We start from the raw sequence: 56005 nt of genomic DNA, 5'->3' as shown, positions 1-56005 counted from the left end.
GACGTACATCGGGAACGTGACGGTGGTGCCGGCGTTGAAGTTCGTGATGATGAAGTCGTCGAAGCTCAACGAGAAGGCCAGCAGGGCGGCGGCCACGATGCCGGGCAGCACCAGCGGCAGGGTGATCCGCCGGAAGGTCTGCCACTCGTTGGCGTAGAGGTCCATGGCGGCCTCCTCCAGCCGCCGGTCCATTCCGGCGAGCCGCGCCTTGACGGTGACCACCACGAACGACACGCAGAACATCACGTGCGCGATCACGATGGTCCAGAAGCCCTGCGGCACCCCGGCGGACACGAACAGGGCCAGCAACGACGTGCCCATCACCAGCTCCGGCGTGGCCATCGGCAGGAAGATCAGCACGTTGATGCCGGACCGGCCCCGGAAGCGGTGCCGCACCAGCGCAAACGCCATCAGGGTGCCGAGCACGGTGGCGACCACCGTGGCGAGAAAGCCGATCTGCACACTGCGGACCACCGCGTCGCACATGTCCGAGGTGGCGCACGGCTGCCGCCAGTTGTCCATCGTGAACTCGTTGAAGTCGTACGACAGCCGGCTGGACGGCCGGTTGAACGACAGCGCGGCCACCACCAGGATCGGCAGCGCCAGGTAGCCGAGCACCAGCAACGCCACGATCATCACCCAGCGGTCCGCGAACCAGCGGGAAATCCTCATCAGAGCCCCCCTTCATTCGCGACTGCGGGGCTCCGCTGCGCTGCACTCCTCGCGCTCATCAGAGCACCTCCTCCGTGCCGGCCCGCCGCAGGTAGCCGAAGACCACCGCGAGGATCGCCGCCATCAGCAGGAACGACAGCGCGGCACCCTGCGGGTAGTCCAGTCGGACCAGGAACGCCGAGTCGATGACGTTGCCGATCATGTATTCGTTCGGGGTGCCGAGCAGTTCCGCGTTGATGTAGTCACCGCTGGCCGGGATGAAGAACAGCAGCGTGCCGGCGACCAGGCCGGGCATGGACAGCGGCAACGTCACCCGACGGAACGCCTGCACCGGGCTCGCGTACAGGTCGGTGGCCGCCTCCAGCAGCCGATGGTCCAGCCGCTCCAGGCTCGCGTACAGCGGCAGCACCAGGAACGGCAGGAAGTTGTACGTGAGGCCGAGCACCACCGCGAACGGGGTGGCCAGCAGCCGGCCGTCCGGGGCGAGCAGGTGCACGTCACGCAGCAGACCGACGAGCGCACCGTTGTCCGACAGGATCGTCTTCCAGGCCAGCGTGCGGACCAGGAAGCTGGTGAACATCGGCGCGACGACGCACACCAGCAGCAGGTTCTTCCACCGGCCGGCCTTCTGCGCGATCGCGTACGCCAGTGGATAGCCCAGCAGCAGCGCCAGCACCAGGGCCAGCCCGGCGTAGCCGAACGAGCGCAGGAACTGCGGCCAGTACGCCTGCACCACGTCCGGGTAGTTGCCGACCGCCCAGGTCATCGCGTACCCGGTGGAGAGCGAGCCGCTGGGGTCGTAGAGGCTGGCCGCCGCCAGTTGCACCAGCGGCACACCGAAGAAGATGAGCAGCCAGGCCGCACCGGGCAGCAACAGGAGGTACGGCAGGAGTCGGTGCCGCCCGGACCGGGCTGCCGGTGGCGCGGGTGGCGGGTGCCCCGATCCGGTGGGGGCCAGGAGGGTCACGACGACGCACCCACCGGCTCGTCGAGCACCGGCGAGGTCCGGTCGGTGTCGGTGGCGTCGCGGGGCAGCAGGAACGCGTGCCGCGGATCCCAGTACGCCACCGCCTCGCTGCCCACCGGCACCCGCGTCGACGTTCCGCTGTTGGCGGCGAAGACCGACAGCTCGGTGCCCCAGCCGGTGCGCAGCAGGTACTGGGTGCTGACCCCCACGTAGGAGGCGTCGGTGACCACCCCGGTGACGTGCTGATGCCCAGCGGGCACCTGGTCGGCGGAGCCGACCAGAATCAATTTCTCCGGGCGTACCCCCAGGTGGACCGGGCCGTGCTCGGCCCGGGACCGGCCGGCGGGCACCGAGAAGCGCGTGCCGTGCGCCGTCACCGCGACGTCGCCGCCGCCGACGCCGGTGGCCTCGCCGGCGAGCAGGTTGGACTGGCCGAGGAAGTTCGCCACGAAGGCGGTGGCGGGAAACTCGTAGATGTCGGCCGGAGCGCCGAGCTGTTCGATCCGGCCGGCGTTCATCACCGCGACGGTGTCGGCCATGGTCATGGCCTCCTCCTGGTCGTGGGTGACGTGTACGAAGGTGATGCCGACCTCGGTTTGGATGCGCTTCAGCTCGATCTGCATCTGGCGACGCAGCTTGAGGTCGAGTGCGCCCAGCGGTTCGTCGAGCAGCAGCACCTGCGGCCGGTTGATCAGCGCGCGGGCCAGCGCGACCCGCTGCTGTTGACCGCCGGAGAGCTGGGCGGGACGGCGGTTGCCGTAGCCGTCGAGCTGCACCAGCGACAGCATCCGGGTGACCTCGTCGTCGACCGAGCGGATGCCGCGTCGGCGCAGCCCGAAGGCCACGTTCTCGAAGATGGTGAGGTGCGGAAAGAGCGCGTAGCTCTGGAAGACGGTGTTGACCGGCCGCTTGTACGGTCGCAGCCGGGCGATGTCGGTGTCGCCGAGCAGCACCTGGCCGCTGGTCGGCTCCTCCAGGCCGGCGATCATCCGCAGCGTGGTGGTCTTGCCGCAGCCGGACGCGCCGAGCAGCGCGAAGAACGAGCCCTGCTCGATGGTCAGGCTCAGGTCGTCGACCGCGGTGAAGATGCCGAACCGCTTGCTGAGGTTGGCCAGGCGCAGGTCGCCGGCGGGTGTCTCGCGCGCCATCCCCATCACGCCCCGATGACCTGTTGGAACTTGCCCTCGTACTCCTTCTCCTGCTTCTCGTCGAGGGCCATGAAGACCTTGGACTTCGAGAGCAGCGCCTCGTCGGGGAAGATCAGCGGGTTGGCGGCCAGCTCGGGGTCGATCTTCTCCATCTCGGCCTGGGCACCCTTGACCGGGCAGATGTAGTTGACGTAGGCAGCGAGCTTCGCGGCGACCGCCGGCTCGTAGTAGTAGTTGATCAGGGCTTCGGCGTTGCCCTTGTGGGTGGCCTTGTTGGGGACCATCATGTTGTCGCTGTAGAGCATCACGCCGGAGTCCGGTGCGACGAACCGCACCTTTTCGTCCTCGCTGGAGAGTTGGATGACGTCACCGGACCAGCCGATGCACGCGGCGATGTCGCCCTTGGCCAGGTCGGGCGCGTAGTCGTTGCCGGTGAACTTGCGGATCTGCCCGGAGTCGACGGCCTTCTTGAGCTTGTTGAGGGCGTCGTCGAACTGGGCGGCGGTGAAGTTCGCCGGGTCGTGCCCGTTGGACTGCATCAACAGGCCCATCGTGTCGCGCATCTCGCTGAGCGCCGTCACCTTGCCCTTGAGGTCGGGGCGGGTGAGCAGCTCGTCGACGGTGCGCAGCTCCTTGGTGACGTTGCCGTTGTACGCCAGTCCGGCGAGGCCGGACTGCCATGGGATGGAGATCCGGTTCTCCGTGTCGAAGGGGCGGTTGATCAGCGACGGAAGCAGGTTGGCCTGCACGTTCGGGATCTTCGCCGGGTCGAGCTTCTGGATCCAGCCGAGCCGGATCATCCGGGCCGCCATCCAGTCGGTCAGCACGATGATGTCCCGGTCAGTGCTCTGGCAGGCGGCGAGCTGGTTCTGCACCTTGCCGAAGAACTCGTTGTTGTCGTTGATGTCCTCGGTGTAGGTGACCTGGATCCCGGTCTTCGTGATGAACTCGTCCAGGCTGGGTCGCTTGGACTCGTCCTTCTCGTCCACGTCCATGTACTGCGGCCAGTTGGAGAAGGCAAGCTTCTTCTCGGTGCCGGAAAGGTCCTCGCTGACGCAGCCAGCCTCGGTCTGTTGCGCGCCCTTGGTGCCGCAGCCCGCGAGGCTGCCGCCCATGGTGAGCAGAGCGGCCGAACCGATGGTGCCGGTGAGCAGTCCACGCCGGGAGAGGGGCCGGAGGGGAGTACGCATGACGACTCCTAGGGGGTCATCGTCGGCGGGCGGGACGGGGGAGGCGCGCCGGCGGGAATGTCGGGGAGGTCAAGTGCCATGGACGACTGATCCTGACATGAGGCGCCCTCCCTTACAAGGGATTCCGTTGCCGGAATAGCGATGCACGACGAAATACGCCAGACTACGCGGGGATACCCGCACGACATCACGATTCGGTACCTGGGGAGCGGACCATGACAAACCGGCAGCACGAGAACAGTAACGGCGGTCGCCGCGTCGCTGTCCGTGAAGGCGCGAATCACGCTCTGCTGGATGACGTGGCCAAGCAGATCATCGAGCAGCTCCAGGAGGACGGCCGCCGGCCGTACGCGACGATCGGCAAGGCGGTCGGGCTGTCCGAGGCGGCGGTCCGCCAGCGGGTGCAACGGCTGCTCGACTCCGGCGTGATGCAGATCGTGGCGGTGACCGATCCGCTCCAGCTCGGCTTCCCCCGGCAGGCGATGATCGGCCTACGCACCGACGGTGACCTGGAAGCTGTCGCGGACCGGCTGGCCGAGCTGGACGAGGTCGACTACGTGGTGATCACCGCCGGGTCGTTCGACCTGCTCACCGAGGTGGTTTGCCGCAACGACGACCACCTGCTGGAGATCCTGCAACGGCTGCGCGCGGTGCCCGGGGTGCTCTCCACCGAGGCGTTCGTCTATCTCAAGCTGCGCAAGCAGACCTACACCTGGGGTACGGCCTGACGCTGGTTCTTGCCCTTGATCCACTCGGCTTTCAGGAAGTCGGGGTGTCCGCGCCGTTCTGACGCCCCGGTTTCCGTGATCCCGAGTGGATCAGCGGCCCGTCGCGCCCCGACGACCGGCCGCAGCGTGCGCGCCGACCGCGCCGACGAACGACGTCCAGGCGGCCGGCGCGAAGGTCAGGGTGCCGCCGTCGCGGTCCTTGCTGTCCCGCACCAGCACCCGGCCGGGCAGGTTGTCGGCCACCTCGACACAGTTGCCACCGTTGTTGCTGCTGCGAGTCGCGGTACGCCAGCGGGCGTCGGTCATGTCATCGCCGCCGCAACTGCTCGACGAAGGAACGCCAACTGGTCGGCGCGAAGGTCAGGGTGCCGCCGTCGCGGTCCTTGCTGTCCCGCACCAGCACCCGGCCGGGCAGGTTGTCGGCCACCTCGACGCAGTCACCGCCGTTGTTGCTGCTGCGGCTCGCGGTGCGCCAGCGGGCGTCGCTCATGTCCATGTCGTGGCCACTTCCCTGATCAGCTCGATCGACCGGCGTTGGGGGAACGCCTCACCAGTGACGCTCTCCCACCTGCGTCCCAGGCTAGCGACGTCGAGGGGATCGGTCACGACCTGACCGCGGAGCTGGTTGTCGAGATACGCCAATTCCGTCCCGTCGGGCAGGCGGCCCAGCACGAAGGGCCCGGCCAAACCGGTGTGCCACGGGCACTCGGCCGGAATGACCCGGACCTGTACGTGTTCCCACTCGGCCACTCTCGCAAGGTGGGCCAGTTGGCCGGCCATCACCGACCCGTCGCCGACCGGCCGGCGCAGCACCACCTCGTCGATCACCGCCACGAGCTGGGGTGGGGCGTCGCGGCCAAGGACCGCCTGCCGGTCGAGGCGGCTCGCCACGATCTGGTCCACCTCGGACGGTGGGACCAACCCTCCGGTACTCAGGATCGCGCGGGCGTACCCCTCGGTCTGGAGCAGGCCCGGCACGAGCAACGGCTGGTAGGACCGGAGCGAGATGGCGTCCTGTTCCAGCTCGGCCCACGGTCGGAACCACGGCAGGTCGCGGCGGCGGAACGGCTCCGGCCAGAGGTCGGCCGCGTCCCGGCGCAGGACCTGGGCCACCGCCACCCGGGTACGCGGATGCGGAATCCGCCCCGACGCGAGCCACCGTGCCGCTGTCTTGGGGTCGACGCGGACCTTCTCGGCCAACGACTCGACCGTCTCCCCCGCCTCGGCCATCGCCACCCGCAACGCCTCGTTCGCCACCGGATCCTCCCGCCGTCCTCGGTGCGGTGGCGGAAGACCGGATCCCCCGCCCAGCAGGCGCGCTGCGACGCCGCTCGATACGCACGTTGCGGCGCACGATAGCCACGCTGCGTGTCGGTGTCTGTGGCCTACCGGCGTGTTGCGGTGGGACGTGTTGGCACGCATTCAGGACGCCCCCGGACCGCCCCCGAGGTGCCCCACCAGCGTCCCAAGGCCGGCGCCTCGCCAACCCCCGACATCTCGACCCCCGACGTCTCGGCTCCCGACGTCTCGGCCCCCGACGTCTCGGTTTCGGACGTCTCGACCCCCGATCCCCGCGCTTGATCCACTCGACTTCACCAATACCGCGGTATCAACCACGCCCGGACACCGCGACTTCAGCAAACCGGAGTGGATCGAGCCGGCACACCTCCGACTCCTGCCGACTGCGGACCAGAGACCGACGGCGGTGCGGATTCCGTTGCATCCGTGACACCAATGCGCTAAATCCGTCGTGGTCAACCCGTCACGCCACTGATACCACTTGCCTCGGGCCCCGCGACTGTGCGATAACCGTTGGCAGAGCGGCCGGCCTCACCCCTTTGACCGGCCCGACGACCGATGGGGCTGACATGGCCAACGCCACCGACCACCTCTGGATGCACTTCACCCGGATGGCGAGCTACTCCGCCGGTGAGGTGCCGACCATCGTGCGCGGCGAGGGCGCGTACGTGTGGGACGCGCAAGGCCGCCGCTACCTGGACGGGCTCGCCGGGCTGTTCGTGGTCAACGCCGGCCACGGCCGCACCGAGCTGGCCGAGGCTGCCGCGAAACAGGCCGGCGAGCTGGCCTACTTCCCGCTCTGGTCGTACGCCCACCCGAAGGCCGTCGAGCTGGCCGAGAAGATCGCTGGGCTCACCCCCGGCGACCTCAATCGGGTCTTCTTCACCACCGGCGGCTCCGAGGCGGTCGAGGCGGCATGGAAGCTGGCCCGCGCCTACTTCAAGCGCACCGGCCGACCCAACAAGTACAAGGTGATCAGCCGGTACATCGCCTACCACGGCACCTCGATGGGTGCCCTGTCGATCACTGGCCTGCCGGGCATCAAGAGCGACTTCGAACCACTGGTACCGGGCGCGATCAAGGTGCCGAACACGAACTTCTACCGGGCCCCCGAGCACGGCGACGACCCCGAGGCGTTCGGCCGCTGGGCCGCCGACGAGATCCGTCGGGCCATCGAACGGGAGGGGCCGGACACCGTCGCCGCGGTCTTCCTCGAACCGGTGCAAAACTCCGGCGGGTGCTTCCCACCCCCGCCCGGCTACTTCGAGCGGGTCCGGGAGATCTGCGACGCGTACGACGTACTGCTCGTCTCGGACGAGGTGATCTGCTCCTGGGGTCGGCTGGGCGAATACTTCGGCGCGGTGCGCTACGGCTACCAGCCGGACATCATCACCACCGCCAAGGGCATCACCTCCGGCTACGCCCCGCTCGGCGCGATGATCGCCAGCGACCGGCTGATGGAGCCGTTCCTCACCGAGACCGGCATGTTCGCCCACGGGGTGACCTTCGGCGGGCACCCGGTCTCCTGCGCGGTCGCCCTGGCCAACCTGGAGGTCTTCGCCCGCGAGGACCTGGTCGGGCACGTACGCGCCAACGAGGACGCCTTCCGGGCCACCCTGGAGAAGCTGTACGACCTGCCGATCGTCGGCGACGTCCGTGGCGACGGCTACTTCTACGGCATCGAACTGGTCAAGGACAAGACGACCCGGGAAACCTTCAACGAGGCCGAGTCGGAGCGCCTACTGCGCGGCTTTCTGTCCACCGCGCTGTTCCAGGCGGGCCTCTACTGCCGGGCCGACGACCGAGGCGACCCCGTCATCCAACTGGCCCCACCCCTGATCGCCGACCAGCAGCACTTCGACGAGATCGAACAAATCCTCCGCACAGTCCTAACCGAAGCCTGGACCAAGCTCTAACTCGGAAGTAGACCTACTTCCTCCCGATTAGGGCCGCTTCGCGCAGCGGAGCGACAGGGACTAACCCCACCCACCCACCCCCTCAAGGTGCTGATCAAGAGGTTTGCGTCAAAAACAGGCCAACTAATGACCGAAACCTCTTGATCAACGCCGGGAAGGGGCACCGGCGGGGCAGGGGCTAGTGGTTGGGGGGGATTACTCGGAGGTGGCCTCGGCGGCCGGTTTGGTGGGGGTTGTCGTGGCCCTGGTCCGGCTCCGGGGGGCGGGGCGCCGGACGGGCGGCTTCGCGGACCGCTTCGGCCAGCGCCACCAGGTCGTCCGTGGTGGGCGGCGGCGGCTCGAACTCGCCCTCGTGCCGGACCACATCCCAGCCCCGAGGGGCGGTCAGGCTACGGGCGTGCGGCTCGCACAGGTCGTACGTGTGCGGCTCGGCGAACGCCGCCAGCGGCCCCACCACCGCTGTCGACTCGTTGTAGACATAGGTCAATGTGGCGACCGCTTGCCGGGGGCAGCCGTTACGGGAGCAGCGCCGTGGTGACCTCACGTGCGGCAGGGTATCTCCATTACCGGGTCCGGCGCATCGCTTCGCGTTGCGACACGCCCGTCGTGGTGATCACAGTCGACCCACTTGGGCCCGCCGCGCCACGGGAACGGCGCTGCCGCTGGCCAGCCCGACCCGGGCGCTACCCTTTGCCTCATGACGAGCCCGGAACACCGCCGCCCCGGCTCCGGCCGGCGTGCGCACCGTGACCGGCACGGGCGCGGCCTGCGCGGGCGGCTGGTGCCGGCCACCGTGCCGCTGGCGCGGACCAAGGCCGAGGTCTTCGACGACCTGGTCCTGGACACCGTCGAGACGCTGGAGCGTCGGTTCGCCAAGGAGTTGGCCGGGGTCGAGTTCGCGGTCGAGGATGTTCCGCCGGACCTGAACGTCTACGACTCCGACGTGTTGGAGGACGGCGAGGTCCCGCTGGCCCGGCTGCTGCCCGGCCGCCCGGGCCGGCAGGAGGTGCCACCGCGGATCGTGCTGTACCGACGGCCCCTGGAGTTCCGGGCGATGGACCGTGAGGACCTCGCCGATCTCGTGCATGACGTGATCATCGAGCAGGTGGCGAACCTTCTCGGGGTCGACCCCGACGAGCTCGCCTGAGCCTGGCCCACCCGGAGAGCGGAGAGTCGGGCCGGAGGGCGGAGAGTCGGGCGGCCCCCACCGCCCTAACCTCGCACCGCTCAGGCGGCCCCCCGCCTCGACCTCGCACCGCTCAGGCGGCTCGCCGCTTCAACTTGCGCCGCTCCCGCTCGGAGAGCCCACCCCAGATGCCGAACCGCTCGTCGTGACCCAGAGCGTATTCGAGGCATTCGGTCTTGACCTCGCAGCGCGAACAGATCCGCTTCGCCTCGCGGGTCGAGCCGCCCTTCTCGGGAAAGAACGCCTCGGGGTCGGTCTGCGAGCACAACGCCCGCTCCTGCCACTCCGGCGCGTTTCCGAGCAGGTCGGCCACCTCAAGCTGGCCGTCCATCAAATGCCTCCTTGTCGCGCACCGGCGTCATCGCCGCTGCAACCCCCCACGCGAAAGGCGTGCTTGTCCGTCCGGTCCCGTTTTGTTGCGTTCCGTGCGAACAACCCCATTCAAATTACACGCGTGTAATGCGTGCGCCGTCAAGCCAAACTTGATAATGGAGTCGCCCTCCCGACACCCGTGGTCGGCCCGTCGGGCCGTCCAGCCTCGCAACCTGCCCTATCGATTCAGACCCCGGCCGAGTAACGCCCTCTCCGGCGAGTTGCCCGACTTTTCTGCCGTGGCGCTCCCTCGACGGGTCGCCGTCGGGAAGCCACCAGACACCGCCACCCCCTAAGCTGATCTTGGTGGGGGACAGGTTAACGCGGTGCGGCGCAGACCGCCCGTCGAGCTGCGCACAGCACTTGCGCCCCGTCCACATTGTGGACGGGGCGCAATCGGAAAACGCGTGCCGAGAAGTCAGCCGGCGGCCCCAAATCCGCTGCTAGGCCAGACGAACTCGGCTATCGCTCCACCATGGACAGAAACTGTGCCGACGGGCGTGCGTTCGTCCCACCAGACGGTATAGATCCCGCTCGGCAGATCGGGATAGACCGCAGTGTGGAACGAGCCGTCGTGCACCCGTCGCTCCCGCACCGCCGAGTGGACCCGCCGGTCGCCGTCCCGGCTGATCTCGATCTCTCGGCCGTGCAACTCTCGACCCGTGTAGAGGATCAGGGCACCGGTGTCGCCGCCCAGATCGAGGACGACACTTCCGGTCTCCGACGGCCCGTACGCGTGCTCGTGCATCCGCCGCTCCCCCGCGCCGGTCAGGACGCCGCCGGCGGGTTGTTGAACCCGTCGTACGGCGTACCCAGGTAGGGGAAGTTGCCGAGGAACGGCGCTGTCACATCGGCGGCGCTCAGCCCCGGGGTGACCGCGGCGGCCGCCGCGTCCGGTCGGAACGTCTTGTCCACCAGCGGGACGGTCACCCCGGCGATCGCCCGCAACGCGATGCTCACCACGTCGTCGCCGATGCGTCGGCCGTTCGGGAACCCGGCCAGGTCGCCACCGAGCACCCCGAACCGGTCCGGGTTGCGGGTCGGCGGGATCGCGGTGTTCAGCCGCAGCATGTCGGCTTGCACGTCCCCGGTGGCGTTGGTGAAGCCGTCGATCAAACCGGCCGGCACGCCGGTGAGCAGGATCGCCACCAGGTCGGCGCGGGCCTTCTTCGCCTTGGTGAGGTTGTCCAGATTGGGGAAGACGTCCGGATAGAGAGCCGGCAGCAGCGCGGCCAGCTCCGGCTGCTCGACGAACTGCGCGAACCGCTTGTCCTCCGACGGCGGCAGCGAGTTCCACAGGTCCTTCTTGGACATCGGCACGATGACCTCGTTGAACAGCGGATTGCCCAACCGGGAGACCTGGGTGAACGGGCCGGTGGCGGTGTCCGCCGCACCCCGGTCACCGAGAACCCGCACCTGCCGGCGCGACGCCGAGGTCCACACCCCGATCACCGAAGCCCGGTCGCCGGAGCCGTACCGGTTGGCGCGCCGCCGCACCCGATCCAGCGGCACCTGCACCGCGATGCTGTGCACGTTCATCCGGTCGGTGGCGTTGACCGGCTCCCCCTCGGCCTTGAAGATTTTCTTCCCGGCGACGTGCAGCTGCTGGAACGGCCGCAGCGTGCCGAGATCGAAGATCGCCCCGAGGTCGACGAAGAACCCGTCGGCGCGCTGCCCGGCGAAGACCCGCTCCCCGGTGGAGAGCGAGAAGGTGGCCTGCCGCACCAGCTCGGCGTACTTCGGTGTGGACAGCGGGCCGACGTTGCATGGCGGGCAGGGCAGCTTGTGCGCCAGCCGGTGCGCCCGGCCGTCGGCCACCCGGGTCAGGCTGTAGAACTGCCGCCGGTTCCAGTTCTTGCTGTCCAGCGAGTCGATCGGACCGGTGTTGTAGAGAAAACTGTTCGGGTTGGTGATCTCGGTGGTGAATTCGAACCGGTAGGTGACATCCGGACGGCCGTCGCCGTCGTTGTCGATATGGATCTCGTACCGCACGTCGTCGCCGAACTCGAAGAAGTTCGGGCCCCCGGAGGGGAGCTGCAACGGCACGTAGTTGGCGATCAACGTGACCGTGTCGCGCTTGTCGGGACTGACGAACGCGTACAGGTCGGAGCTGTCGGCGACCGGATCCTTGGCTATTTCCGGGGCCTCGCGGTGGGAAGACATGGCGAACCAACCTCACTGGGCGGGGAGCAGGATGGCGGGGCGGGTGTCGGGTCAGCGCCGGGCGGCGCGCCGCAGCCGGTCCGCCAGGCCGCGGTCGCGTACCTCGATCCGGGCGTCACCGACGAAGACGTCCATCGTTCCGGAGGCGGCGTCGCGCAGGTGCACGACGATCGGTTCGTCGGCTCGTCCGGCCGCGCCGGGGGCGTTCTGCGCGGCTGACAGGCCCGGCACGGTGAGCGCGGCGGCGCCGAGGGTGGCGCTGGCCGCGGCGGTCAACGTCTGCCGGCGGGTCAGTCGCGGCCACTGCCGCTTCCGCTGATCACTGGTCATGGGCAACCTTTCGGCGGCGGCGCGAGCGCGCCCGCGGAGACGGACGGGTCCGGTGCCGTCTCGCGACGCCGCCGGGCCCTTGGGGGGACACCGGCGGCGGTCCTCGCCGTGACCGCCGCCGGCATCGCGTGGTACGGCCGGCGGCGGGGAAAGGTTCGACGTCAGGGTCGGGCGTGACCGTACGCAGTCGTTCGCTTGCGGGCCGGACGACCGGCGGCCTTCGCGATGGCCCGCAACTGCTCCTCGGTACGCGCCGACCCGTTGTCGGAGCCGGCCATCCGGGAGATGGTCTCCTCCATCAGCGTGCCGCCGAGGTCGTTGCAGCCACCCTGGAGCATCGCGACCGTGCCCTCGTCACCCAGCTTCACCCAGGAGCACTGGATGTTGTCGATCCGGCCGTGCAGCAGCAGCCGGGACATGGCGTGCACCACCCGGTTCTCCCGCCACGTCGGCCCGGGTCGGGCGATGCCCGCCAGGTAGATCGGGGCGTTGGTGTGCACGAACGGCAGCGCCACGAACTCGGTGAACCCGCCGGTGCGGTCCTGCACCCCGGCCAGCACCCGGAAGTGCGCCAGCCACTGCCCGGGGTGGTCGACGTGGCCGTACATCATCGTGGAGCTGGACCGGATGCCCAGCTCATGCGCGGTGCTGACCACCTCGACCCAGGCGGCGGCCGGGAGTTTGCCCTTGGTCAGCACCCAGCGCACGTCGTCGTCGAGAATCTCGGCGGCGGTGCCCGGGATGGTGTCCAGCCCGGCCTCGCGCAGGTGGATCAGCCACTCCCGGACCGGCACGCCGGCCTTCGCGGCGGCCGTGACGATCTCCATGGGCGAAAACGCGTGCACGTGCATCTCGGGCACCCGGGCCTTGATGGCGCGCACGATGTCGGCGTACCCGGTGACCGGCATCTTCGGGTCGATGCCGCCCTGCAGGCACACCTCGCTGGCACCGACCGCCCACGCCTGCTCGGCCCGGTCGGCGACCTGCTCGACGGAGAGCCGGTACGCGTCGGCGTCCCGCTCGCGCTGGGCGAACGCGCAGAAGCGGCAGCCCACGTAGCAGACGTTGCTGAAGTTGATGTTGCGGTTGACCACGTAGGTGACGTCGTCGCCGACCACCGTGCGGCGCACGTCGTCGGCGAGGCGGCACAACTCGTCGAGCGCCGGTCCGTCCGCCCCGAACAGCGCCAGCGCGGCATCGGTGTGCCGGGGGTCGAGCAGCGCCGCCGGGTCGTCGGCGGCCAGCTTGAGCCCGGCCGCCAGGTCCCGGTCCGCCCCGCTCCCGGCCGCTGCCGGGGGTACGCCCGCACGGCGTGCGGCCGCCTCGGGGGCGACCTTGCCGGCCACCTCGGACCAGTCGCCGTAGACGCTGTCGAAGTCGCCGCGCCGGTCGTCGGTGCGGCCGGTGGTGTCGATGGTGGCGTGCAGGTCGACCCGCCCGCCGAACGTCTCCTCCGGCTCCTGCCAGGGTCGCCCCTGCGGCATCGCCGACTCGACCGCCATGCCGGAACTCAAGTCGGCCAACGCGTTCACGTGCGGCAGCAGCCGCGGGTCGAGCCACGGGTCGCCCGCGCGCACGTACTCGGGGTAGATCGTCAACCGCTCCCGCAGCGTGAACCCGGCCAGCTCGCTGTGCCGGGCCAACTCCTCGATCTGGGGCCAGGGGCGCTCGGGGTTGACGTGGTCCGGGGTGAGCGGGGAAACACCGCCCCAGTCGTCGATGCCGGCGCGCAGCAGCAGGTCGTACTCGCCGGCGATGAGGTTCGGCGGCGCCTGGATCCGGGCCTTCGGGCCGAGCAGCAACCGGGCCACCGCCACCGTGGCGGCCAGGTCGTGCAGCTCCGCGTCGGGCATGCCGCGCATCGCCGTGTCCGGCTTGGCGCGGAAGTTCTGCACGATCACCTCCTGGAGGTGGCCGTACTCCCGGTGGGCGCGGCGGATCGCGAACAGCGCGTCCACCCGCTCCGCCGGGGTCTCCCCGATGCCGATGAGAATGCCGGTGGTGAACGGCACCCCGACCCGCCCGGCGTCGTCGAGGACCCGCAACCGGACCGCCGGCTCCTTGTCCGGCGAGCCGAAGTGCGGGCCGCCCGGCTCGGACCAGAGCCGGGTCGCGGTGGTCTCCAGCATCATGCCCATGCTCGGCGCGACCGGCTTGAGCCGTTGCAACTCCGACCAGGACAGCACGCCCGGGTTGAGGTGCGGCAGCAGGCCGGTCTCCTCCAGCACGGCGACCGCGCAGGCGCGCAGGTAGTCCAGGGTCGAGTCGTAACCGCGTTCGTCCAACCAGGTCCGGGCCGCCGGCCAGCGTTCCTCCGGCCGGTCGCCCAGGGTGAACAGCGCCTCCTTGCACCCCTGCGCGGCACCGGCCCGGGCGATCGCGAGGACCTCGTCGCGGTCCAGGAACGGCGCCGGCAACCGGTGCGGCACGGTCGCGAAGGTGCAGTAGTGGCAGCGGTCCCGGCAGAGCCGGGTCAGCGGGATGAAGACCTTCTTCGAGTACGTGACCACGCCCGGCCGCCCGGCGTCGCGCAGCCCGGCGTCGCGGATCCCCCCGGCCACCCGCAACAACTCGTCGAGCGCGTCACCCCGAGCGGACAGCAGCGCGGTCGCCTCGTCGACATCCAGCGCCCGCCCGGTCGCGGCCCGGCCCAGGGCCCGCCGCACGCTCGCGTCGCTCGGAACGGACGGGATGCGATCAACCATCCACTCACCCTATGCGCTGGGCGTACCCGCCCCACCGCACCCACCCCACCCGTCCCCCTGCTGATCATGAGGTTATTGCCACGACACGCCGTACGGCCGGGCAACAACTTCATGATCAACGAGGGTGGGAGCCCGGGGGGTCGTTGGGCTTGATGTGTTGGGTCCGGTCGGTGTCGAGGTCGGTGGGGTGGGAGATGACCTCGGTCGGGTCGGCGGACTGACGCGGGATGGCCTGCGTGGGGTCGGCCGACGGCGGCTGCCCGAACGGGGGCGCGGCCGGGGACGGCGGTGCCGACTGGGGGGCCGGGTTCGCCGGGAGCCCGGACTGCGGGTGCGGCGGGGCGGACTGCGGAATCGGCGGGGCGGACTGCGGGTGCGGCGGAGCCGACTGTGGGGCCTGGAACGGCGGCGACGGCTGGCCGTACTGGCCGGCCTGCGGGTAACCACCCGGCTGTCCCGGCTGCGGATAGCCGCCCGGCTGGCCCGGAGCGGGCCAACCGCCCGGCTGCTGGCCGCCGGGCTGGCCCGGGGCCGGCCAACCGCCCGGCTGCTGCGGCCAGCCCGGCTGGGGCTGGCCGTAGACGCCCGGCTGGGGCTTGGGCCGCGGCACGTAGTAGTGGGCGCGCCAGATGGTGTAGACCACCCAGGCGGCGATCGCGAAGATCACCATCCAGGCGAACCGGGTGAGCACACCGAGCAACGCGTCGAGCACCTCGGCCTCGGCGAGGCGACCCACCGTCCAGATCAGCATGGTCAGCGTGCCGAACAGGGCGCTCACCGCGTACTCGATGAGAGCCGCCTGCGTGATCAGCTTCGCCCTCGGCAGCACCGGGGCGATGTGCGTGGCCAGCAGCACCGCCAGCAGGGGGAGACCCACCGCCTCCACCCCGACGAACGCGTAGAAGGCGCTGCCCGCGCGGTCGGTGAAGGAGCTGTAGTCGTTCGGGGCGATGAACCGGAGCAGGCCCACGAAGAGGAACACGGCGTTGGCGCCCAGCAGCGCGAGCGCGGCGAGCTCACGTAGTGGCTTGGTCAGCTGACGGGCCTGCGTCGCGTCGGAGGACGCGGGCTCGGCGGGGCTGGTCACGAGCTCCCCCTCGGGGCATGAACGGACAGGGCGCACGTGAGCCTAGTCTCCTGGGCCACCGACGGATCGGAGGCGTCACGTGCGCGAGGATGGTCGACATGCGCATCGTGGTTCTGGCCGGCGGCATCGGCGGCGCCCGGTTCCTGCTCGGCGTCCGGGCGTACGCCCGTGACGTCGGCGCGGAGGTGACCGCCGTGGTCAACGTCGGCGACGACCTGTGGTTACACGGGTTGAAGATCTGCCCCGACCTGGACAGCGTCATGTACACGCTCGGTGGTGGCGCAGACCCGGAACGGGGCTGGGGTCGGGTCGGCGAGAGTTGGACGGTCAAGCAGGAGCTCGCCGCGTACGGGGCGCAGCCGACCTGGTTCGGCCTCGGCGACAAGGACATCGCCACCCACCTGGTCCGCAGCACCATGCTCAACGGTGGTTACCCGTTGAGCGCGGTCACCGAGGCACTGGCCACTCGTTGGCAGCCGGGCGTGCGCCTGTTGCCGGCGACGGACGACCGCCTGGAGACCCACGCCATCGTGAGTGGGAAGGGTGAGTCGACGGCCGCGGAGAGCGCGGGTGACGTGCAGGACGAGCAGGGCCAGCGGGCGATCCACTTCCAGGAGTGGTGGGTGCGGTACCGCGCCGACATCCCCACCCACCGCTTCGTCTTCGTGGGCGCGGAAACCGCGAAACCCGCGCCCGGGGTGTTGGACGCGATCGCCTCGGCCGACCTGGTGCTGATCGCGCCCAGCAACCCGGTGGTGAGCGTCGCGCCGGTGCTGGCCGTACCGGGGTTGCGGGCGGCCGTGGCCGACGGCCCGGCGCCGGTGGTGGGCGTGTCGCCGATCATCGGCGGAGCACCGGTGCGGGGCATGGCCGACCGCTGCCTGGAGGTGCTCGGTGTCGAGTGCAGCGCGGCCGGGGTGGGCCGGTTGTACGGCGGCCGGGCGAGCGGTGGCCTGCTCGACGGGTGGCTGGTCGCCGAGGAGGACGCCGGCACGGTGGTGCCCGAGGTGACGGTCCGCGCGGTGCCGCTGCGGATGACCGACGAGGCGGCGACGGCGGCCATGGTCCGCGCCGCGGTGGAGTTGACGTGAGGCTCGAAATTCTGCCGGTGCTCGGCATCGGCCCTGTGACCGAGGGCGACGATCTCGCCGCGGTGATCGCGACCGCCGCGCCGTGGCTGCGCAGCGGCGACGTGCTGGTGGTGACCAGCAAGATTGTTTCCAAGGCGGAGGGGCGGCTGGTCGACGTCCCGGCGGACGGGCCGGAACGGTTGACCGCACGCGACGAGATCCTGGCCGGTGAGACCGCCCGGGTGGTCGCCAGCCGGGGGGCGACCCGGATCGTGCAGACCCACCACGGTTTCGTGATGGCCTCGGCGGGGATCGACGCGTCGAACGTGGACAAGACCCAGCTGGTGCTGCTGCCGGTCGACCCGGACGCCTCGGCGCGGGCGCTGCGCGACGCGCTGCGGGAGCGCTACGACCTGGACGTGGCCGTGATCATCAGCGACACGATGGGCCGGCCCTGGCGCAACGGTCTCACCGACGTGGCGCTCGGCGTGGCCGGGATGCCGGCCATCCGCGACCACCGGGGCGAGACCGACCCGTACGGCAACGAGTTGCAGTTGACCCAGATGGCCGTCGTGGACGAGCTGGCGGGTGCCGGCGAACTGATCAAGGGCAAGTGCGATCAGGTCCCCGTCGCCGTGGTGCGGGGCTACCTGCCCGCCGGCAGCCCGGACGACACCGGTGGCGCGCGGGCGTTGATTCGCGACGCCGCGCAGGACCTCTTCTCGCTCGGTACCGCCGAGGCCCGCACCGCCGGGCTGGCCGCCGCCGCCACCCTGGCCGATGGTCCTGGCCCGACGCCGGCCGACCTGGCCGCGGTGCGACGGGCGATCGACGCGGTGGCCGGGGTGGTCGCCCCCGGCACGGTCTTCACCCTGGTCGACGAGGCGGAGGTACGCGCCGGACTGGTCGCCGAGATGCCCGGGTGGCCGGATGGCGCGGCCCTGCTGCTCGGTTCGGCCCCGACGCCGGTCGAGCCGATGGGTCTGGTCCGCTTCGGCGCGGACCTGCACCGGTTGCGCGTCGCCCTGGCCGCCGAGGGCGTCGGGTCGACCCTGTTGCCACCACCCCCGGGCAGCCCGGCGAGCGCCGCGCTCGCCCTGTAGCCGGTGAGCGCCGCGCTCGCCGGGTGCGCGACGGCCGGGTCACGTGTCCAGCATGGCCCGGCCCAGCGGGGTCAACGTGTGCAGCACACTGTTGCGTTCGCGGTGGCTGACCAGCAGGCCGGCGTTGCGCAGCACGGTGGCGTGCTGGCTCGCCGCCGCCGGTGAGATGTTCAGCTGGCGGGCCACCTCGCCGGTGGTGCAGCCCTCGTCGCTGGCCTGCAACACCGCGGCCCTGGTGCGGCCGAGTAGCGCGGCGAGTGATTCGCGGGCAGCGCCGGACGGGGACGCTCCGGTGGCGTCGGCCGGCACCAGCCCGCCCAGCCGGTCCACCGGGTAGACCAGCACCGGGGGCAACGCCGGGTCGAGCAGTGCGACCGGGGTGGCCGCGCAGAAGAACGACGGCACGAGCAGCAGCCCACGGCCGTCCAGGTGCAGCTCCCGGCTGTGCGGGTAGTTGCGCACCTCCAGTACCCCGCTCTCCCAGCGCATCGCCGGCCGGAGGCTGGTGAGCAGACCCTCGACCCCGCCGTCGAGCAGCGCCCGCGCCCGGCGCGCGCGGTCCGCGGCCACCGCGGACTGGATCCGGCTCCAGTACGGGCTGATGGCCAGCGACCGGTACTGCTCCATCGACTCGGCCAGGTGGTGCAGCACCGCCGCCTCGCCCCGGGCCAGCGCGGCCGCCGAGGAGGGCAGCTGATTCTCGGCGGCCAGCACGCTCAGGTCCCGGTGCAGCAGCTCGGCGGGAGTACGGCGGAGCGCGTCCAGCCCGGCCTCGAAGCCGTCGACGCTGGCGTACGGGGTGAGGAAGTCGGGGAAGTAGCCGCGCGGCGGGCTCAACGCGAAGAGCAGGCGCAGCTGCTCGGAGGCGGCGTCCTGGCGAAGCTCCCGGGCCACGCTGCGTCGCCAGTTGGCGGTCAGCGGATCGCGGGTGCGGCCCCGCAGCACGTGCAAGCTGAGGACCAGCTCCCAGACCGGGTCCGCCGCCGGCGCCACCCGGGTCCGGAGGATGTCCTCGCCAGAAAAGTGGATCTTCAGCATGGAGCGCTCCCGTGTCGCCGGCAGGGGGGTGCCGGATGACCGTTCGACTCTACCTGGCCGGCAGTAATCTCCATCTTTAAGCCTGGACTGAAAAACCTCGACGCCCCCGGGGCCGGTTCGGCATGCTTCCAATGCCCGAACACGGCGCCGCGCGTCCTGGACGCTCGCACTGCCGGGGCACCGGGACCGGGGAGGCCCCGGTGATCGGACGGCACCACGAGGGTCTGCGGCCCTTGCTCCGCAGAGGTGCCGTCCGGTCATCCGCCCCCCGCGCCGGCACCGCGCCCGGCTCAGCCGACCCAGAGCGCGACCCGGTGGTCCTCATCGGTGACGTAGAACGGCCTGCCGTCCAGTTCGGCCAGCCCCTCGACGTGATGAAACGGCGCCAGGTCCGCCACCGCCTCCCCGACCAGCCGGCCCCCGTCGCCCGACGCACCGACGGGCAGCCGGAAGCGGACGTGCCGGGAGGTGACGTCACCCCCGCCCGGATGGTCGTCGAGCAGGACCGATCCCTTGCCCAGCGCGTCGATCGAGCCGACCACTGCCGCGTACCCGCCGTCCGGCGTCGGGGTGATCGCGCGGAAACCGGTCAGCTGCCCCGGCGGGGTGACCCCGGTCAACACGTACGCGCCCAACGCCCGCGGCCACGTCGGCTCGGCGGTGAACATGCCCGGCACGTCAGCCACCTCGACCAGGATCGGCTCACCGGCGTCGGTGACCGGGAACCGAAGCCCGAGCAGCACCGTCCCGGCCGGGGTGAAGGCCGCCGCCTCCACGTTCAACGGCAGGTCGTCCGGGGCCAACCGGCTCACCCAGCTCTTCTCCCGCACGGTCCCCCGCGCCAATGTCTGCACGATGAACCGGGCCCGGACCCGCTCCCCCGCCGGCAGCAGGGTCAGCGGCGACGCGGCGAGCGCGTCGTTCACCGCCCGGTGCAACCGGAACGAGTTGCGCACCACCTGCACCGGCACCGGCCCGGCCGCCGCGTCGTCCTCGCGGAACCGGGCCACGAAGGCACGCCGGGGTCGCAGCGGGCCGGCCTTCGAGCCGAAATGGGAGCCGAAGACGTACACCCAGCCGTCGTGGTGGGCGAGCGCCTCGCCATCCTCGGTCCGCCCGTTCTCCCCGCCGGCGTCCGCCCGCACGTGCCGGGCCGTCCACTCGCCGTCCTCCTGCTCCAACAGCAGCGCGAGACAGCGCTCCACCGGCCCCTCGTCCAGCACGGTCCAGAAGCCCCGCCGCGCACGGTACGCGCGCAGCAGCGCCGCCGACCGCACCGGCAACAGATCGCTGGCCTCGTTACCGGCCACCACGAATTCGACGAGTCGCAAGGTCACCGGGCCAGCGTACGGAGCACACGCTCGTACAGTGGCGGGGTGCCCGACACCGTGATCACCGGCCCGACCGCCCACCCGACCGACCCCGAGACGTACGCGGCGCTGCACGCCGACGCCACCGCGCTGCTCGAAGGCTGGCAGCCCACCAGCCCGGCCGCCGCCAGTGCGCGGGACCGGACCCTCGCGCTGCTCGCCGCCGGCCCGGTCGCGATGAGCCGGCAACACCGCCCCGGGCATCTCACCGCGAGCACGCTGGTGCTCGACTCCACCGGCTCGCGGGTGCTGCTCTGCCTGCACGGCAAGTTCGGGCGCTGGGTGCAGCTCGGCGGGCACTGCGAGCCGACCGACCAGACCCTGGTCGCCGCCGCGCTCCGGGAGGCCACCGAGGAGTCCGGCATCGCCGGCCTGCGCATCGACCCGGTGCCGATCGACCTGGACGTCCACCAGGTGCAGTGCCAGGGCGGCTCTGCGCACCACGACATCCGGTTCGCCGTGCTCGCCCCGGCCGCCGCTGTGGAACAGGTCAGCGACGAGGCCGAGGCGCTGGGCTGGTTCCCCCCGGACCAGCTGCCCGAGCCACTGGCCGGTGGGACCAGGCAACTGGTCGCACCGGCCCTCGCCGCCCTCAGACGTAGCCCTCTTCGCCTCGCTCCTTGAGCTCGTCGACCAGGGCCTTGACATCCTGGGCCCGGTCGCGGGGGCAGACCAGCACCGCGTCCGGGGTGTCCACCACGATCAGGTCGCGCAGACCGAGGACAGCCACCAACCGGCCCGACTGCGGCACCACCACCAGGCCGGAGCTGTCCCGCAGCAGCACGCCCGGCTTGGCGTCGGTGCCGAGCACCACGTTGCCCGCGTCGTCCGCCGCCGGCAGCACGTCACCCAGGGTGTGGAAGTCGCCGACGTCGTTCCAGCCAAAGTCACCCGGCACCGTCGCGACGCGACCCGCCGTGGCCGCGCCCTCCATCACCGCGTAGTCGACCGAGATCTTCGGGAGGGTGGGCCAGATCGCGCCCAGGACCTCGTCCTGCTCGGGGGTGCCCCAGGCGGCGGCGATCGCGGCGACCCCGGCGTGCAGCGCCGGCTGCTGGCGGGCCAGCTCGGCGAGGAAGACGTCCACCCGCCAGACGAACATGCTCGCGTTCCACAGGTGCCGGCCGGACCGGACGTACGCCTCGGCGACCTCGGCGGCCGGCTTCTCCTTGAACTCGGCCACCGTCCGCCACGGCACGCCCTCGATCGGGTCGCCGGTCTCCAGGTAGCCGTAACCGGTCTCCGCCCAGGCCGGGGTGATCCCGACGGTCATCAGCAGGCCCTGCTCGGCGCCACGAACCGCCTCCTGGACCGTGCAGACCCAGCTGTCCGGGTCGCGGATCAGGTGGTCGGCCGCGAAGCTGCCCATCACCGCATCCGGGTCGCGCACCGCGATCACCGCGGCGGCCAGCGCGATCGCCGCGCAGGAATCGCGCGGCGAGGGCTCGACCAGGATGTTCTCCTCTGGCAGACCGGTCAGCTGCCGAGCCACCGCCGCGACGTGCGCGGCACCGGTGACCACAAGAGTCCGCTCCGGTGTGGTCAGCGGCGCGAGTCGTGCCACGGTCGCCTGGAGCAGCGAGGCGCTGGTGCCGGTGAGCGGATGGAGGAATTTGGGGTGGCCAGCGCGGGACAACGGCCACAACCTTGTGCCGCTACCACCTGCCGGAATGACCGCATAGAGCATCCGCACATCATGCCCGACGAACCTGCCCGAAGTGGCAAGGGTCACCACCAGCGGCGCGTAGGGTCAGGAACGGGCACGACTCCACGCGGCGATGTGCACCTCGGCGCTGGACTCCCAGGTGAACTCCTTGGCCCGATCGAACCCCGCCTTCGCCAGCGACAACCGCCGCTGCTCGTCGTCGAGGAGAGCGGCCAGGTCGGTGCCGATCTGCTCCGGGTCCTCCGAGGTGTACGCGACCGCGTCGCCACCCACCTCGGGCAGCGAGAGCCGGGGCGTGGTCAGCACCGGGGCCGCACACGCCATCGCCTCCAGGATCGGCAGCCCGAACCCCTCGCCATAGGACGGGTACGCGGCGACCAGTGCCCCACCGAGGAAACCCGGCAGGTCGGCGTAGCGCAGGTAGCCGGGGCGCAGCAGGCGCAGGTGCGACGGAACCTCGGCCACCGCCCGGTCGATGTCGTCGTCGTGCCCCTGCCCACCGGCGATCACCAGGGCGGGCGGGTCGGCCCGGTCAGCCACCGCACGGGCCCAACCACGGATCAGGTTGGGTACGTTCTTCCGCGGCTCCTTGGCGCCGAGGAAGGCGACGTAGCTGCTGTTGCCCAGCCCCAGACGAGCACGGACGCGGGCCTTCTCCTCCTCGGTGGGGGCGTGGAAGGCGGCCTGGTCGACGCCGTGGTAGGCCACGTCGATCCGGGTCGGATCGGCGTCGAGCAGCCGGATCAGCTCGTCGCGGGTGGCCTTGCTGGGCACGATCACCCGGTCGGCGCGGCGCAGCGAGGTCTTGATGGCGCTGCGGAAGAACGTGCGGCGCGACTTGTCGTAATGCTCCGGCTCGGTGAAGAACGTCGCGTCGTGCACGGTGACCGTGACCGGACACCCGGCCCGCAGCGGGCAGGTGTAGAAGGGCGAGTGCAGCACGTGTGCGCCCACCTGCTGGGCGAGCAGCGGCAGGCCGGTCTGCTCCCACGCGAGCCGGGCCGGGCGGTGCGCCACGGCGGCCGGAGCGGGGATGATCTCCGCGCCGGGCAGCATGCGGGTGTAACGCTCCTGGTCGGTGCGGAGGCTGACCACCGCCAGCTCCACCCCCGACCCGCACACCTTGCCGAGGGCGCCGAGCAGACCGTCAACGTATCGACCGACACCACCACGGTCGGCGGGGACACTCGTGGCGTCGATGAGCACGCGGGGCGGGCGACCGGCGGTCACGGGGCGACTCCTTGTACTGGCGGGTCTGTGGGGAACAACACTCCGGGGGTAAAGCCTACGCCGGGGCGTGGGCCCGACGCTGACTGCGACCCGACGGTACGCCGACTTGTCATCGTCATCGAGTACGGCCCGCAGGGGCGTATCGTTCGCGCCGATGGCCGACAACATTGCCCGGGTGTTCGCCGACGCGATCGCGACCGACCCGACCAGACCGCTGCTCACCTGGTACGACGACGCCACCGGCGACCGCACCGAACTCTCCGGCGCCACACTGGCGAACTGGGTGGCGAAGACCGCCAACCTTCTCGTCGACGAGGTCGGCCTCGCACCGGGCACCCCGGCCGGCGTGCTGTTGCCGCCGCACTGGCAGACCGCAGCGGTGCTGCTGGGCTGCTGGTCGGCCAAGTTGAGCGTCGTCGACACACCGGGCGACGTGGACGTGCTCTTCGCCGCCGTGGACCAGTTCGACGAGGCGCAGTCCTGGTCCGCTGACGAGCGGTACGCCCTCGGGCTGGCCCCGCTCGCCGCCCCACTCCGGCAGGTGCCGCCCGGGTTCGCCGACTACGTGGTCGAGGTACGCCGCCACGGTGACCACTTCACCCCGCGACCCGGTCCGGGCCCCACCGACGCGCACCTGCTGGCTCGCGCCGAGGCCCGCGCCACCGAGTTGGGCATCGAGGCCGGCGCACGGGTCCTCGTGGACGCCACCCGCTACCCCGACCCGGTCGACTGGCTCCTGGCTCCGCTGACCCGCGCCGCCACCGTGGTCCTCAGCGCCAACCAGGACCCAGCCCGCCTGGCCTCCCGCCTGACCACCGAAAAAGTGACCCAACCCCTACCCTGAACCCCACCCCCACCCCACCCCGCGATCTTGCACTTCCTGTCGTGACCTAAGGGGCAATCCACGCATCTCGGCAACAGAAACTGCAAGATCGCGGGGAGGTGCGGGCGGGCGGGTCAGGCTTGGGGGCGGGACTTTGCCAGGGCGGCGAACGCGGTCAGGGACTCCGGGTTGGCCAGGGCACCCTTGGCCGCCGCCTGGTCGACCGGGGTGCCGGTGAGGATCTTCTTGACCGGCACCTCCAGCTTCTTCGCCGAGAGGGTACGAGGCACCGACCGCACCTGATGGATCTCGTCGGGCACGTGTCGGGGTGAGAGCGCCGTCCGCAGTTCGCGGCAGATCTTGGTGCGCATCGGGTCGTCCAACTCCAGACCCTCGGCCAACACCACGAAGAGCAGCAGCTCACCGGCGCCGCCCTCGTCGTCCTCTAGGTGGACGACGACCGAGTCGACGACCTCGTCGAGCCCCTCCACCACGGAGTAGAACTCGGCGGTGCCGAGCCGTACGCCACCGCGGTTGAGCGTCGCGTCGGAGCGCCCGGTGATCACGCAGCCACCCCGCTCGTTGATCGTGATCCAGTCACCGTGCCGCCAAACACCCGGGTACACGTCGAAGTACGCCTCGGAGTAGCGGGTGCCGTCCGGGTCGTTCCAGAAGCCCACCGGCATGCTCGGCATCGGCTCGGTGATCACCAGCTCGCCGAGCTCGCCGATGACCGGCGTTCCGTCTGCGGACCGGGCCTCCACCTTCGCGCCCAACGCGCGGCAGGCGATCTCACCGGCGTACACCGGCAGCAGCGGCACCCCACCGACGAAGCCGGTGCACACGTCGGTGCCGCCGGAGAGCGACTGGAGCTGGAGGTGGTCGCCGACGGTCTCGTACACCCAACGGAAGCCCTCGGCGGGCAACGGCGCACCGGTGGAGCCCACACCGCGCAGCGCCGACAGGTCGGCGACCTCCCGGGGGACCAGCCCGGCCTTGCGGCAGGCCAACAGGTACGGCGCGGACGTGCCGAAGTAGGTGGTGCCGGTCTCCGCCGCCAGCCGCCACAGCCCACCGAGGTCGGGGTGGCCGGGGTTGCCGTCGAAGAGCACGATGGCCGCGCCCACCGCCGGGCCGGAGACCAGGAAGTTCCACATCATCCAGCCGGTGGTGGTGAACCAGAAGAACCGGTCGGCCGGGCCCAGGTCGTGGTGCAGGGCGAGCATCTTCAGGTGCTCCAGCAGGATGCCGCCGTGGCCGTGCACGATCGGCTTGGGCAGCCCGGTGGTGCCCGAGGAGTAGAGCACGTACAGCGGGTGGTCGAACGGCACCGGCGTGAACGTCAACGGCTCGTCGGTGGGCGCGGCCACGTCGGCCCAGCTCAACATGCCGTCCGACGTGCCGTCCGCCGGAGCGGAGGCCGGACCGCCACCGGCAGCGCCCTCCGGGTCGAGGTACGCGATGCGGACGGTGTGCCGCAGCGACGGCAGGGCGGCCCGGATCGCGGCGACCTCGGCGCGCCGGTCCACCGGCTTGTCGCCGTACCGGTAGCCGTCGACGGCGACCAGCACGGTCGGTTCGATCTGCTGCCAGCGGTCGGTGACGCTGCGGGTGCCGAACTCGGGCGCGCAGGACGAGAAGATCGCGCCCAGGCTGGCGGTGGCCAGCAGCAGGACGTACGTCTCGGCGATGTTCGGGGCGTACGCCGCCACCCGGTCACCGGCGGTGACGCCGAGCCGGCGCAGCCCGGCCGACACCCGGCGGACCTGCTCGCGCAGCTCCCCGGCGGTCAGCGTGACCGGCGGTCGCGTCTGCCCGTGGGAGATCACCACCGGATCGTCGTCGGCCCGCCCCGGCATCCGCAGCACGTTCTCCGCGTAGTTGAGCGTGGCTCCGGGAAACCAACGGGCGCCGGGCATGCCCCGCTCCGCCAGGGTGGCGGTCGGCGGGGTGTGCGCGATCACCTCGAAGTGGTCCCAGATCGAGCGCCAGAACCCGTCCAGATCGGTGGTGGACCAGCGCCACAGCTCGTCGTAGTCGGCGAAGTCCAACCCGCGGTGCTCCCGCAGCCAGCGCAGGTAGGCGCCGATCCGGGACCGCTCACGAACATCCGTCGGCGGCGCCCACAGCATGTCACCCACTGCTCCACCCTCCCCCGGCCCGACACGCCACTGTGACTGGGCCGTGGCGCCATCTTGCCCTACCTCGAAGCGCCATTCTGCGCACCGGGTCGGCCAACCGACGCGTGCCCGTCCCACACTCCACCCCGCCACCTCATGTGGGTCAGCCCGCGCGGTGGGCCTGGATGGCGCGGCGGCGGGCCAGCCGATGTGCCCGGCGGATCTCCGCCTCCTTGTACCGGCGCTCGTCCTCGGCCGTCTCCGGCAGCACCGGCCGGACCGCCCGCGGCGCCCCACCGACGTCCACCCCGACGAACACCAGGTACGCCGTCGCCACCCGGACCGGGGCGTCCTCGGCCGAATCCCACCGTTCGGCGACCACCCGCACGCCCACCTCCATCGAGGTCTGACCGGTCCAGTTGACCTGAGCGTGCGCGTGCACGAGGTCGCCGACCCGGACCGCCTCGGAGAAAACGATCTCGTCGATCGCCGCCGTCACCGCGGTGCCGCCACTGTGTCGGGCCGCAGCCGCCCCGGCCACATCGTCGACGAACTTCATCAGGACCCCGCCGTGCACGGTGCCGTAGAGGTTCACGTCCACCGCGGTCATGATCTTGCTGAGAGTGACGCGCGAGTACGACGTCGGCTTGCCGATCGGAGCGGCGGAGAGGTGCTCAGTCATGTCGAAAACGGTACGGTGCGCGGATGCGACATCTCTGGAGCTTCCTCGCCGGGCTGGTGGTGGCGCCCATCACCTGGGTGCTGGTCACACTGGGGCAGGACGGGTCGAGCCGGACGGTCGACCGCTGGGTGGAGATCGGCACGTTCAACACCGCCAACCTGATCGAGCCGGCCGTGTACCTCGGTGTCGGCGGTGTCCTGCTGGGCCTGCTCGGCACGCTGCGCGTCTCGCCGCTGGGCCCGCTGGTGGCCGGGGCGCTGCTGGTCACCCCGTACATCGGGATGTTCGTGGCGCCCTTCTCGGTGCGGGACGCGATCCCGCACGAGTGGAAGGTGTTCGGCGACCCGTTGCCGCTGCGGCTGCCGGTGGAGAACGGCACGCTGTTCCTGATCGGCCTGTTGCTGCTGATGGCGACCTTCAGCAGGCAGCGTTGGCGGCAGTGGCCGAGCCCGGCGACCGATCCGGCCACGGCACCCACCCCCACGTCGGACGGCGGCCCCCGCACCGACGAGTTCACGTTGACCGACTGGCCGCCCCCGCAGTCCGCCGAGCGCGACACCGCGCCCCTCACTCTGGGTTACCCGGGCGACTCGACACCGACCGAGCCGCTGCCCCGTCGGGTGGGTGGCGAATCACCCTGGTCCGCCCCGCCGCGCGGTCAGCCGCGCGCGGAGGACACCACCGAGACCCGCTGATCGTCGGGCGGGCCGGGTGACCGGCCCGCCCGCTCTCCTGCGGAGAACGTCGAGTCCGCGCCTAGTGCAGCGCGACCGCCAGCTCCGGGTCGACCGTGCCGAGGCTGGCGCGAGGCACGACGAGGAGCATGACGATCAGCGCGGCGGCCATGCCGCCCGCGATGACGATCGCCATCGGTACGCTCCCGGTGCCGAACAGACCCGCCAGCGGCGCCGACAACGCACCGATGCCGAACTGCACCGCGCCGAGCAGCGCCGCGGCGGTGCCGGCGGCCTCGCTGTGCCGGCTCATGGCCAGCGCCGGAGCGTTCGGCAGGGCGAGGCCGGCGGCGGCCAGCACCAGCCACAGTGACGCGAGCAGGGTGCCGAGGCCACCGAAGCCGGTCGCCGCGAACATGACCAGCAGCAGCCCGGCCGCCGTCCCGGCGATCAGGGCGCTGACCAGGATCTGCTGCGGGGTGTAGCGGCGCAGCAGCCGCACGTTGAACTGGGTGGCCCCGATCAGGCCCACCGCGCCGGCCCCGAAAGCCACACCGAACTGCTGCTCGTCCAGGCCGTACTCCTGCTGGAGCACGAACGACGAACCCGAGACGTACGCGAACAGGGCCGCCATCGCCAGGCCGGCGACCAGCACCAGGCCGACGAACGCCCGGTCGTTGAGCAACCCCCGGTAGTCGCGCAGGGTGGCGCTCACCCCGCCGTGCCGCCGACGCGTCACCGGCAGGGTCTCCGGGAGCCGGAACGCGGCCACGACGATCAGCAGTGCGCCCAGCACCGCCAGCGCGGCGAAGACGCCCCGCCAGTCGGTCCAGCTCAGCAGGGCGCTGCCCAGGGTCGGCGCGAGGATCGGCGCGAGGCCCATGACGAGCATCAGCCGGGAGAAGATCCGGGCGAAGGACGCGCCACTGAACAGGTCGCGGACCACGGCCGTCGCGACCACGGTGGCGGCCGCGACACCAAGCCCCTGGAGTACGCGCAGCCCGCCGAGCACCCCGATGTTGGGCGCGAAGACGCAGAGGACGGACGCCAGGATGTGCGCAGCCAGACCGGCCAACAGCGGCACCCGTCGCCCGACCACGTCGGAGAGCGGCCCGATCAGCAACTGACCCAACGCGAGGCCGACCAGCGTGCCGGTCAGCGTCAACTGCACCGCGGTCTCGGTGGTCTGCAAGCCCGCCGTGATGGCGGGCAGCGCCGGCAGGTACATGTCGATGGTCAGCGGCCCGATGGCGATCAGGGCGCCCAGCACGATGACGAGCCGTGCCCGCTGACGGTTCGTCATCAGGTCGCCGGGCAGGACCTCTTCGCGCACGGTGTCCGGGGAGGTCTTGTCGGCCAGTTGTTTCATCATCTCGATCTCTCTGCGGGAACTGGTGCCCGACGGTGGGCAGCGGAAAAGGGTCGAGACGGGGGTGGCCCGATGAGCCGACATCCAGTGGTGATTCTGTCGCTCGCCAACGCTCAGAAGCCGAACGACGTTCCCGGTGTGTGGGGAGTCACGCCGCATCGGCGTCAGTCCGGGCCTGGCGGGCGCTGCCGGGTTGCTCGATCAGACGCTCTGGTGGCAGTGGGTTTCCAGCAACGCCCGCAGCGGCGCCGGATCGGTTTCGCTCCGACTTGCGCTGGTGAGACGCAACCCGGTGCCATCCACGATGGCTCGGATGGACTCGGACAGCCAGGGATTTCCACGCGTGAGCATGCGTACCGGCCAGCGATAGACCCAGCGGGCGGCGATGAGGAGCCGGAACAGCAGCAGCCCGAGCCCGACGGCGGTGAGTGCCACCACGGCGAGGACTGCGACGCCGTCGCCGACATGGCCCGAAAGTCGTTCGAGACAACGAGCCCGCCGGCCGCGGCGACGATCAGTACCGGGATCAGCCAAGGACGCCGGACGCGGCGCCGGTGGGCGACGAAGCCGTCGAGCCAGTCCTGCTCGGTGCGGGTGTAGCTGAGTTCGACCGCCGACGCCCTCGACCACGCCGCCGCCATCGCCCGCGACCTGTGGTGACGCAATCACCAGACCAGGGCCTTGACCAGCCACGACGGACAATGCAGATACGTACTACCTCAACATCTGAGAATTTGGCACTGGTGTGGGTGTACGGCGTTTGGCACGCGTCCGTTGACGTTTTGTGATTGTCCAGGTACCCCGAGCCAACGGGCACCATATTGTTGCACCTTTTGTCAGCAAAACACCGACGCATTCGTTCGCCGGGAGAAGCGGCGGGCGGCTAATGGGTTACTCTTTGGTGAACATATCGATCACATTTCATTCATCTGTGAACCCATGACGAAGATCTTGCGGGGCAATGGGAGCGTTGATAATCTTGGCCCGCTCAATCGGGATGCTTATGAAGGAGAAGGGAGGGAAAATGGCTGACATCGTTGTGCTCGACGAGGTTCAGGAGCTGCTCGACGGCGCGTGGACCGAGTCCGCCGAGGACGCCGAGATGTTCGAGGTCTACGACTTCCGTTGCGAAACTGGCGGCGGCAGCAACGACGGCCACACCTGATAGGCCAGACGTCGGGGAACAGGGCTTCGAGCCCTGTTCCCCGACGTGAAGAAGTGGCGTTGAGGCTGTGGAGCTGCTCTTGTGGGTGGGGGTAGATAGTTTTGGCCCACCCAATCGGGATGCGTATGAAGATGAAGGGCGGGAAAATGGCTGACATCGTTGTGCTCGACGAGGTCCGGGAGCTGCTCGACGGCGCGTGGACCGAGTCCGCCGAGGACGCCGAGATGTTCGAGGTCTACGACTTCCGTTGCGAAAGTGCCGGCGGCGGTAACGGCACCGGCAACTGCTGATAGGCCCGGCAATCGGGGAACAGGGCACGAAGCCCTGTTCCCCGACGTAAAAAAAGGACCATAGTCGATGGTTGTCAAAGATGTCTCGATGGCCTACGAAGATCTAGTGGAATTTCGGGGTGCCCTCTCCCCGGCTACGCGAGACGTTATTCAACTGATCTGCGCGGATGATGCGGGCCTGCGCGACGCCAGCCTCAGAATCGTGGACAACGATTTGAGTACGGAAAGTGTCTTCCGGCTGCTCTGTGCTGCCCTCATGGGAGCGGTGAGTGGTGACCCGGGTCGGGCGGAGCCCGTCTGCCTGCTCTCCAGGATCTGGTGGGCGGGCGCGGAAACGCTCGACGACGCGATGGACGGGCAGCTCAACGTCGGCGCGTTCGGCCTGCCGGTCTCAGCGATCACCGTGGCGAGCATCGCCTGCCTGACCGTCCTGCCGCAGGAGATCGTCCGCCTGCGGGCCGGAAACGCGACGCTCGAGCGAATGTGGGCCTATGAGCTGACGCTGACCAACCTGAAGTCGGCGGGAGGCCAGTTGAGCGACGTCACGCCGGGTGTGGCCACGTGGAAGTCGGTGATGACGAGCTACGTCGGTAAATCGGGGGCGGCCTATGGCCGCGACACGGCGATGGTTGCCCAACTGGCCGGACTCGACCCAGGCCAGCAGAACGCGTGGCGGTTGTTCGGCCGACTCTTCGGCGTACTGCGTCAACTTGCCAACGATCGCGCCGCAGACGGGGCGCCGTCAAACACCGACGTGACCAACGGGACGTGGACGTTGTTGGCCGCGCACGCCATGGACACCCTGCCGGCGGGCCGACAAGCCGATTTCCGGGCCTCGTACGAGCGGGCCGGCACCGACCGGGCCAGTTATGACGATGTGCAGGAGGCGCTACGCCTGCCCGAGGTGCGCAGCGGCTACGACCGCCGGGTCAGGCGCGTCCGCGACCAGCTAATCCGGCTGCTTGACCAGGTCGCCCCGCCGTCGCAGCACCGCGACCTCGTCAGTTGGATGGTCGTCAGCAGTGCGGACGCGGCGCTGATCGGATCGTCGACATGAAGGCCTGGCAGCCCCTCCCGGCCGCCCGGATCGAGCAACTGCGGACGCTCGCCGCCGGCATGAGGTCCTACGCGCCGATCTCCGCGCAGATAGTGGCCCGCATAACGGACGATATCGAGTCCGGTGGTGACGTCGCTCGCGCTATTTCCGGCCATCCGGACTGGGGCACTCCTCTGTTTGCCACGCGTGCCCTTGCCGGCGTGCACTGGCTGATCCTCGCCGGATTGGCGCCCGACATGGAGCAGCACTTTCGACACCACGAGAGTCGGCGGGATGACCCGGCCTGGTGCGACGAGCTATGGAATCATTTTCGGGCGGTCGTGCTCGGTCACCCACGTGAGATCCGCGCAGCCCTGGATCGACCCGTTCAGCAGCACCAGCCCGGACGCGCGGCCACCCTGCTCAACGGGTTGAGCATGCTCGCCGCGCCGAAGGTGCAATTGCTTGAACTGGGTGCCTGTGCGGGTCTGAACCTTCTCGTCGACCGTTACTGGTGGTTTGGTGACGGCTGGCAGTGGGGTGACGAGAATTCGCCGGTACGGCTCGCGACCAGAGGACGCCGGCCGGGACAGTTCGAGATTGTGGACCGGGCTGGCTGCGACCTCGCTCCGCGTGACGCGGGAAATGCCGAGGACGCCATGGTGCTCCGGTCCTGTTTGCCGATCGAGCGCGACATCAACCGCATGGAACTGGACGATGCGTTGGCCCTGGCGGCTACCGACCCCGGACTGACCGTCGACAAGGCCGACGCCGTCGAATGGCTGGCGCAGCAGATGCGTGAACGCCCCCGTAGTCGGCACGTCTATACCGTCGTTTGGCACAGTCTGTTTTGGGGATTCCTCTCGCCGCAACAGCAGCACGACATCGAACGGATCATGGACTCGGCCGCCCGTAACCGACGGCTGGCACACATCTCCTATGAACCCGTCTGGGCATGGTCGGCTTCCCGACTCCGGCTGACGGTCTACTCGTGACCGGAATGCACACCCGGCGTCGCTGTTCCGATGCGTGTCCCGACGGCCATAGTTTCCAACGGCGCCGGGGCCACTACAGAGAACGGAATGCCGGCTTATTCCGTACTCCGGTTCGAGGTGTGATGTGATTCGAACCCGGAAGTTGACCCGCCATTACCGGGCGTCATGGCGTTCCGGCGCGACCGTCGAGGCGGTCAAGGGTCTGGATATGGACATCGAGGCCGGTGAGCTGATCGGTTTTCTTGGCCCGAACGGTGCCGGCAAGACCACGACCCTGCGCATGCTGACCACGCTGTTGCGGCCCACCGGTGGTGAAGCGGTCGTGGCGGGCCACGATCTGATCCGCGACCCGGTCGGCGTCCGGCGCCGCATCGGATACATCGCGCAGAACTCCGGCTCCTCGCCGCAGAGCACGGTGGGGGAGGAACTCGGACTGCAGGGCCGGTTGTACGGGTTGAACAAGGCTGACGCGGCCAGCCGGGCTGCGGACCTGATGGCGCAGATGGATCTCACCCGACTGGCGGGGCGTATCACCCGGACCCTGTCCGGTGGGGAACGCCGCAGGCTGGACGTGGCGTTGGGGCTCATCCACTCGCCCGAGCTCGTATTCCTCGACGAGCCGACAACCGGACTGGATCCGCAGAGCCGGGCGAGCCTCTGGCAGTACCTGCGCCGGCTGCACCGCGAGCAGGGCACGACGCTTTTCCTCACCACGCACTATCTGGAAGAGGCTGACGCCTTGGCCGACCGGATCATCATCGTCGACGGCGGGCGGATCGTGGCGGACGGGACGCCGGAGGCGCTCAAGGCACAGGTTTCGGGTGACAGCGTCCGCGTCCAGGTCGCCGACGACGGCGTCTCCACCGCCGCGGAACTCATCGGGCAGCTTCCCGGGGTGGCCGAGGTTCGGATCGAAGGAGCCACGCTGAGCTTGCGGGTACCGTGCGGCGACGACGTTCTGCCGCAGATTATTGACGTCCTACACCGTGGGCAGGTGTCGATCCGGTCCCTTCAGGTGCAGCGTCCGACTCTCGACGATGTCTTCCTGACGTTGACCGGACGGCATATCGGCCAGGGCCAGGACGACCATGCCGCGGTCCCGGCGCCCGCATCGACGGGAGACGGAAGAGGGAGAGTCAATGCGTGACGTCCTGTCGATCCTGCGTCGGGAGATGTCACACCGGTTACGCGAGCCGGTGTGGGTAATCATGCAGCTGGGGCAGCCCATTCTCTTCATGTTTTTTTTCGGGCCCATCCTGAAGCAGTTCGTCGTGCACACACCGGGCTTCCCGCCAGGCACCGCGTGGACGATTTTCACGCCCGCCCTCATGCTGCAGATGGTCCTCATCGGAGCGTCGACGGTGGGAGTGGCGTTCCTGGCGGAGTACCGGTCGGGCACGTTCGAACGGTTCCGCGTGACGCCTATGCGACCCTCCTCGCTGTTGCTCGGCAAGGTCCTCTGCGTCACCCTGAGCGTGTTGGTCCAGTCCAGCGTGCTAGTCCTGATCTGCCAACTGTTTTTCGGACTCGACACGACCGTACCGGGCATGCTGGCCAGCTTCGGGATGGTGGCACTGCTGTCGGTGGCGCTCTCCTCCTTCTCCTACGGGCTCACCCTGCGGATACCGAGTGAGCAGGCGCTGCCCGCGGCGTTGAACGCGATGCTGCTTCCCCTGATCCTGCTCTCCGGGACACTCCTGCCGATCACGGCCGAACTCGCGCCGGCCTGGCTCTACCGGCTCAGCCTCCTGAATCCGGTTGCCCACGTCATGACGGCGACCCGCGCGTTCTTCCGCGGCGACTTCAGTGTCGAGGCCACGTGGTCCGGGGTCGTGTCTGTTGTGGTGATGAGTGTCGGAGCCCTGTGCTTCGGTATTCGTACCTTCGGCCGCAACGACCTGAAGTGACACGTCGTCCGGTGAACCCGCCTCCTCCGTCGGCCAGGGTCGCGCAACCTGCGGCGAGACCCGGCCATAGGACCGCTCACCGTTTGTCCACCGGACAGGAAGGTGCGACATGCTGGACACCCCGCGAGTCGAGTCCGTCGTCGACACTTTGAAAAAGATTGTCGGAGAACTAGCGCCCGGGACAAGGCACGCGTCGGCGTACCACCATGGCTGGATCGACCGGTCCGGCGCTCCGGCCGGCGATATCGGTGGCAAGTTCCTCCGCGCACGGTTGACGCTGTTGTCCGCGTCCGCGGCCGGGCGGCACCCGGCGGACGCCGTACCGGCCGCAGCGGCACTCGAACTCGTGCACAACTTCTCGCTCCTGCACGACGACGTCATGGATGGTGATGTCGAGCGACGGCGGCGCCCGACTGCCTGGGTCACCTTCGGTATGCCGACAGCGATCCTTGCCGGTGACGCTTTGCTGTTGGAAGCGATGCGGGTGATCGCGGAGAGTCGGGCGCCCGGTGCGGAGGCGGCCCTGCACCGGCTGCTCGGGGCCACACGGCGGATGATCATGGGGCAGGACGCCGACTTGTCGTACGCCGATTCGGCCGTTGTTTCGCTGGCCGACTGCATCACGATGGCGTCTGACAAGACGTCGTCGCTCATTGCCTGCGCCGCTTCGATCGGTGCCGAGATTGTGGGCGCCGACACCATCCTCGTGGACGGCCTTGCCCGGTTCGGCGAGCATGTGGGCATCGCCTACCAGCTCACCGACGACATGCGAAACCTGTGGGGGACCGCAGACGACCTCGGCCGGGAACTCTATTCCGACATCCGGAAGAAAAAAAGTCGCTGCCGGTGGTCGCGGCCCTCAACTCGGGTACGGTGGCGGCCCGCCGGCTTAGTGAGATCTACACCGCCCCCGGGCCGGTGGCGGAGGATCAGTTCGCGGACGTGGCGGAACTGGTGCGGGAGGCCGGCGGCCGGACCTGGGCAGACGGGGAGATCCGTCGCCGGCTCGATGCCGCCGAGCAATGTCTCGCCACCCTCGCCATCCCGCGGACGATCGGTACGGAACTTGTCACGTTCGCGAGATGCGTGGTGGCCAGGACCTGCTGACCGGTGCTTGCTTCGAGCGACCTGCCAGCCGTACGCCGCGCCGGGCTACTCAAGACCGAAGCCGGCGGGTAGTCGCAGGGTCGAGTCGGACCCGCCGGGCAGTCCGCAGGGACTCGCTACGGTCCTGACCCGTGGGGGTTTCGTTGCGACAGCGATCACCGAGTGGGGGTGGTCCGGTGTGGGCGGCGGGCGGCACCCCGCCCACGTCGTGCTCCCCACGCTCGTGGGGGTGGTCCGCAGCCCCGCCAGCAGCAAAGATCGACAGTCTGCTATCCCGTGTTGCCTGGTGGTCTTTCGTGTGCCCGGACTGTGCCCGGAATAGAGATCAAGAGCCCGCCCCCAGAAAATCGGGGACGGGCTCTGACCTGGTGTTTCTCTCGCAGCGGGGACAGGATTTGAACCTGCGACCTCTGGGTTATGAGCCCGACGTTCCGTAATCTCGCCGGAGTGTCGCTGACGCGTTTATGCAGCTGAGAAGCCATCTCCCGTGGAGTCTGATGCCGCCCACTGCCGCCCTCTGGCGGTCCGTTCGCCCACCTATGCCCACCCAAATAAATCGAAGATCACGACAGAGCAGCACCTCTGGACGACGCCGAGCATGATCGATTCGCGCTGGCCCAACAGAACGGAGCACCGATACGTGGACCTCGGCGATCCCGGTTGATGAAGCCGACCGACGCCCCGCGCACCGCCTCGGCACCGTCACCGACGTCCCACCTGGCGCGGCCGAGGCAAACCCCCGGTCAGGTCGTACCAGCAGCTCCGCCACACCAACTCCCGACCGTGGCACGGGCAGCGAGCGCGTACACCACGGCCGGATCGTCCAGCCGATCAAAAATCCCCACACTCTCATCGGCGGCACCGACGGCGACGGCGAAGGCGACGCCGACTCAACACGCCGACTGTGGGCGCTGGTCCGCGACAAGCCATCACGCTCGGTATTCGGCGTGCGGTGGTGGCCGGCATCCTGAACTACCGATGGGCAAGCGGGTGGTTCGTCGTCGCGCGCCTTCGGGCAATCTTCGCCTTCGGCCCTCACCTGCGACTCGGCACCGGAAACGCCGTGGCCGGGCATGGGCACAGCACGGGACACTGGGCTCCATGACCGATGACCACGACATCCGGACACCGGATGATGGAACGGTCGCTGCGGGCGTCGCCGCCCAGGCTCGGCTGCTGGAGCTCGCCGAGCTGTGCCACCTCTGCCGGCAGACATTCCATAAGACCGCCGATCGATTTCACTGGCGGCCCATGCTGGGGTCGGCGTCGGGGGTGCTGGCGGCGGCACTGCCCAGTCCAGATCCGCTTCTGGCAGCACCACGTGTGGAGGCCGGGCATCGACTGGTTGCGGGGGTCGTTCAGACGCACCTGCTTACTGCGGCTGGTCATCTTGGTGCGCTGTCTGCCCTCTACCGCGCTGGCGAAGTGCTGTTCACGCCGGGGATGGTAGTTCGTGGAGTCATCGAGTGCAGCGCTCGTGTCATTTGGATGCTCGGCAACCGGACGACGAGCCAGAGGATCTACTGGCCCGTGGGTACCTTGAGGAGCTCCTCAGCGCTGAGGAGGCCAAGAAGGCAGCCGGCCGGCTCGGCGGGAAGTCGACCAGCCTGCACAAGAAGCTGGACAAGACCTACAAGGATCTCAAGGCGGAAATCGTCCGGCGGTTCCCGGGCACAACTCCCGATGGCCTGAGCCGGTGGATGCTGGGCGGGCAGACCTTGGCGAAGCCGGGCGAGGCAGTGACCTCGATGTACGGATTGCTGGAGAAGAACGCAGGTTCGACGGTCACCAGCAAGATGTCAGAGGGCATCTACGACCTCCTGTCGAACGTGACTCACCCGACGCTGTACCCGACTCGTGAACTCCGAGCGTGGGTGCCGTCACCGGATCATCCCGACGAACTGGTCGCCATACTTCACGTGGAGACCGATTTCGTCGAGCGACAGACGATTGCTGCGGTGCTTGCGTACTACAACGCGTTGTCGTACGTGACGTCCTTCTTCGGGTGGAGCACCGACATCCATAACCAGCTCACCGAGGCGATCGACCGGCTCCTTCCGGGCGCGCTACAGCCGCCCCGGCGTGCCCCCGATTGAAAGCGGCAGGCTCCGTAACGGGTCGCTAAGTCCGCAGGATTCTGATCTGCCGACGAGAGAGCGCCTCAGCTTATGCCTGCTTGCGACCTCCAACCCCACCCATCGAGACAGGCCGTCACACAACGCAAAGATATATCGATTCCGAGTAGCCCTTGGCTGCCAATTGCCCGCGAGCGATAACCAATCAGATGGTCGGGCAGGTGGGTCCACAAAAGCCGATTCCGATCGATGAATCGAGATGCATCAGCTCGCAGGCCAGCATGACATCCGAAACGAGCCATGATCAGTCGAAGCCAACCGAAAGATCAACTCAGCAGCCGCCACGGCTGAGCTGGGAAAACAGCCTAAACAATGCCGTTGAGCAGCTGTCTTGCCATGACGATCCGCTGCACTTGATTTGTGCCCTCGTAGATCTGGGTGATCTTCGGACCAAAGCAGCCTGACCTGCGACAACGCTCCCTGACACCTGGCCGAACCAGTATTTGCCCAGAGTCACAGATTCCGACAATACGGACCAGCCCTTTGGGCGAGTGGAGAAGAACCTAAGGATCAGCGGGGGAGCTGGGACGGTACGGACGCCGGCGCACCCCAGGGCGCCCGCAAAATCTGGCACGAGCTGCACCGACGCGGTGTTTCCGTGGCCGGTGCACTGTCGAGCGGCTGATGCGCGAGTCCGGCCTACGCGGGCTGCTGCGGGACAAGTCCCGCGCACGACCCGGCCCGCCGCGGAGACGGGACGCCCCGGTGACCTGGTCAGACGTAACTTCACCGCAGTACGGCCGAACCAGCTGTGGGTCGCCGACCTCACCTACGTGCGCACCAGCGTGGGCTGGGTGTACGCCGCGTTCGTCCTCGACGTGCGCTCCCGCATGATCGTCGGCTGGCAGGTGTCCACGTCGCTCTACACGGACTTGGCGCTCGACGCGCTGAAGATGGCGATGTGGCGCCGCGAGAACCAGGGCGCTGACCTGGGCGGATTGATCCATCATTCGGATAGGGGCGTGCAATATCGAGCGATCCGCTACAGCCAACGGCTCGCCGAGGCCGGCGCCGTCGCCTCGGTCGGCTCCAAGGACGACTCGTACGACAACGCCATGGCCGAGGCGTTCAACTCCCTGCACAAGGCCGAACTCGTCCGCAACCGAGGACCGTGGCGCGGCGTCAACGACCTGGAGATGGCCACCGTCGAGTACATCGACTGGTACAACAACCGGCGGCTGCACCGCGAGCTCGGCCACGTTCCACCAGCCGAGTACGAGGCGTTAGACGCGATGACCCAGTCGGTCACTGCACTCCTGAAAACCAGCTAACCAACTCTCCATCAAACCCGGGGCTTGACAAGTCCTCGATCCCGCGAACAGCCCTGCCGTCCGGCATCTGCGGCCCGTCTGAGGGCCGTCGTCGACGAGCTACACCAGCCGAGCACGGTCAATCCATAAGTAGGGGCTACTACTACGGCGCCCAACCATTTGGTTCAAGACTGGGCAGGAGTCCGCTTGTCGAGGACGTGCAGCCTGGTCAGCACCGAACGTGCCTCGCTAGCTGTGGTCCAGAGATGTCCGTTCCATCCGTGGCGCCGGGCTTCCTTGACGTTTTCCAGTCGGTCATCGAAGAAGGCGATTCGTGCTGGTGGGAGGTCGAGCAGGGTTGTCGCTCGCGCGTAAGCGGCAGGATCGGGCTTCGCTAGTCCTTGCCTCGCAGAGAAGATCATCTTTTCGAACAGTTTCGACCACGTGGACCGCTGGGCCTTCTCGGCCAGTGCAAGCGGCGCGTTGGACAGTAGCGCCAGACGCGCACCCTGGCGGTGCAGATCCTCGATGAGTAGCACGGAGTCTGGGGCGAGGTCGGTCCACTCGTCCGCGTCCGCGCTGGCGAGGGCGTCGGGAGCGCCGGGCGGCAGCCGGACACCCGCCTTGGTGGACACTGCCGTCCAGTATTCGGCATCGGACCATCCGAGGTCGTAGGCGTCGCGGTGTGCCCAGTAAGCGTCGGTGAACGCGCCGTGGTCGACGTCGGCGCCGAGCGCGTGCGCGACCCGCTGGGCAGGGTTGGTCGGGTGGGCCAGTACGCCGCCGAGATCGAAGACGACGGCGTCGATCTCGGCGGGACCAAGGTTGTCGTCATTCATCGCGGTGCCGGTCCCAGTGTGCGTCCGGGTAGGAAGGTGCCAGGTAGTAGCTCATGTTTGATCTCTGTTTGGCCGTCGAGCAGGGTCTTCATGACCTCGGCGGCGCGTTGTGCGGCCTGCTCGACGGGGATCCGTACCGTGGCGAAGCCGATCAGGTCGATGCCCGGGAGGATTCCGTCGCATCCGGTAAGGGACAGGTCCTCCGGTGTCCTGAGGCTGGCTGCCCGCAGGTATGGCATGAAGGCGAGCGCGCGCAGGTCCGACGGGAACATGGCGGCGGTGATGTGTCCGGCGCGGTGCAGAGCAATGATCTCCTGTGCGCCTTCGTCGATCAGACCGAAGGTGGGGGCGGCCACCGGATGCGCCCGTACGCCGTGGGCGCGCAGCCGGGCTGCCATCGTGATCGCGCGTCGGTGTTCGGTCGCGGAGTTGCCGCCGCTGGAGGTTACGACCGCCACTCCCTGATGCCCGTGCGCCGCGACGGCATCGGCGAGCTGGGTCGCGTTGCTGTCCTCGTCATACGAGACGCTGTATATCCGGGGGTGGGATTCGGGACGTCCGATGATGACGACGGGCACCTTGTCGAGAAACGGCTCCAGCATCTCGGCGTGGATGACGCCGGTCGCGACGAACATGCCGCCGACTCGCAGGCCGAGGAGCCGGTTCAACGCCTGGCGCTCGAAGTTCGCTCCCTCGGCCCGAGACGGGGCCACAGCTACCATCTGCATGCCGAGCCGGCTCACATTTTCCTGCAGTTCTCCGAAGAGGAGGCCGTACGCGGGGTTCGTGGGCCCTCGCAGCAGCAGTCCAAGGATGTCCGAGCTACGGGCGGCCAAGACCCTGGCCATGACGTTCGGAACATAACCGAGCTTTTCCGCGGCGGCGTAGACGGCGTCCCGGGTGGACTGGGCAACAGGCGTTGTGCCGTGGAACACCCGCGAGACAGTGGCCCGCGAGACGCCGGCTGCCGCAGCGACCGCCGCCATGGTGACACTGAGTGCCGACATGGCGGAGCCTGTCCGATCCGGCGACGGGGTGCTGTCATCCGGGTTCGGTAGTTTTGCGGCGCGCGCGGCGCTGCGGGGTGTTTGCACCACGTCACCCTACCGACGGCAGGTCGACCGCCGGGTTGTGCCGGAAGCCCTGCGGCGGCAGTGCTACCCCGCGCACCTGGTCGCGGTACTGGAGTAGCAGGTCTGGCCAGTCGGTCTGGATGATGTCGGCGCCCTGCTTCATGAGCCAACCCCATCCGTCGGCGGGGTCGTCGAAGACGGAGGTGCGGTCGTCGTGACCGGCGAAGAGTGGGACGCCGTCGGGCAAGTTAATCGCGTTGAGTAGGCAGGCCAGTCCGGACGCGTGCATCTCGGTGACGACGTCGGGGCGGGCGAGTTCATCGTCCTTGTGTGCGGCGATGAGTTCCACTCCTACAAGGTTGATGTCCGGGTCGCCGAGGACGGCCTCGATATCGCGGCGGGACCGGACCATCGGGATGTAGGGGTACTTGACCGGATGCCTGCGCAGCCGTTCGAGCCATTCCTCTTCGACCGGGCTCTTGAAGACGAGCTGACCAGTCATGTTGAAGCGGTCGGCGAAGGGGAGTAGGTCGTCCCAGTACCACCACGAGCGATCGACGTTGAGCAGTACGCCACTACCGAGACGTTCGAGTAGTGTGTCGAGTCCGGTCACCGTGGCCTCATGACGGATCCATCGGTACCGCAGCGTACGGATTTCCTCGGTTGACAGCTCACGGATGTCGATGTCGCGGTCGAACGCCTGGCGTTCGCAGCCGTCGTGGAAGAGGAAGAAGTCTCCGTCGGTCGACTTGATGATGTCGATTTCCACCATGTCGGCACCTTGCCGCAACGCGGCCTTGACCGCCTGAAGGGTGTTCTCCGGTACGTTGCCCAGGCCCGTGCCGCGATGGACGGCGATTAGTGGCGTCCGCTCGGCGAGCCGGGCATTCAAGAGGGCATTGATCTTCTGGTATTGCATCTGTCCGAACATGGGTTCCTGCCGTTAGTCGATCGGAGTGGTGTCGGCGTGCGAGAGGAGGGCCGGTACCGCCGGTTTCGGTGGTCGCGTACTCCGTTTGCTTCGCTGCCTCGGTCTACCGTTGCTGCGTCCGTACACAAACCACATGGTCAGGGTGGAGATGGCCATGATTAGCACGGCGTAGACGAATGTCAGCGCTGTGGCGTCGCTGCTTCCCTCGCTGGTCGCTGCGTTCTGGATGAAGATTCCCAGGGGTTGATACAGAGGGTGGGCGAGGAACACGGCCGTGTCGTAGTCGTCGAGCAGGCTGGTGAAGTTCAGTGCGGTGACCGCCGTTGCCGCGGGCAGGACCAGGGGCAGCAGAACCCGTCGGTAGGTGCGGAACGTCCCTGCTCCGAGAATGGTCGCCGCCTCCTCGATCGAGTCGGGGATGCTGGCGAACGCGGCCTTCAGGATGCGTAGGGTCAGCGGGATCTTGGCCGAGATGTAGGCGATCGCCAGCAGGCTTAGCGTGCCGCTGAGGACGATGCCGCCGACCAAGGGGCGGGGTACCGAGTAGGTGATGATGAGGCCGAGTGCCGTAAGCGTTGCCGGGAGCATCCAGGGGATGTGCAGTAGATACTCGATCGTGATCGTTACCGGGTTCACGATTTTCTGCAGCAGCCGCGCCACGAACAGCATCATGGCGATGACGATGACGGCGGTCACCGCCGAGTAGCCCAGGCTGACCAAGAATGGCCATGCCGCCGACGCCTTGGTCAGTACCTGCTGGTAGTTGGCGAGCGTGAAACTGCTCAGCGTCAGGCGACCGGACGAGATTGTCGCCGCGTTGGTGAACGAGAAGATCACGATGAGTGCCGGCGGGAGCAGATAGACGAGGAAGAGGGCATAGCTGAGCACATGGACAAGGACGTTCGCCACCGGATTCTCGATGGGCTGCCGTCGTAGGGCGGACGGGACCTTGGCGACCGAGAAGTAGGTTCCGCCTGCCTGTAGGCGGTTGAGGATGGCGAGCAGCAGCAGTGTTGCGGCGCCGAGGATCAGGGCGAGCGTGGCCGCGAGGTCACGTGACGTGGGGATTCCGGAAAAGGTCAGGATCATCGGCGTGATCGTTTCGAATTCCCGTCCACCGAGCACCTTGGGGGCGGCGAACGCGGCGAGACCGCCGAGGAACGTCAGGATCGTGATGGCGAACAGCGTGGGCTTGAGTACGGGAAGCACAATCTGCCGCAGGACCTGCCAGGTCGAGGCGCCCAGTTGCCGCGCCGCCTCGATCGTCTGCTGGTCGACCCGGGAGATGGCGGAGGAGAGGAACAGCAGATGGTAGCCGGTGCCGGTCAGGGTCATGACGACCACGACGGCGAGCATCCCGGAGAACCACGTCGGATCCGCGCCGGGGAAGATCAACAGGAGTAGGCGGGTGGCGAACCCCTTCTCGCCGTAGACGAAGCGGTAGCCCACCACGGCGATCACACCGCCGTAGACCAGGGTCGTGGCATAGCCGAGCCACAGCAGGCGTGCGCCGCGGATGGCGAAGTAGCGGGTGACCAGGACGACGAAGACGCCTACGACGTTAACGGTGACCGACAGGACAAAGGCCAACACGAAACTGTTGCGCAGTGAGTCGATGGCACGCTGTGAGGCCCAGAGCTTCTCGAACGCACGCACGCTGAACGTGCCGTCGGGGAAGAAGATCTGCTGAAGTGTGACGAGATTGGGGTAGATCAGGAACGCGACGATGAACCACAACAGCCCCACACCCGCGATGATCATCAGTGGTGAGCGGAACATCGCTCGCATCTGGGGGCTCATTTCGGGTGTCCTGAATACTGGAGTACGGAGGTCGGCTCGATGGCCACCTTCACCTCTTGCCCTACCTGAGGGCGCAGCCCGGTCCCCTCCGTCAGCACTATCTGTAGGGTGTCGTGCTCGGTGCGGACGCGATACCTGCTGTGCGGGCCGTGGTAGGTGCGGGCGGTGACCGTGCCGGGGATGAGCACGCCAGCGGTCGGCTGGGCATCTTCCGCGAGATGGACCCGTTCGAATCGGATGTAGGACGGCTTGGCCGGATCGAGTTCGGCGCCGCCGTGCTCCACCAACGTGCCGACGAGGCGAGGGCTGAGTTTGTTCGCCTCGCCGATGAAGGTGCAGACGAACTCGGTCGCCGCGTGGTCGTAAATTTCCTCGGGACGACCGACCTGCTCGACACGTCCTCGGTTGAGGACCGCGATGCGGTCGCTCATCGACAGGGCTTCTTCCTGGTCGTGGGTGACATAGACGGTGGTGATGCCGAACTGGCCTTGAAGCTCCTTGAGCTGGAGACGTAACTGCTGGCGGAGCTTCGCGTCGAGATTGGACAGCGGTTCGTCCAACAGCAGGATCTTGGGCCGCAGTACCAGCGCGCGGGCGATGGCGACGCGCTGCTGCTGACCACCCGAAAGTTCGGCTACGCCCTTGGCGAGTTGCTCCGAGGAGAGGTCGACCTGCGCCGCGATCTCGTCAACCCGACGGTCGATCTCCGACTTCGGGCGCCTCTGCACCTGCAGCCCGAACGCAATGTTCTCGCGCACGCTCATGCTGGGGAACAGGGCGTAGTTTTGGAACACCATCCCCACCTCGCGCTTGCCGCTCGGCAGTTGGGAGACGTCTCTGCCCGCGATGCGGACGGTGCCGGCGCTGAGGCTGACGAACCCGGCAATGGACCGTAGTGCTGTGGTCTTTCCGCAGCCGGAGGGGCCGAGGAGGGTGAAAAACTCCCCCTCCTCCACTTGGAGCGAGAAGCTGGGCAGCGCCTCGATGGCGCCGAAACGCACGGTGACGTCGGCGAGTGTGATCATTTCGCGTCCTTGGCTTGGGCAGCAGCAGGGCAGGGGTGCGGGCGGGCAGCAAGAGCCACTTGGGCATGCGTCCGCCCGCACGATCGGTTCACCCGGCGAGATACTCGAGCTCGACCTTCTCGATCCAGCTGTCGAGGTTCTTCGTCACGAAGGACCAGTCGATGTCCTGCTTGGCGAAGGATTCGGTCACCGCGACGGCCTCGGGCTGCGCCTTCGACAGCGCGTCCTTGTTCGTGGGAGCGGTGAAGAACTTCTGCGACCAGGCGGCCTGCACATCCGCGCTACCGAACCAGTCGATGAACCGCTTCGCCGTGTCCGCCTTCTTCGTGCCCTTCACGAGGGCGACCTGCTGGACGACCATCGGGACACCGACCTGTGGGTGTGCGGCTTCGGTCTGGACCTTGTACTGCTGCTCTCGGGTCGCCTTGCCCGCCAGCCACATTTGTCCAGAATTGATTTTGCCGGCGGCCATCTGTGCGTACAGGTCGGTACCGGTGACCGACGGCACACCGTTGGCGTAGTAGGCCTTGACCGCATCCCATCCGGCCTGGCTGACGCCGAGGTCTCCGCTGTCGTCGCGATAGCGGCTCAGGATTCCCGCGAGCACCATCTGGGCGGTGGCGCCGCCGAGCGCGTTCGACACCTCGTACTTCTTCTTGAACTGGTCCTTGGTCCACAGGTCGGGCCAGTCGCTGGGCGCCTGGTCAGCACTCGGGTAGGCGGCCTTGTTGTATACGAGCATGACCGGTTCGCGCACAATTGGCCAGAACTGCTTGTCCACTGGATCGCCGAGCGAGGCATCGACGGCACCCGACCAGGCCGGGGTGTAGCTGTCGAGAACCTGAGCCTCCTTGAGCTTCTGGAAATAGACATTGTTCAGGCCGAAGGTGACATCCGCGATGGGGCTGGCCTTCTCCGCGACCAGACGGTTCTTGATGTCGCCACCGCCCAGATCGAAGAACTGCAGCGTGAACCCCGCCTGCTTTGCCTCCTGCTTGAGCCAGTCACCCCGCCCGTCCGAGACAGAGTTGCTGTAGACAACGAGGGTCTCCGAGTCGCCAGCCTGGCCGGTGGCGGCCGGCGTGGCACACCCACTGACGGTGAGGGCCGCAGCAGCAAGCACAGCCACGGCTGGCAGCAAGATTCTGCGCATCATTTTTCCGTTCTGCCCCTTGCGGTGCGCCGCCAGGGCTTTTGAGGTCATCGAGGCGAACGCGAGTAGAGCTCCATCCCCGAGGTCACCCTCGAATGAGAGCGCGTTCATGGACCAATGAACGCGCTCTCATGAACATCTAGCGAAACAGTGGCTGAACCTCCGGAGGCAGAGCGTCGAAGATTCAGCAGCTCGACCGTGATGGGTAGGACCGGGCCCCGGAGGAGGTTGCTCGCGGCGGCGGGCGGCCCATCATCGACATCGATGAACGACCCGCTGGCGTCAACCCTGCCCCCACTGTGCGGCGAACCGTTCTTTGACGACCTCGCGGGTCATCGGCCCGAAGGTCTGTAATGCCGCTGTAGCCGCTGACGGACGGCGCGCACTCAGTCCAGTACTGGCCGTGCTGCCGACCTGTCGTCACCTGCGTCGAGTTGCAGGTCGGCCGGTGGCGTGCCGGTAAGGAGATAGTGGTGGGCGGCATGCCGTGCTTTGGCTGGTGTGAGTTTCGTCTGTGCCGGTACGTACGTGGTGACCTGTCCGCCTTGGTCGTAGTCGATGGGCTCTGGCCAGGGCGCTAGGCGGGCGTCGTAGGCGTATCCGCCGCCCACACCGAAGACGAGGAGTACCGCACGGTCAGGGTGTCCGACGCCGATTTGGAGGCCGAGGTCGTCGTTGTCGTCCGGTACGACGTCGACGATGTGTCGGCCTTGCGCAGCGACCTGGTCCAGGACGGCATCCAGGTCGGCGGGTGCGGATACCTGGGCCGTGTTGTCGGCGCCCCAGTAGACCGAGTAGCCGTTATTCATGCGACTCCTCTTCCGTTGCCCTGATAGTCCGCCCACCAGGTAGTGGTGCCGTCGTCACCGGCAACGTACACCCGCAGCGTTGTGCCTTCGGGGAGCATCTCGGCCAGTCGTCTGTGGCAGCCCTTGGGTCCGCCGCACGGTGGAGCGGAAACCACGAGTACCGCATGGTTGGGGGCGTTCGGTCTCCGGAGGATGGCGGCGACGTGGCCTTCCACGTGCTGGGCTGCTGCCGCCATCTGGTGCCAGCGCAGCGGGGAGTCGCGACGCAATCCTGGCGCCCCTTGGCCTGGGCCGTCTTCGCCGCTCCAGATCGGCTTGCTGCGCGTACGGCCGTCCGGGCTCATCAGCATGCCGACGGTCTTCGTGCCGCGTGGAAGCATCGTCCGCAGGCTTGCCGCGACTGCGGCCAGGTACGGCGACGGTAGGAACCGCGGGGTTCGGCACCGCTGCCGGCAGATCGCCATCGGAGATGGGTATGCCGATCGTGGTCATGTATGCCTCGACCGCGTCGGCGCTGGTGCCCGCTGCTTCTGCGGCGACCGTCGCTTTCTCAACGGCCCGAAGCAGCGCGGCCGTGAGCAGTGTCGCCGAAGAGCCGTCGGCGCCGCGCAGGTGTTCCCGCAGCCGGACGGTGGCCTCGGACAACTGCGCCGATGCCTTCATTGCCAGCGCCGAGCCGGCACGGATGGTTGTGACGGCGGCGCGTAGATGCGCGCCGACCTGCGCCAGCGTGGTCACCACGATCCCATTCCAACCGGTCGCGACGGGCCGGCGGACGCACCGTCGGGTTGGGGCGAGGTTCCCTGGTTGCGAAGGACTGAGGGTGCTGCGGTTGGCGTTCGCATGGGAAGCAGGGTGCGGCCATGGCCGGGGAGCGTGGGAAGAGCGACACCTCGGGCTGTGGACGACACGCACGATATCCACAGGCACACTCCGTAGCTGCCCAGGTAAACGCTTGTTGTCGAGGTCGGCCATCGGTGTCCCGGTGCCGCCGCTGCCCTTCCCCCGCGTCTACCGCCCCGGCCCTTGACGGGCAAGGGCACAAATCCGATCCGCCCCGGTCACCGGCACACCAACAGTTCCGGTTGGGCGCTGGTGCGGGTGACGGTGCGGCTCGGGGCCCTTGCCCGACCGCGGGGCATCGGGGCGGTGCGCGTCGGGGGTCAGCGCGGCCCCGGCGCCACCCCAGGCCGGGGCACGCGTCATACCGGGTCCCGGAGGAGGCCGTCCGCGCTCCGCCAAACCAGCCTGTCTACGAGAAGAGGACACGTCCCCTGTAGGACATGCCCTCTGAGCTGCTTGACAGGACGTGGGTTCACATGGACAGGTGACCTTGCGGTCGTAGCGCCAGGGGGCCGCCGTTGACGTCAAGGTGTCCGAGAAGGCGGCCGTACCAGGAGGATATCTTGTTGCGCCGACCTGTTGGGCGAAGTGATCGGTAGGCGGTCCAGGCGGCGAAATCGGCGATTTGGACCCACTGGCTGCTGTTGGCGTGCCGGAAGAAAGGGTCTTCGATCAGCCGCCGACCCTGGCCGTCGAGCGCCCGGTGTCCTCGGGCGTAGATGGCGTTGGAGCCATCGCCGTCCATCACGATCATGCCGAAGCACCCGTGCGCGCCCAAGTTCCGGTCGAGCATCGCGACCATGCCTCGGTAGAGGTTCGCCTTGTCACTTTCGAAGTCCCGGCCGCGGGCGGTGGTTTGCCGGTAGACGGTGCCTAGCGCTATGCCGGGCAAGGCGGCGATTGCGTCCAGTCCGTCGCGGATGAGCTCATGACCCCCACCATCTCCGCCACCAAATTCTTCTCCAAGATGCGCACCATCGACGGCTGGGAAACCATGCCCCTCGCGGTCGTCGCCCAACGGGTCCAGGTCAGCGCCTTTCCCGACGCCTACGCCAAACACGAGCCCCTCGCCACGGCGATCGTCAACGCGATCACCGACGGCGCCCTCACCTGCACCGCCCCGGGGTCCCCCTCGACCTCGGGATGGATCAAACCCGTCAACGGCACCTTCACCAGCGGCTTCCGTACCCCCGAACGCCCCACCCACGACGGCGTCGACGTGGCCGCACCCAAGGGAACACCGATCTACGCCGCCAGCGCCGGAGTCGTCATCACCGCCAAGTGCGACAGCGCCAACTGCGACATCGACGGCTCACTCAACACGCCAGGCTGCGGATGGTACGTCCAGATCCGCCACGCCGACGGCACCGCGACCCGCTATTGCCACATGCTCCACCGCCCGTACGTCACTGTGGGCCAAGCCGTCAGCACTGGCCAGCAGCTCGGCGTCGTCGGCACCAGCGGGCCTCACCTGCACTTCGAAACCCACACCAGCAACCCGCCAGGTAGCGCCAACGCCACCGAACCCTTCGCGTTCATGGCCGCTCGCGGTGTCCGTTTGAGTTGATCATAGATGTAGGTACTCCTCATTAGATCTTTCGGTTTCTCATCGGCCTGTCGGCGCACTTGTCGGTTTCGACATGTCGATGAGACGCCGATGGCGCGGCGGAGGTCCACCCGGTCCCGGGAGTTGGCGGGTTCACAGGGATCCGTGGCCGCAGCAACTACACGCCGCCCCACTTGCGTCACCGAGCCTTCGGTGCGGAAGAATGCCCTCATGACCGAGGACCGGGAGTTCCCGTCAGGCTCCAAACTGGACACTACGGTTCCGCACTCGGCGCGGATCTGGAACTACTGGCTCGGCGGCAAGGACAACTTCGCGGTCGACCGGGCCGCCGGCGATGAGGTGATCGCACACATCCCGGATATCCCCATCGGGGCAAAGTCCGAGCGCGCGTTCCTCAAGCGCGTGGTCCGGTTCCTCGTCGAGGATGCCGGCATCCGTCAGTTCCTCGACGTCGGCACCGGCCTCCCCTCGGCGGACAACACCCACGAGGTCGCGCAGTCCCTCGACCCGCGCTGCCGGGTGGTCTACATCGACAACGACCCGCTCGTCATGGCACATGCGCGTGCGCTCCTGACCAGCGCGCCGGGCGGCAGGTGCGACTACGTGGAAGCCGACCTGCGCCAGCCGGACACGATACTCGCGTCCGCGCAGCAGACGCTCGACTTCTCGCAGCCGATCGGGCTCATGCTCCTCGGCGTCGTCAACCACCTCATGGACGACGACGTGGCGTACGGCTCCGTCGCGCAGCTGGTGCAGGCTATGCCCACCGGTAGCCACCTGGTGCTCACCCACTCCACCGCGGAGATCCATGGCGAGCCGATGCTGCGCGTGATGCGGGAAACCACCGAGCGCGGCGGCACGCCAATCCGCGCCAGGACGAAGATAGAGCTCGAACGCTTCTTCGACGGGTTGGATCTGCTGGAGCCCGGCGTCGTTACGTGCTCGCGCTGGCGCCCGGAGTCCGACGAGCCGGAGGTCTACCTGTTCGGCGGCGTCGGCCGCATCGGCTGAGCTGGAGCCTCTCGATGCCCGCCAGACACGAGGGCAACCTATTCGCGGACCCGGGAGGCGACCCGGCAGATCAGCGGCCACCGGTCCGTTTCGCGGCAACGAGCCCGCAGCGAACTCCATCGAGGAATCCGCCATCTTGGGTGAGAAGCCGGGCCGCCACACCGCTGATGAGACCCTGACAAGGGCCAGGTCAGCAGACGTTGCCGCCGTCAGAACCGATGGGAACCTACAAGAGTGTGCGGCTCAAGCCTGCCTGACGAACAGCAGTCGTGCCGTCGCCGCACCAAGGTCATTTCAGTCTCAACCGCTGTCGAGACACTTGCCGGAGACAGGTGACTCAACCCGTTGGGAGGGATCTTGCCTGATTCCGCTGGTCCCGCTCATTCTGCGTACGGCTCTCGTCACCCGGTACCGCCCTGACGTGCATCCCGAACCAGCGAGCCCCAATCACATCAGTAACGCAACCGGAATGAGAAGCCCGGAGTCCGAAGGGTGCGATCATCGCTGCTCGGGGACCGAGCAGCGATGATCGCGGTGCTGAGGTCCACGGCTAGGAGACCGCTACGATCATCGCTCGGTCTGAGACCCGGGCGCAGCTCAAGTGGGTCGCCTCGATCATCACCTGGTGGTGCCAGTCGCGACCCTCGCCCGGTCCGGGGACCGGGCACAGCATGAGCTTCGTCGCCCCGGTGCCGCAGAGGTTGTTGTGGTTGCGATCCTCGCCCGGTCCGAGAACCGGGCGCAGCCGTGGCAGGTGACGCTGTACGACACCCGACCGGGGAAGTTGCGATCCTCGCCCGGTCCGGGGACCGGGCGCAGCGGATCGTCAAGGCCACCCACGACGTCGTAGAGGTCGTTGCGATCCTCGCCCGGTCCGAGAACCGGGCGCAGCTCGGCAGGCCGTTACCGGTGACGGTGGTGACACCCGGGTTGCGATCCTCGCCCGGTCCGAGAACCGGGCGCAGCGGCTCGTGAACAGCCAGCATTCAAGTTAACCAGTAGAGAGACATCGACGACCACGCCAGAGAGATCCCAATTAGTATGATTTAGGGGCTAGGAACGTCAGGCTGTCCGGGTGACCACTGGGGGTTCCTAGATCACGAACAGACCCTAGCTTGATCTTTAACCTGTGGCGGCTGGTCGTTGCCCCCGGCTGATCATGGGTCACGTCCGCGCTGGTGGTGTGGGAGACGGCCATCGCGGGATCCGGTTTGATGTTATGCGGCGATCGGGGTGGGCTGGTCCTGGTCGGTGTCATGTTGGTCTGGCTGGACGGGGTGAGTCGGGCTTTGGCGAGGAGTTCCAGGCCCATGTAGCGGCGGCCTTCGGTCCATTCGTCGGTCTGCTCGGCCAGGACCGCGCCGACGAGGCGGATGATCGCGGGTCGGTTGGGGAAGATCCCGACGACGACGGCGGTGCGGCGGCGGATCTCCTTGTTCAGCCGCTCCTGCGGGTTGTTCGACCAGATCTGACGCCAGATCTCGCGCGGAAAGCCGGTGAACGCCAGCAATTCGTCACGGGCGGCATCAAGGCGCTCGGCTGCGGCCGGGAACTTCGCCTCGATCGTGGTCACGACCCGCTGGAACTGGGCCCGGACGGCGTCGGCGTCGGGCTGGTCGAAGATCGTCCGGACCAGAGTCGCGATCCACGGCTGCGCCGAATTGGGCATCTTCGTGAGCAGGTTGCGCAGGTAGTGGGTCCTGCACCGCTGCCACGACGCCCCGGGCAAGGCCGCGCCGATGGCATGCACCAAGCCGGCGTGGGCGTCGGAGATGACCAAGCGGACACCGGACAGGCCGCGAGCGGTCAACGACCGCAGAAACGCCGACCAGCCAGCGCCGTCCTCGTCCGAGGCGACGTCGAGGCCCAACACCTCACGCTGGCCGTCGGCGTTGACCCCGACAGCGATCAGCGCATGGACGTTGACGGTGCGGCCGGCTTCGCGGACCTTCATCGTCAACGCGTCCATCCACACGAACGTGTAGTGCGCCGAGTCCAAGGGCCGGTTGCGGAACGCCTGCACCTGCGCGTCCAGGTGCTTGGCCATCTCCGAGACCTGCGACTTCGACAGCTGCCGAATGCCGAGCTGCTCGGCCAGCTTCTCCACCCGCCGCGTCGATACCCCGAGCAGGTAAGAGGTGGCCACCACCGACACCAATGCCTGCTCGGCCCGCCGCCGGTGCGTCAGCAGCCAGTCCGGGAAGTAGCTGCCCTGTCGCAATTTCGGGATCGCCAGGTCGATGGTGCCGGCCCTGGTGTCCCACTCCCGGGCCCGGTATCCGTTGCGGGAGTTGACCCGCTCGTCGCTGCGCTGCCCATATGAGGCGCCGCAGATCGCATCAGCTTCGGCGGACATCACCGCCTGCGCGATCGTTCTGATCATCGCCTGCAACACATCAGGCGAAGCGCCCGCGATCTGCTCGCACAGCAGCTCAACAGGGTTCACACTCTCAGATGCGGCCATCGCGCATCACTTCTCCTTCACTCGGACTTAGCCGTCTCGAAGGATCGCGCGGTGGCCGTCTCTCATCTACGCAACACGCCCCATCACGGGCAAGTCGTACACCACTTCCCTGGACGCAACCTGATCATGGTGACAGCCCTTGGTCGATCACCAAGCTAGGTGTTCTGTCCAGAGTGGGTGGGGAGGGAGTGTGGATATAACGGTGTTTCCGGCCTGACCCGCCAGACGTTGTGCCTGGTGAGGACGGTGCCGTGATGACCGCGACGCAGAACGATCCGGCTGAACGTAAGAAGCGGGCGGAGGCGAAGGCCGCCATTGAGCTGGTCCGGGCCGCGAAGGAGCAGGGGCTGTCGTTGACCGGTCCGGATGGGCTGCTCAGGCAGTTGACCAAGACGGTCCTGGAGACCGCGTTGAACGAGGAGATGACTGAGCACCTCGGCTGTGAGAGGCACGACCTGTCGGGTGCCGGGATGGGCGATATCCGCAACGGCACCCACTCGAAGACGGTGCTGACCGACGGCACCGGGCCGGTGCAGATTGCCGTGCCGCAGGATCAGGCGGGCACCTTCGAACCCCAGATCGTCAAGAAGCGGCAGCGTCGGGGGTCGCGAAGGCCCTCAGGTGCACGCGTACGTGACATGAACGTGTGATGAGTAGATCCGCGATGACGTAAGGCGGGGACGGCTGCCCGTCCCAGCGCGTGCACTGCGCGGTGCGCCGATCCCCACCGGTCGGATCAGTCCGGGTCGGGCATCAGCCCCTGCTCGCGGAGATCGTGGACCTGCCGGGCGGGCGGTGGATACGAATCGCGGTCCGAGGGGCGCGGCCCTTCCGGCCCGTCCGGTCCGACTCGGACGAAGGTTTCGACCCGGGTCACCCGGCACGACACGCCCTGCACCTCGAAGTCGTCGGTGCACGGCGGCCGGTGCGCGGCCCGGGCGCGCTCGTACGCCGCCATGACCTCCTCGAACGGGGCGTTCTCGTCCGGGGCGAAGGGCCCCATGGAGAAGGAGCCCGCGTCCCGTGCCGCCTGCGGCGTCGGATAGGTAGCCGCCGTTCGGGGTCGCCAGCTGCCGGCGACATATGCCCCGATGGTGTACTCGACCGGAAGGAGAACCACGTTGGGATGGCTGGTCACCGCGAGGCGGGAGTCGGCGCGTACATCCTCGCCGACGGCGTCGGTCTGCAGGTAGCCCGAAATCATCTCCATCCGGACTAGTCCGTCGGTGAGCCCGGTACCCACGGTCGGGTCGATAACGAACCCGGCCATCGGTGAGCTGTCCCGCTCCGCCTGGCCCGGCGGATAGGGGTCCGGGTCGGTGGGCCGAGGCGGCTCCGGCCCGTCCGGGCCCATCCGGATGAACGGCTGGGCGCGGATGATCCGGTAGCGGCGGCCGTTGACGGTGAGCTCGTCGAGCGGTTCCCAGTCGAGCAGCTCGTACGCCGTCTCGTATCCCGCTCTCTCGGTCGCGTGCTCGTCGGTCTCCGGCAGTTCGCTGTGCAGCTTCCGGAAGTGCGACGCAAGGCCGTCGCGGGCATGCTGGGGCTCGTCGGCGGCGAGCCGGAGGATCCGCCACCGACCGTCGACCTGCTCCACGAAGCCGAAGACCGGCATTCCCCACATCAGCGTCGGATAAGCGATTGATCGCTCCCGGGCGTCGTCCTCGGAGAGCTCCGACACCGGGTCGTCCCGCTGCTCGATCCTGACCAGCAGATGATCAGGCAATCGCTCATCGTGATACGTCATGCACGCATTGTGTCGCCCTGGCCGCACAGGCGCAGACCCGCACCGCCGCAGGTGACCGACAGACAACGTCGTTCGGCCTGCAGCCCATCTCGTTGCGCACGCCACGCTCGACTGCGGCGCTCCCGTCCTTGAGCATCACAGCACCCCGACACCATGCACTTATTACTCGACGCAACCGGCAGACCGGGCACCAGTCAGCTACGTTCCTCGATCGAGCGAGGGCCTCTCCTGAGACGCCCACCTATGCCTCGGCAACGCTTCACCGTGCACAGTGCAGTCTATGCATGCAGATAGGTGGATGACTCTCCCCAGGATTTCCCCAGAACGCCAACCGAAAGCGTTCTGGGGTGACCACAAATATCCCACAAGGTAATCACTCAGCCACACTGCGTGGCCAAGGCGATCGCCCCGTCTACACCCGCCCTGAGCTGCTAAAACAGCCCCGGATCAGCCCTTCAGCAGCTCCCGTGCCATGACGATTCGCTGCACTTGGTTCGTGCCTTCATATATCTGGGTGATCTTGGCGTCGCGCATCATCCGCTCGACCGGGTAGTCCCGCGTGTAGCCGTAGCCGCCGAGCAGCTGCACGGCGTCGGTGGTGATCTCCATGGCGGCGTCCGAGGCGAAGCACTTCGCCGCCGCACCGAAGTAGGTGAGGTCGGCGTCGCCCCGCTCCGACTTGCCGGCTGCCGCGTAGGTGAGCTGCCGGGCCGCCTCCAGCTTCATGCCCATGTCGGCGAGCATGAACTGGATCCCCTGGAACTCGGCGACCGCCTTGCCGAACTGTCGGCGCTCGGTCACGTACCCCATCGCGTAGTCGAGCGCGCCCTGCGCGATCCCGACGGCCTGCGCGGCGATGGTGACCCGGGTGTGGTCCAGGGTCTTCATCGCGGTGGCGAAGCCGGTGCCCTCCGCGCCGATCATCCGGTCGGCGGGGATCCGCACGTTGTCGAGGTAGACCTCGCGGGTGGGCGAGCCCTTGATGCCGAGCTTCTTCTCCGGCGCACCGAAGCTCACCCCAGGATCGGACTTCTCGACCACGAAGGCCGAGATGCCCCGGGACCGGGCAGCCGGGTCGGTGACGGCGAAGACGGTGTAGAACTCGGACACCCCGGCGTTGGTGATCCAGCGCTTCACACCATTCAGCACCCAGTGATCCCCGTCACGTACCGCCCGGGTGGTCATCGAGGCCGCGTCGCTGCCCGCCTCCGGCTCGGAGAGACAGTACGAGAACATCGCGTCACCGGCCGCGACCGGCGTCAGGTAGCGGCTCTTGAGGTCGGCGGAACCGGCCAACAACAGCGGCATCGTGCCGAGTTTGTTCACCGCCGGGATCAGCGAGGAGGACGCGCAGGCGCGCGCAACCTCCTCGATCACGATGGCGGTGGCCAGCGCGTCCGCGCCCGCGCCGCCGTACTCCTCGGGGATGTGCGGGGCGTGGAAGTCGGCCGCCCGCAGCGCGTCGTAGGACGCCTTGGGGAACTCCCCGGTCTCGTCGGCCTCGGCGGCGTGCGGCGCCACCTTCGCGGCACAGACCGCACGCACCGCCTCCCGGATCGCCTGGTGCTCCTCGGGCAACCGGTAGACGTCGAACGACTCCCCTGCGGCCATCTCGGCCCTCCCCTTCACCGCTATCATGCGCAGTCTGTGACGACTCCTGACCGCCGACCGCGCAGACTGAAGACTAGCGACTGCAGTTCAGGTGATGTTACCGGCGCGTAGGTATGGGCAAGATGGTGCACCTACCGCGCTGGGCGATGATGGAGACCGAGACAGTAGCCACCCCTCCGGTGCCCCGCCCAGGCGCCGCAGCAAAATGCGACGCGACGACGCGACGCCAGTGCGAGCGGAGAAGACAGGCGTGACGATCCCCTACCCCACCATCCAGCCGACCCCCGCCATCGCCGCGGTGACCCCGCCCTCAGGCGCACCCCGGCCGCGGGTGACGTT

53 protein-coding genes, 3 pseudogenes and 1 CRISPR repeat array (2 of these 57 only partly in view) are annotated in these 56005 nt (G+C 68.5%); of the genes and pseudogenes, 22 read left to right on the top strand and 34 right to left on the bottom strand.

All coding sequences use genetic code 11. The annotated features are described in order from the left end of the window. The 4 genes in view from ACIBF8_RS02255 to ACIBF8_RS02240 are tightly spaced (at most 58 nt apart) and all read right to left on the bottom strand, a layout consistent with a single transcriptional unit that may run on beyond the window. Positions 1-672: the 5' portion of an ABC transporter permease gene (locus ACIBF8_RS02255; RefSeq protein ID WP_396780492.1), read on the bottom strand. It extends 165 nt beyond the left edge of the window; 672 of the gene's 837 nt are visible here — the first part of the coding sequence; its start codon is at positions 670-672; its stop codon lies beyond the left edge, outside the window. 58 nt (positions 673-730) lie between these two features. Then, positions 731-1639 (bottom strand): ABC transporter permease, encoded by a 909-nt coding sequence (locus ACIBF8_RS02250; protein WP_396780491.1) that lies wholly within the window; start codon positions 1637-1639, stop codon positions 731-733. Continuing rightward, entirely contained in the window at positions 1636-2793 is a 1158-nt protein-coding gene (locus ACIBF8_RS02245; protein ID WP_396780490.1) for an ABC transporter ATP-binding protein, read from the bottom strand. The genes ACIBF8_RS02250 and ACIBF8_RS02245 overlap by 4 nt, the downstream gene beginning before the upstream one ends. Further along, positions 2793-3977 carry an extracellular solute-binding protein gene (locus ACIBF8_RS02240; protein ID WP_396780489.1) on the bottom strand — a complete coding sequence of 395 codons (1185 nt, stop codon included), beginning with the start codon at positions 3975-3977 and terminating at the stop codon, positions 2793-2795. Before ACIBF8_RS02240 ends, ACIBF8_RS02245 begins: the two co-directional genes overlap by 1 nt. Before the next feature lie 215 nt (positions 3978-4192). Here ACIBF8_RS02240 and ACIBF8_RS02235 point away from each other — a divergent pair, with 215 nt between their 5' ends. Further along, complete coding sequence (locus tag ACIBF8_RS02235; protein WP_396780488.1) at positions 4193-4705, top strand: Lrp/AsnC family transcriptional regulator; 513 nt, start codon at positions 4193-4195, stop codon at positions 4703-4705. Between the two features lie 90 nt (positions 4706-4795). Here ACIBF8_RS02235 and ACIBF8_RS02230 read toward each other — a convergent pair whose 3' ends face one another. The 3 genes from ACIBF8_RS02230 to ACIBF8_RS02220 are packed head-to-tail and all read right to left on the bottom strand — an operon-like array spanning position 4796 to position 5935. Continuing rightward, positions 4796-5011 (bottom strand): DUF397 domain-containing protein, encoded by a 216-nt coding sequence (locus ACIBF8_RS02230; protein ID WP_396780487.1) that lies wholly within the window; start codon positions 5009-5011, stop codon positions 4796-4798. A gap of 1 nt (position 5012) precedes the next feature. Then, the gene (locus ACIBF8_RS02225) at positions 5013-5201 is read right to left on the bottom strand and encodes a DUF397 domain-containing protein (protein ID WP_396780486.1); all 189 of its coding nucleotides are present in this window, start codon (positions 5199-5201) and stop codon (positions 5013-5015) included. Further along, on the bottom strand, positions 5192-5935 hold the full coding sequence (locus ACIBF8_RS02220) for a Scr1 family TA system antitoxin-like transcriptional regulator (RefSeq protein ID WP_396780703.1): 744 nt from the start codon (positions 5933-5935) through the stop codon (positions 5192-5194). The genes ACIBF8_RS02225 and ACIBF8_RS02220 overlap by 10 nt, the downstream gene beginning before the upstream one ends. A gap of 638 nt (positions 5936-6573) precedes the next feature. Between ACIBF8_RS02220 and ACIBF8_RS02215 the strand changes: the two genes are divergently transcribed. Beyond that, a complete protein-coding gene (locus tag ACIBF8_RS02215; protein WP_396780485.1) occupies positions 6574-7920 on the top strand; it encodes an aspartate aminotransferase family protein in 1347 nt (448 codons plus the stop codon). Between the two features lie 178 nt (positions 7921-8098). Here the strand turns inward: ACIBF8_RS02215 and ACIBF8_RS02210 are convergent, their stop codons facing one another. Then, positions 8099-8464 carry a DUF3499 domain-containing protein gene (locus ACIBF8_RS02210; protein WP_396780484.1) on the bottom strand — a complete coding sequence of 122 codons (366 nt, stop codon included), beginning with the start codon at positions 8462-8464 and terminating at the stop codon, positions 8099-8101. A gap of 153 nt (positions 8465-8617) precedes the next feature. Between ACIBF8_RS02210 and ACIBF8_RS02205 the strand changes: the two genes are divergently transcribed. Further along, positions 8618-9067 (top strand): metallopeptidase family protein, encoded by a 450-nt coding sequence (locus tag ACIBF8_RS02205; protein WP_074316962.1) that lies wholly within the window; start codon positions 8618-8620, stop codon positions 9065-9067. 112 nt (positions 9068-9179) lie between these two features. On the opposite strand, the gene ACIBF8_RS02200 is transcribed toward ACIBF8_RS02205, so the two are convergent. The 6 genes from ACIBF8_RS02200 to ACIBF8_RS02175 form a co-directional block, all read right to left on the bottom strand. Further along, on the bottom strand, positions 9180-9437 hold the full coding sequence (locus tag ACIBF8_RS02200; RefSeq protein WP_007455784.1) for a WhiB family transcriptional regulator: 258 nt from the start codon (positions 9435-9437) through the stop codon (positions 9180-9182). A gap of 459 nt (positions 9438-9896) precedes the next feature. Next, a complete protein-coding gene (locus ACIBF8_RS02195; protein WP_396780483.1) occupies positions 9897-10226 on the bottom strand; it encodes a phospholipase in 330 nt (109 codons plus the stop codon). Positions 10227-10246: 20 nt separating this feature from the next. Beyond that, entirely contained in the window at positions 10247-11641 is a 1395-nt protein-coding gene (locus ACIBF8_RS02190) for a DUF4331 domain-containing protein (protein WP_396780482.1), read from the bottom strand. A gap of 51 nt (positions 11642-11692) precedes the next feature. Then, positions 11693-11971 carry a hypothetical protein gene (locus ACIBF8_RS02185; RefSeq protein WP_363610042.1) on the bottom strand — a complete coding sequence of 93 codons (279 nt, stop codon included), beginning with the start codon at positions 11969-11971 and terminating at the stop codon, positions 11693-11695. A 161-nt stretch (positions 11972-12132) separates the two neighbouring features. Further along, positions 12133-14676, bottom strand: a complete 2544-nt coding sequence (locus ACIBF8_RS02180; protein WP_396780481.1) for a bifunctional FO biosynthesis protein CofGH — start codon at positions 14674-14676, stop codon at positions 12133-12135. 115 nt (positions 14677-14791) lie between these two features. After that, the gene (locus ACIBF8_RS02175) at positions 14792-15763 is read right to left on the bottom strand and encodes a hypothetical protein (protein WP_396780480.1); all 972 of its coding nucleotides are present in this window, start codon (positions 15761-15763) and stop codon (positions 14792-14794) included. A 98-nt stretch (positions 15764-15861) separates the two neighbouring features. Here ACIBF8_RS02175 and cofD point away from each other — a divergent pair, with 98 nt between their 5' ends. Together cofD and ACIBF8_RS02165 are read left to right on the top strand one after the other, a co-directional pair. Next, positions 15862-16854, top strand: a complete 993-nt coding sequence (gene cofD / locus ACIBF8_RS02170) for a 2-phospho-L-lactate transferase (protein WP_396780479.1) — start codon at positions 15862-15864, stop codon at positions 16852-16854. Next, positions 16851-17936, top strand: coding sequence for a coenzyme F420-0:L-glutamate ligase (locus tag ACIBF8_RS02165; RefSeq protein WP_396780478.1), 1086 nt, complete (start codon positions 16851-16853; stop codon positions 17934-17936). The genes cofD and ACIBF8_RS02165 overlap by 4 nt, the downstream gene beginning before the upstream one ends. A gap of 39 nt (positions 17937-17975) precedes the next feature. Here ACIBF8_RS02165 and ACIBF8_RS02160 read toward each other — a convergent pair whose 3' ends face one another. Further along, the gene (locus tag ACIBF8_RS02160) at positions 17976-18974 is read right to left on the bottom strand and encodes an ArsR/SmtB family transcription factor (RefSeq protein ID WP_396780477.1); all 999 of its coding nucleotides are present in this window, start codon (positions 18972-18974) and stop codon (positions 17976-17978) included. 290 nt (positions 18975-19264) lie between these two features. After that, positions 19265-20311 (bottom strand): hypothetical protein, encoded by a 1047-nt coding sequence (locus ACIBF8_RS02155; protein ID WP_396780476.1) that lies wholly within the window; start codon positions 20309-20311, stop codon positions 19265-19267. 39 nt (positions 20312-20350) lie between these two features. Between ACIBF8_RS02155 and ACIBF8_RS02150 the strand changes: the two genes are divergently transcribed. Next, on the top strand, positions 20351-20968 hold the full coding sequence (locus ACIBF8_RS02150; protein ID WP_396780475.1) for an NUDIX hydrolase: 618 nt from the start codon (positions 20351-20353) through the stop codon (positions 20966-20968). On the opposite strand, the gene ACIBF8_RS02145 is transcribed toward ACIBF8_RS02150, so the two are convergent. After that, the gene (locus ACIBF8_RS02145; RefSeq protein WP_396780474.1) at positions 20937-22031 is read right to left on the bottom strand and encodes a mannose-1-phosphate guanylyltransferase; all 1095 of its coding nucleotides are present in this window, start codon (positions 22029-22031) and stop codon (positions 20937-20939) included. The two genes, ACIBF8_RS02150 and ACIBF8_RS02145, sit on opposite strands and share 32 nt — an antisense overlap. 63 nt (positions 22032-22094) lie before the next feature. Continuing rightward, entirely contained in the window at positions 22095-23240 is a 1146-nt protein-coding gene (locus tag ACIBF8_RS02140) for a glycosyltransferase family 4 protein (protein WP_396780473.1), read from the bottom strand. Positions 23241-23394: 154 nt separating this feature from the next. Between ACIBF8_RS02140 and ACIBF8_RS02135 the strand changes: the two genes are divergently transcribed. After that, entirely contained in the window at positions 23395-24084 is a 690-nt protein-coding gene (locus ACIBF8_RS02135) for a TIGR03089 family protein (protein ID WP_396780472.1), read from the top strand. A 113-nt stretch (positions 24085-24197) separates the two neighbouring features. Here ACIBF8_RS02135 and ACIBF8_RS02130 read toward each other — a convergent pair whose 3' ends face one another. Beyond that, positions 24198-26204, bottom strand: a complete 2007-nt coding sequence (locus ACIBF8_RS02130; protein WP_396780471.1) for an acetoacetate--CoA ligase — start codon at positions 26202-26204, stop codon at positions 24198-24200. Positions 26205-26346: 142 nt separating this feature from the next. Continuing rightward, positions 26347-26865 (bottom strand): acyl-CoA thioesterase, encoded by a 519-nt coding sequence (locus ACIBF8_RS02125; RefSeq protein WP_238657289.1) that lies wholly within the window; start codon positions 26863-26865, stop codon positions 26347-26349. 23 nt (positions 26866-26888) lie between these two features. Between ACIBF8_RS02125 and ACIBF8_RS02120 the strand changes: the two genes are divergently transcribed. Further along, a complete protein-coding gene (locus tag ACIBF8_RS02120) occupies positions 26889-27560 on the top strand; it encodes a hypothetical protein (RefSeq protein WP_396780470.1) in 672 nt (223 codons plus the stop codon). Positions 27561-27621: 61 nt separating this feature from the next. On the opposite strand, the gene ACIBF8_RS02115 is transcribed toward ACIBF8_RS02120, so the two are convergent. Further along, entirely contained in the window at positions 27622-28911 is a 1290-nt protein-coding gene (locus ACIBF8_RS02115; protein WP_396780469.1) for a multidrug effflux MFS transporter, read from the bottom strand. A 198-nt stretch (positions 28912-29109) separates the two neighbouring features. Next, the gene (locus ACIBF8_RS02110; RefSeq protein WP_396780468.1) at positions 29110-29343 is read right to left on the bottom strand and encodes a hypothetical protein; all 234 of its coding nucleotides are present in this window, start codon (positions 29341-29343) and stop codon (positions 29110-29112) included. Between the two features lie 589 nt (positions 29344-29932). On the opposite strand from ACIBF8_RS02110, the gene ACIBF8_RS02105 reads away from it, so the two are divergent. The 10 genes and pseudogenes from ACIBF8_RS02105 to ACIBF8_RS02060 all read left to right on the top strand — a co-directional run bounded on the left by ACIBF8_RS02105 (position 29933) and on the right by ACIBF8_RS02060 (position 38814). Continuing rightward, positions 29933-30073, top strand: coding sequence for a hypothetical protein (locus ACIBF8_RS02105; protein WP_396780467.1), 141 nt, complete (start codon positions 29933-29935; stop codon positions 30071-30073). A 146-nt stretch (positions 30074-30219) separates the two neighbouring features. Further along, positions 30220-30363 (top strand): hypothetical protein, encoded by a 144-nt coding sequence (locus ACIBF8_RS02100; RefSeq protein ID WP_396780465.1) that lies wholly within the window; start codon positions 30220-30222, stop codon positions 30361-30363. Between the two features lie 67 nt (positions 30364-30430). Continuing rightward, positions 30431-31420, top strand: a complete 990-nt coding sequence (locus ACIBF8_RS02095; protein WP_396780464.1) for a hypothetical protein — start codon at positions 30431-30433, stop codon at positions 31418-31420. After that, complete coding sequence (locus ACIBF8_RS02090; RefSeq protein WP_396780463.1) at positions 31417-32394, top strand: DUF2332 domain-containing protein; 978 nt, start codon at positions 31417-31419, stop codon at positions 32392-32394. Before ACIBF8_RS02095 ends, ACIBF8_RS02090 begins: the two co-directional genes overlap by 4 nt. Before the next feature lie 124 nt (positions 32395-32518). Further along, entirely contained in the window at positions 32519-33541 is a 1023-nt protein-coding gene (locus ACIBF8_RS02085; RefSeq protein ID WP_396780462.1) for an ATP-binding cassette domain-containing protein, read from the top strand. Continuing rightward, positions 33534-34301, top strand: a complete 768-nt coding sequence (locus ACIBF8_RS02080; protein ID WP_396780461.1) for an ABC transporter permease — start codon at positions 33534-33536, stop codon at positions 34299-34301. Before ACIBF8_RS02085 ends, ACIBF8_RS02080 begins: the two co-directional genes overlap by 8 nt. Before the next feature lie 109 nt (positions 34302-34410). Beyond that, positions 34411-35076: pseudogene (locus tag ACIBF8_RS02075) on the top strand (polyprenyl synthetase family protein); the annotation flags it as partial. Between the two features lie 71 nt (positions 35077-35147). Then, positions 35148-35408 (top strand): hypothetical protein, encoded by a 261-nt coding sequence (locus ACIBF8_RS02070; protein WP_396780713.1) that lies wholly within the window; start codon positions 35148-35150, stop codon positions 35406-35408. Positions 35409-36874: 1466 nt separating this feature from the next. After that, positions 36875-37504 (top strand): hypothetical protein, encoded by a 630-nt coding sequence (locus tag ACIBF8_RS02065; protein WP_396780460.1) that lies wholly within the window; start codon positions 36875-36877, stop codon positions 37502-37504. 530 nt (positions 37505-38034) lie between these two features. Continuing rightward, a complete protein-coding gene (locus ACIBF8_RS02060) occupies positions 38035-38814 on the top strand; it encodes an IS3 family transposase (protein ID WP_396780459.1) in 780 nt (259 codons plus the stop codon). Between the two features lie 164 nt (positions 38815-38978). On the opposite strand, the gene ACIBF8_RS02055 is transcribed toward ACIBF8_RS02060, so the two are convergent. The 9 genes from ACIBF8_RS02055 to ACIBF8_RS02015 all read right to left on the bottom strand — a co-directional run bounded on the left by ACIBF8_RS02055 (position 38979) and on the right by ACIBF8_RS02015 (position 48068). Then, complete coding sequence (locus tag ACIBF8_RS02055) at positions 38979-39632, bottom strand: HAD family hydrolase (RefSeq protein WP_396780458.1); 654 nt, start codon at positions 39630-39632, stop codon at positions 38979-38981. Beyond that, the gene (locus ACIBF8_RS02050; RefSeq protein WP_396780457.1) at positions 39629-40726 is read right to left on the bottom strand and encodes a LacI family DNA-binding transcriptional regulator; all 1098 of its coding nucleotides are present in this window, start codon (positions 40724-40726) and stop codon (positions 39629-39631) included. Before ACIBF8_RS02050 ends, ACIBF8_RS02055 begins: the two co-directional genes overlap by 4 nt. A gap of 4 nt (positions 40727-40730) precedes the next feature. Beyond that, positions 40731-41624, bottom strand: coding sequence for a glycerophosphodiester phosphodiesterase family protein (locus tag ACIBF8_RS02045; RefSeq protein ID WP_396780456.1), 894 nt, complete (start codon positions 41622-41624; stop codon positions 40731-40733). Positions 41625-41648: 24 nt separating this feature from the next. After that, on the bottom strand, positions 41649-43424 hold the full coding sequence (locus ACIBF8_RS02040; protein ID WP_396780455.1) for an ABC transporter permease: 1776 nt from the start codon (positions 43422-43424) through the stop codon (positions 41649-41651). An 8-nt stretch (positions 43425-43432) separates the two neighbouring features. Next, on the bottom strand, positions 43433-44461 hold the full coding sequence (locus ACIBF8_RS02035) for an ABC transporter ATP-binding protein (RefSeq protein ID WP_396780454.1): 1029 nt from the start codon (positions 44459-44461) through the stop codon (positions 43433-43435). Positions 44462-44549: 88 nt separating this feature from the next. Further along, positions 44550-45725 (bottom strand): extracellular solute-binding protein, encoded by a 1176-nt coding sequence (locus ACIBF8_RS02030; RefSeq protein WP_396780453.1) that lies wholly within the window; start codon positions 45723-45725, stop codon positions 44550-44552. A gap of 275 nt (positions 45726-46000) precedes the next feature. Continuing rightward, complete coding sequence (locus ACIBF8_RS02025) at positions 46001-46423, bottom strand: Imm1 family immunity protein (protein WP_396780452.1); 423 nt, start codon at positions 46421-46423, stop codon at positions 46001-46003. After that, positions 46420-46887 (bottom strand): DddA-like double-stranded DNA deaminase toxin, encoded by a 468-nt coding sequence (locus ACIBF8_RS02020; RefSeq protein ID WP_396780451.1) that lies wholly within the window; start codon positions 46885-46887, stop codon positions 46420-46422. The genes ACIBF8_RS02025 and ACIBF8_RS02020 overlap by 4 nt, the downstream gene beginning before the upstream one ends. Positions 46888-47738: 851 nt before the next feature. After that, entirely contained in the window at positions 47739-48068 is a 330-nt protein-coding gene (locus ACIBF8_RS02015; protein WP_396780450.1) for a DUF3800 domain-containing protein, read from the bottom strand. 126 nt (positions 48069-48194) lie between these two features. Here ACIBF8_RS02015 and ACIBF8_RS02010 point away from each other — a divergent pair, with 126 nt between their 5' ends. After that, positions 48195-48833, top strand: coding sequence for a M23 family metallopeptidase (locus ACIBF8_RS02010; protein WP_396780449.1), 639 nt, complete (start codon positions 48195-48197; stop codon positions 48831-48833). Between the two features lie 210 nt (positions 48834-49043). Then, positions 49044-49844, top strand: a complete 801-nt coding sequence (locus ACIBF8_RS02005; protein WP_396780448.1) for an SAM-dependent methyltransferase — start codon at positions 49044-49046, stop codon at positions 49842-49844. 560 nt (positions 49845-50404) lie between these two features. Then, a CRISPR array of direct repeats spans positions 50405-50810; the repeat unit is 37 nt; unit sequence GTTGCGATCCTCGCCCGGTCCGAGAACCGGGCGCAGC. 295 nt (positions 50811-51105) lie between these two features. On the opposite strand, the pseudogene ACIBF8_RS02000 reads toward ACIBF8_RS02005, so the two are convergent. Beyond that, a pseudogene (locus tag ACIBF8_RS02000) lies at positions 51106-52308 on the bottom strand (IS256 family transposase); the annotation flags it as partial. Between the two features lie 254 nt (positions 52309-52562). Between ACIBF8_RS02000 and ACIBF8_RS01995 the strand changes: the two are divergent. Continuing rightward, positions 52563-52910, top strand: a pseudogene (locus tag ACIBF8_RS01995) (transposase); the annotation flags it as partial. Between the two features lie 134 nt (positions 52911-53044). Here the strand turns inward: ACIBF8_RS01995 and ACIBF8_RS01990 are convergent. Next, the gene (locus ACIBF8_RS01990) at positions 53045-54055 is read right to left on the bottom strand and encodes a DUF5954 family protein (RefSeq protein WP_396780447.1); all 1011 of its coding nucleotides are present in this window, start codon (positions 54053-54055) and stop codon (positions 53045-53047) included. Between the two features lie 447 nt (positions 54056-54502). After that, the gene (locus ACIBF8_RS01985; RefSeq protein ID WP_396780446.1) at positions 54503-55666 is read right to left on the bottom strand and encodes an acyl-CoA dehydrogenase family protein; all 1164 of its coding nucleotides are present in this window, start codon (positions 55664-55666) and stop codon (positions 54503-54505) included. 250 nt (positions 55667-55916) lie between these two features. Here ACIBF8_RS01985 and ACIBF8_RS01980 point away from each other — a divergent pair, with 250 nt between their 5' ends. Further along, on the top strand, positions 55917-56005 hold the start of the coding sequence (locus tag ACIBF8_RS01980) for a UDP-glucose/GDP-mannose dehydrogenase family protein (RefSeq protein ID WP_363610006.1). It continues 1339 nt past the right edge of the window; 89 of the gene's 1428 nt are visible here — the first part of the coding sequence; it begins with the start codon at positions 55917-55919; its stop codon lies off the right edge, out of view.

It is taken from the genome of Micromonospora sp. NPDC050276 (assembly GCF_044459545.1).
Taxonomy (GTDB): domain Bacteria; phylum Actinomycetota; class Actinomycetes; order Mycobacteriales; family Micromonosporaceae; genus Micromonospora.
The sequence above is the reverse complement of the archived record's forward strand: the minus strand, read 5'-3'. Positions and strand labels throughout refer to the sequence as shown.

Bases quoted from the DNA above. Each gene is read 5' to 3' on its own strand.
- ACIBF8_RS02190 (WP_396780482.1), bottom strand. From the start codon at position 11,641: ATGTCTTCCCACCGCGAGGCCCCGGAAATAGCCAAGGATCCGGTCGCC.
- ACIBF8_RS02215 (WP_396780485.1), top strand. From the start codon at position 6,574: ATGGCCAACGCCACCGACCACCTCTGGATGCACTTCACCCGGATGGCG.
- ACIBF8_RS02015 (WP_396780450.1), bottom strand. From the start codon at position 48,068: ATGGTCGCGATGCTCGACCGGAACTTGGGCGCGCACGGGTGCTTCGGC.
- ACIBF8_RS02030 (WP_396780453.1), bottom strand. From the start codon at position 45,725: ATGAACGCGCTCTCATTCGAGGGTGACCTCGGGGATGGAGCTCTACTC.
- cofD (WP_396780479.1), top strand. From the start codon at position 15,862: ATGCGCATCGTGGTTCTGGCCGGCGGCATCGGCGGCGCCCGGTTCCTG.
- ACIBF8_RS01985 (WP_396780446.1), bottom strand. From the start codon at position 55,666: ATGGCCGCAGGGGAGTCGTTCGACGTCTACCGGTTGCCCGAGGAGCAC.
- ACIBF8_RS02220 (WP_396780703.1), bottom strand. From the start codon at position 5,935: ATGGCCGAGGCGGGGGAGACGGTCGAGTCGTTGGCCGAGAAGGTCCGC.
- ACIBF8_RS02105 (WP_396780467.1), top strand. From the start codon at position 29,933: ATGGCTGACATCGTTGTGCTCGACGAGGTTCAGGAGCTGCTCGACGGC.
- ACIBF8_RS02135 (WP_396780472.1), top strand. From the start codon at position 23,395: ATGGCCGACAACATTGCCCGGGTGTTCGCCGACGCGATCGCGACCGAC.
- ACIBF8_RS02180 (WP_396780481.1), bottom strand. From the start codon at position 14,676: ATGGTTGATCGCATCCCGTCCGTTCCGAGCGACGCGAGCGTGCGGCGG.
- ACIBF8_RS02040 (WP_396780455.1), bottom strand. From the start codon at position 43,424: ATGCGAGCGATGTTCCGCTCACCACTGATGATCATCGCGGGTGTGGGG.
- ACIBF8_RS02205 (WP_074316962.1), top strand. From the start codon at position 8,618: ATGACGAGCCCGGAACACCGCCGCCCCGGCTCCGGCCGGCGTGCGCAC.
- ACIBF8_RS02020 (WP_396780451.1), bottom strand. From the start codon at position 46,887: ATGGCGATCTGCCGGCAGCGGTGCCGAACCCCGCGGTTCCTACCGTCG.
- ACIBF8_RS02235 (WP_396780488.1), top strand. From the start codon at position 4,193: ATGACAAACCGGCAGCACGAGAACAGTAACGGCGGTCGCCGCGTCGCT.
- ACIBF8_RS02120 (WP_396780470.1), top strand. From the start codon at position 26,889: ATGCGACATCTCTGGAGCTTCCTCGCCGGGCTGGTGGTGGCGCCCATC.
- ACIBF8_RS02125 (WP_238657289.1), bottom strand. From the start codon at position 26,865: ATGACTGAGCACCTCTCCGCCGCTCCGATCGGCAAGCCGACGTCGTAC.
- ACIBF8_RS02245 (WP_396780490.1), bottom strand. From the start codon at position 2,793: ATGGGGATGGCGCGCGAGACACCCGCCGGCGACCTGCGCCTGGCCAAC.
- ACIBF8_RS02185 (WP_363610042.1), bottom strand. From the start codon at position 11,971: ATGACCAGTGATCAGCGGAAGCGGCAGTGGCCGCGACTGACCCGCCGG.
- ACIBF8_RS02045 (WP_396780456.1), bottom strand. From the start codon at position 41,624: ATGCAATACCAGAAGATCAATGCCCTCTTGAATGCCCGGCTCGCCGAG.
- ACIBF8_RS02005 (WP_396780448.1), top strand. From the start codon at position 49,044: ATGACCGAGGACCGGGAGTTCCCGTCAGGCTCCAAACTGGACACTACG.
- ACIBF8_RS02115 (WP_396780469.1), bottom strand. From the start codon at position 28,911: ATGATGAAACAACTGGCCGACAAGACCTCCCCGGACACCGTGCGCGAA.
- ACIBF8_RS02095 (WP_396780464.1), top strand. From the start codon at position 30,431: ATGGTTGTCAAAGATGTCTCGATGGCCTACGAAGATCTAGTGGAATTT.
- ACIBF8_RS02090 (WP_396780463.1), top strand. From the start codon at position 31,417: ATGAAGGCCTGGCAGCCCCTCCCGGCCGCCCGGATCGAGCAACTGCGG.
- ACIBF8_RS02200 (WP_007455784.1), bottom strand. From the start codon at position 9,437: ATGGACGGCCAGCTTGAGGTGGCCGACCTGCTCGGAAACGCGCCGGAG.
- ACIBF8_RS02240 (WP_396780489.1), bottom strand. From the start codon at position 3,977: ATGCGTACTCCCCTCCGGCCCCTCTCCCGGCGTGGACTGCTCACCGGC.
- ACIBF8_RS02160 (WP_396780477.1), bottom strand. From the start codon at position 18,974: ATGCTGAAGATCCACTTTTCTGGCGAGGACATCCTCCGGACCCGGGTG.
- ACIBF8_RS02080 (WP_396780461.1), top strand. From the start codon at position 33,534: ATGCGTGACGTCCTGTCGATCCTGCGTCGGGAGATGTCACACCGGTTA.
- ACIBF8_RS02055 (WP_396780458.1), bottom strand. From the start codon at position 39,632: ATGAATGACGACAACCTTGGTCCCGCCGAGATCGACGCCGTCGTCTTC.
- ACIBF8_RS01990 (WP_396780447.1), bottom strand. From the start codon at position 54,055: ATGACGTATCACGATGAGCGATTGCCTGATCATCTGCTGGTCAGGATC.
- ACIBF8_RS02035 (WP_396780454.1), bottom strand. From the start codon at position 44,461: ATGATCACACTCGCCGACGTCACCGTGCGTTTCGGCGCCATCGAGGCG.
- ACIBF8_RS02145 (WP_396780474.1), bottom strand. From the start codon at position 22,031: ATGCTCTATGCGGTCATTCCGGCAGGTGGTAGCGGCACAAGGTTGTGG.
- ACIBF8_RS02025 (WP_396780452.1), bottom strand. From the start codon at position 46,423: ATGAATAACGGCTACTCGGTCTACTGGGGCGCCGACAACACGGCCCAG.
- ACIBF8_RS02010 (WP_396780449.1), top strand. From the start codon at position 48,195: ATGACCCCCACCATCTCCGCCACCAAATTCTTCTCCAAGATGCGCACC.
- ACIBF8_RS02230 (WP_396780487.1), bottom strand. From the start codon at position 5,011: ATGACCGACGCCCGCTGGCGTACCGCGACTCGCAGCAGCAACAACGGT.
- ACIBF8_RS02100 (WP_396780465.1), top strand. From the start codon at position 30,220: ATGGCTGACATCGTTGTGCTCGACGAGGTCCGGGAGCTGCTCGACGGC.
- ACIBF8_RS02225 (WP_396780486.1), bottom strand. From the start codon at position 5,201: ATGGACATGAGCGACGCCCGCTGGCGCACCGCGAGCCGCAGCAGCAAC.
- ACIBF8_RS02195 (WP_396780483.1), bottom strand. From the start codon at position 10,226: ATGCACGAGCACGCGTACGGGCCGTCGGAGACCGGAAGTGTCGTCCTC.